Origin of the sequence: Streptomyces sp. NPDC047022 (assembly GCF_040644155.1) — a bacterium.
Taxonomy (GTDB): Bacteria; Actinomycetota; Actinomycetes; order Streptomycetales; family Streptomycetaceae; genus Streptomyces.
On sequence record NZ_JBEYVV010000001.1, the window covers coordinates 575,618 to 632,668 of the forward strand.

The following is a 57,051-nucleotide window of genomic DNA, read 5'->3' on the forward strand; positions in this document are numbered from 1 at the left end:
TGTCGCGCAGTTCCCCGCGCCCCTGTCGGGTCATGCCGGTTCATCGTCGGCTGCCGGTGCGTTGTGGGTTTTGCGCAGTTCCCCGCGCCCCCTGTCGGGTGCGTTGTCGGCTGCCGGTGCGCCGTGGCTTGTCGCGCGGCCCCCGTGCTCCTGTCTGGCGTTCGGGTTACGCGGATGCGGCCTCGTACAGGCTCCACGCGCCGAGGCCCAGCATCAGCAGTGCCGCGATCTGCGTGATCAGCCGTAGCGGCACCTTCTTCATCAGCGCCTTGCCGCCGACGATGCCCAGGCCCGCCACCGCCCACAGGGCGAGGACCGCGCCGAGGCCCACCGACAGGGGGGCGTTGTAGCGGGCGGCGAGGTTCGCGGTCATGATCTGCGTGAGATCGCCGAACTCGGCGACCAGGATGAGCATGAACCCCGTCGTCGCCACCTTCCAGAAGCTCTGGTCCGCGGGCCGGCGGATGTCCTCGTCGTCATCGCCCTTCTTCAGGAGCAGCACGGCGGCGCCGCCGAGGAAGAGCACCCCGGTGATCCCGTGCACGATCGGCTGCGGCAGCAGGTTCAGGACGCTTCCCGCCGCGACGGCGAGCACGACGTGCAGCAGGAAGGCGGCGGCGACACCGGCGAAGACGTACGAGGCGCGGTAGCGGGTGCCGAGGACGAGTCCGGCCAGGGCCGTCTTGTCCGGCAGCTCGGCCAGGAAGACGACGCCGAAGACAAGCGCCAGGACGGTGATGCTGATCAAGGTTCCTCAATCGGTCGGGACTGCCCCACCGAGAGTGCTGTGACTGCTGCGACACCTCGGCACGGCAGCACACGGATCACCCATGCCGTCATTCCAGGCAAAGGCGTGCACTGCATGCCGAAGGTCTCGCTGGCTGATCCCTGACCCTGAGGAAGGATCCGCCTCCGGGCGCCGGCTCAGGCGGGCTGAGCAGTATGTCGACGGTCCGGCGAAGAGCTACTCCCCTTCTGCGCCGTCCATGGTACGCGCACGCCGGGCCGCTCCCCGGCGCCGGTGGGCCATGTCACACCCCTTGTCGCGTCATGTACGCGTCATTAAAGTCACACCTGGTGCACATGCGCCGGCAACCACCCCCCACGAGCATGTGCTGGCCCGCACCTCAACGCTCCTACCCCACAAGGGAGTTCGCATGTCCAAGGTCTACGCGCGTGGACGTCCCGGCACACTCGAGGCCCTTACGGGCCCCGTCGCCCCCGCCGGGCCCCTCGACAGCCCGGCCACCTCCACCCCCCTCCCGGCACCGGCCGGCGGCGCCACGGCGCGCACCCACCTCGCCCGACCCGCCTGAGTCGCATTGCGGGCCGTCGGCGGCACGCCGCCCGCGGGCGCGCGAGTCCACCGGTTCGACGACCGGCACCTCGACACAGCAGAAGCAACTCCTCCCCGCACCGCTCCCCCTCATGTCATGGTCATGACCCCACAGGAGAACCCCATGCACTCCACCGCCCGAATATCCACTGCCGCCGCTGCCGCACTCTCCCTGGCAGTCAGCGGCCTCATCCTCGGCGTCAGCGCCGGCACCGCGCAGGCCAGCACCTGCTCCCAGGCCTACCTGCCGCTGCCTGACTCGCATTGCACCCCCGGCGCCTACAACCCGGACGTGACGCAGTCGACCATCGGCTCGACGATCTGTGTCTCCGGGTGGACGAGCACTGTCCGCCCCTCCACCAGCTACACCAACGCCCTCAAGGCCAAGGGCATCACCGATTACGGCTACTCGGACACCAACATGTCCGACTACGAAGAGGACCACCTCGTGCCTCTGGAACTCGGGGGCGCCCCGAAGGATCCGGGAAACCTGTGGCCTGAGCCGCACTACGGCAGCCCGACCGCCTCCACCAAGGACGGCGTCGAGAACAAGCTCAAGAACGCCGTGTGCGATGGCCGGATCACCCTCTCGGCCGCACGCTCCGCCATCAGGACCAACTGGACCACCGCACTGCACGTCACCGGCATCGGCTGAAACAAGGCGCCGTCGGGTGTCACCCGATGCCCGGTGACACCCGACGGCGACATGGCCCGGACGAGACATCGCGTCGGCGCCGCCGCCTCATCAGCCCCCGGTGCACCTGCTGTCACACCCGCCGCGTACGCTGTACGGCTGTCGAAGGCCGCTCCTGCCGCTCCCCCGCGACATCGCGGCACGCAGTTGCCTCAAGGGGCGTCGTACGGGGAGTTCGGTTCGTGTTGGAGAGTGTGGGGTCGCTGGCCAGTGGCCCCTGGATCTACCCCGTGGTGGCCCTGTCGGTCCTGCTGGACGTGTTCCTGCCCCTGCTGCCGAGCGGGGTGCTGGTGATCACCGCCGCGACCGCGGCGGCGGCCGGCTCGACCGCGGCGCACGCGCCGGACATCCTCGGGCTCATCCTGTGCGCGGCGACCGCCTCGGTCCTCGGCGACCTTGTCGCCTACCGCCTCGCCTGGCACGGCGGCCCCCGGCTGGACCGCGCCATCGCCCGCTCACGGCGGCTGACCAGCGCGCAGGAACGTCTCGGTGCGGCACTCGCCCGCGGCGGCGGAGCCCTCGTGGTCCTCGCCCGGTTCGCGCCGGCGGGCCGCTCGGTCGTCTCATTCTGCGCGGGCGCCGCCCACCGCCGTGCCCGTGACTTCGTGCCCTGGTCGGCGCTGGCCGGCGTCGCGTGGGCCGCGTACAGCGTGGCCCTCGGCTACTTCGGCGGCCAGTGGCTGGGCGCGAACTGGCTGGCGACGGGCGTCTCCGTGGCGGCCCTGTTCGCGGCCGGGGCCGGCGCCGCCTGCCTCATGCGCCGCCCGGCGTCGCAGAAGCAGCGCCGCTGACACGGCCCCGTACCTCCAGACCGGCGAGCAACTGAGCGGTGGCCTGCGCGATCACGTCCACGGCGCGGTCGAAGACCTCGCGGTTGTGGGCGGCCGGGGCGCGGAAGCCGGACACCTTGCGCACGTACTGAAGCGCTGCGGCGCGGATCTCCTCCTCCGTGGCCTCCTCGGGCAGAACTGGCGGGCGAAGCGTCTTGATGCTGCGGCACATGCGTCCAGTCTCCCCCACCGGCCCGGGGGTACGGCATGTTCCGGGGGGAACGGCCGCGATCACCACCCGGACAACCACCGGCTCGCCCTGTCCGGCGAGGACCTGCCGACGGTGTACGTCAGCGGCGACAACGCCTCCCTCGACGCGGTCCGCACGATCGCCGACCGCCCCGGTCCGTTCGACGTGTACGCCTGCCGTGTGTACGCCTGCCGCGAATGGGCTCAACTCCAAGCATTTGCTTGGGATTTGGCAAGTCTCCCCGAGGATTGACTGAAATCTGGAGCCTTGTGATCATCTCCGAGGGCCCCGGACGGGGTACCGGGCAGACGAAGAAGAGTCGGAACGGGGGCAGGGACGGACCATGGAGAACGACGATCTCACGGTGGCGATTCTGGGGCCCGGCGGCGTCGGCGGGCTGCTGGCCGCGCGGCTGGCCGTGGCCGGGCACAGGGTGATCTGCCTGGCGGGCGACGAGACCGTACGGACGCTGCGCGGGAACGGCATCCGCGTCCGCAGCGAGCGGTACGGCGAGTTCACCGCGCGGGTGGAGGCGGAGACGGAGCTGCGCGAGCGGGCGGACGTGGTGATCGTCGCCGTCAAGCACACCGCGCTGGACGCCGCGCTGGAGCGGGTGCCGGCGGCGGCTCTGGCCGAGGGCACCCTGGTCGTACCGCTGCTGAACGGCGTGGAGCACCCGGCGGCACTGCGCGCACGCTACGGCGAGGGGCGTGTCGCGCCCGCCGTCATCCGGGTCGAGTCGACCCGTGTGGCGCCCGGGGTGATCGAGCACGACAGCCCGTTCGTGGAGATCGATCTGACCGGGGAGACGGTGGAGAGCGGCCCTCTGGACCGGTTCGCCGCGGCCCTGGAGTGGGCCGGGGTGAAGGCCCGCGTCCTGGACGGGGAGGCGGCCACCCTGTGGGCGAAGATGGCGTTCCTCGCGCCGTTCGCCCTCCTGACGACGCGGTACGGGGTGCCGCTCGGCGAGGTCCGGACCCGGCACCGCGAGGAGCTGGTGTCCCTGGTGGAGGAGACGGCGGCGGTGGGCCGGGCGAGCGGCGCGGCCACGGACGCGGAGGCGGCGATGGCCCGCTACGACGCCTTCCCGGCGGCGGCGAAGTCATCGATGCAGCGTGACGCGGAGGCCGGGCGCCCGCTCGAACTGGACGCCATCGGCGGCGCGTTGCTGCGCGCGGCCGAGCGGCACGGGGTGGAGGCGCCGGTGGCGGCAAGGCTCGTGAGGGAGTTGGGCCGTACGTCGTGAACCACCCGGGGCTCCCGGCTTTCCCGGGAGCCCCGGAAGGGGCGCCGCCGGGCCGCGTCAGTGTCTTCCCGAGCGGCGTCGACAAGGGCGCACACGGCCTGACCACCTGCCGCCGGGGTCGGACAAGCGGCGGACACGGTCAGGGCTCCGTTCGTCGGCCCGTCGAACGGTCCTTTCAGGAACCGGTGTTGTGCCGGATGACCGTCTCGGCGAAGGAGCGGGCCGAGGGGGACAGGTTCTCCCAGCGACGTACCGCCCAGCCCACGGTGAGCGGCGGCAGCGCGGGCACGGGGATGAACCGCAGTCCGGGCCGGGGGTGCGCCCGCCAGCCGGGCAGATCGGGCACGATGGCGTGTCCGACGCCGAGTTCGGCGAGCAGGATGGCGGTGTCCCAGTCGGCGACGCTGGTGTCGGAGGAGACGGCGGGTATCCCCAGCTCCGTGTAGGCGGTCTCCAGCCGGGTGCGGGAGGTGGAACCCTCGGGCAGTCCGATCAGCCGCAGACCGGCCAGATCGGCGGCCTCGGCCCGCTCCCGCCCGGCGAGTTCGTCGTCGGCGGACACGGCGAGCACCCAGGGCAGGTGCACGACGGGCCGCTGTTCGACACCGCGAGCGGGCGCGCCGAGTGTCACCCAGGCGAGGTCGAGGCCGGGTTCCTGGAGGGCGGCGAAGCAGCTGCGGCTGGAGCTCTCCGTACGGAACTCCAGACTGACCCGCGGATGCCGGCGCCTGAACTCGGCCACCGCCGGGGCCATGAAGTGCCGCACGGTGACACTTCCGGTGGCGATGCGCACCACGCCGCCATCGCCGCGGGCGATCTCAGCGAGTGTGCGCAGCGCCAGGTCGAGCCCGGACATCCCTTCCTCGGCGGCTCGTTGGAGCACGCGCCCGGCCCGGGTCGGTACCACTCCGCGTGACTGTCGCTCCACCAGGCCGACGCCCACCTCGCGTTCCAGCCGCCGCACGTGCTGGCTGACGGCCGACTGGGTGCAGCCCAGTTCCCGGGCCGCGGCGCTCAGGCTCCCGGCGTGGCAGACGGCGACGAATACGCGTAGATCATCGAGGGTCACGGGGGTCAAAGGTAGCCGCCGGACGGGGTATGCCCGCCCGGCGGTGGTGGTCCATCAGGGCTTACGGCCCCTCGGAGACGGTGCCGCTCAGATCTGGTGGGTCTTGGCCAGCAGTTCCAGGACCTCGGCGGTCGTACCCGTCTCGCCGAGGCGCGGGAAGATGCGCTCGACGCTGGCGCGGTGCGCCTCGGGGTCGCGGTCGCCCATCGCGTCGGTGGCGAGCGTGACGTTGTACCCGTGCTCGTAGGCGGCCCGCGCGGTGGACTCGACGCCGATGCTGGTGGCGATGCCGGTCAGGACGATCTGGGTGACGCCCCGTCGGCGCAGCTGGACGTCCAGGTCCGTGCCGTGGAAGGCGCCCCAGTTGCGCTTGGTGACCTGGATGTCGCCGGGGTGGCCGGACAGTTCGTCGACGATGACGTCCCAGCCCTCGGGGAAGGCGCCGCCCGGGCGCTGCTGCTCGGTGCGGCCGGGGACCGCGTCGGATCCGTCGGCCGCGAAGGAGACACGGACCAGGACGACCGGGAGGTTCCGGTTCCGGAAGGCGTCGGCGAGCTCCGCGCTGCGGGCGACCACTTCAGGACCGCTGTGGGGCTGGGTCGGCATCGCGGCGATGCCGCTCTGCAGGTCGATCACGACGAGGGCGGTGCGGGCGTCGAGGGCGGTGAGAGCCACGGGTCAGGCCTTTCGGGTGTGGGTGCGGGGTGGACGCGGGTTACCGGCTACCGGCTACCGGCTACCGGCTACCGGCTACCGGCTACGGGTGGGGATGGCACGACGGCGTCGGGCGTCACGGCTGGGTGAGCCGTTCCATGAGAGCGAGCGCCGCCAGGACCGTCTGGCGCTCCTCCTCCGTGTAACGGTCCTGGAGGGCGCGGGCCAGCCACTCCCGGCGGGCCTGCTGGTCGCCCTCGACCCGTTCGCGCCCGGCGTCGGTGAGGGCGACCAGCTGGCGGCGGCCGTCGGAGGGGTCGGGGGTGCGCATGATCAGGCCCTGCTGCTCCAGGACGGCGAGGGTGGCGGCCATCGACTGCGGGCGCACCCCCTCGGCGGACGCCAGGGCACTGGCGGTGGCCGCGCCGCCCTTGCTGATCAGGGTGAGCGCGGACACCTGGGAGGGCGTGAGCCCCTCGCTCCCGGCGACCTCCCTGAGACGGCGCCGCAGCCGGCTGAACACCACACGCACATCGCGGGCGGCTCGTGCGGCGGACTCGGAGACATCGTCAGGGTTCTGCTCCATGCCCTTCTGTTCCATGAACCCCACGCTAATTTCATCAGGTGAACCTGTCCAGTTTCACCTGAGCAGCTTGACCTGAACTTGCCCTGCGGAGAAGCGGAGAAAGGCCCCGGTCAGGGCCTGAGGTGCCTGAGAGTGAACTCGGGCAGGGCGTACGGGCCGGCCTGCGGCGCTGCCGGGTCGACCTGGGCTTCGGCTCCTGGGATGCCGTCGGCGTGGAGTTCGGCGTCGTCGACGGGCACGTAGTCCAGTACGGCCGGATCGGGGAGTTCCCAGAAGCGGCGCGTGTTGTTCGAAACCGCGTACACGGCGGCGAAGCCCGGGGACGGCGGAGCGGTCAGCGCGGCGCGGGCATAGCCGACGGCGTCGCGCGGGCTCAGCCAGGTCGCGAGATGCCTGGGCTCGGTCGGCGCCTGCTCGAAGCTGCCGATGCGCAGGCACAGCACGGACAGGCCGAACTTGTCCGCGTACAGCTGCCCCAGGGCTTCCACTGCCGCCTTGCTCACCCCGTAGAGACCGTCGGGGCGCACCGGCTCATGGGGAGCAGTGCGATGCCCGGCGGGATAGAAACCGGTCACACGGTTGCTGCCGGCCAGCACCACCCGCGCCATCCCTGCCCGGCGTGCCGCCTCCAGGACGTGGTGGGTGCCGAGCACGTTGGCTTCGAGCAGGTCGGGCAGCGGCGCCTCGTCCGGCACACCGCCGAGGTGGAGCACGCGATCGGCTCCCGCGAGGGCCGACTCCACGGCGGTCGCGTCCCGCAGGTCGACCGTCCGCACGTCCTCGTTCTCGGCCTCCGGCCGCAGGGGGACACGATCGAGCAGGATCAGCCGCTCCACCTCGCCTCGCAGCGCCTCCCGCACCACCGATCCGATGTTCCCCGCAGCTCCCGTGATCGCCGGCGTTCCGAGCCCCATGGCACTCCCCCTCATGCAGGTCTACGTACAGGTCTCCGTCAGGACCTCCGTCAGGACCCCTGTCGGGATCTCCGTCCAGCTCTGCGACTGCGACGGCCCTCGTACCCTCACACCCCTACGGCCACCGAGCCACCCCATTCCCTGCTCATCCGTTCGAGCGAACCGGCAGAAGCGACTCGCATCCGAAAATCGAACAGGCGTAGCATTGCGGTGTGGCTGCGACCCATGACTTCCCGAGTGACCTCCTCGCCGGTCAGGAGGAGCTGCATCAGGTCCGGGCGGAGCTCCTGGCCCTGTTGAAGCGCCTTCCCTGGTCGGTCGAGCCGCTGGACGGATTCAGCGATGACGCCGGCTGGCGCAAGGTGGAGCGCCCCGCGTCCCCCGGCTGGACCGAGGACGAACAGGCCGAGGTGGAAGAGCTCCGGCAGCGCGAGCGGGAGCTGGCGGTCTTCGTCTCCTGCCACCGCTTCTGGGCGGAGGTGACGGCCGAGCACACGGTCGACGCCAGGATGCACCTCAAGCGCGCGCACGGGGAACCGCCGCGGGAGGCATGAAAGGGAGGGAACGACGGGGGCAGATCAGGCGGCAGTGGTGATGGAGCCCACTTCGGCGACTCCCCCGTTCAATTTGACGCCGATGTGGCCGCTTTCACCACTGCCGACCGCCCCCGTACTTACCATCGAGCACAGACGGGACCGGCCCCGCAGTGCGGTGAACAGTCCCTCTGGCGCGATGAGTTGACCATAGTCGGCAACACACCATGCCTGTCAAGTTTGTTAGACGGGGCGTGTCGGGTAAGGGTGGACGAGGCGTCAAACCAACTAGGCGCTTCCGCTGGAGAGTAGTGAGTCAGAGACATGGGTGAGAGCACGCCTACCGACAGGGGGTTGATCGCCGAGCGACTGGACCGGCTGATCCTCTCCAGGCATCCCGACGGACAGGGTCCCGGGAGCGAACGGGAGATCGCCAGGCGCAGCCGGGAGTTCGCGCGGACGCACCCGGGGGCGCCGACCATCAGCCACCAGAGCGTGGCCAACATCCGTGACGGGGCGGTCAGGAACCCGAGCGTCGACAGCCTGCGCGCCCTGGCCAATGTGTTCGGCGTCAGACTCGGCTACTTCCTGGAGGAGGACCCGTCGGCGCCGAACGAGCAGGCCGGTACGGGCGTTTCCGCTCCGCCGGCCCGGCCGGGGCCCGCCGCCCTCGGACTCTCCACAAGGCTGAACCGCCTCTTCGAGACGATGCACCCCAGGGAGCGCGGCGCGTACACCTCGCGCGAGGTGGCCGACGCCATCGCCGTGCGGGGCGGGAAGATCACCGAGGACCAGATCGAGCGGCTGCGCAGCGGGACCTGGGATCCCACCAGCTATGAGCAGTTCGAAGCGGTCGCCGCGTTCTTCGGTGTGCCGGTGGCGTACTTCGTGGACGACGAGGTCGCCTCGCGGGTCGCCGTGGATCTCGACCTCGTGGACGCGCTCAAGGCCCAGGGAGTCGGTACGCGCCAGATCGCCCTGCGGGCGGTCGCCGATCTCGACGAGGAGGCCCTGGAAGCCCTGGTGCCAGTGATCCAGCACCTGAGGCAGGCGAGCAAGCGGCAGCGGATGTAAGGCCGTTGACGCACCGCGACGGGCAGGGGCGTACGGCCGTGCCGAGGAGGCACCGAGGCGGCGGGGAAGGCCCCGGCGCCCCATCGGGGTGCAAACCCTTAAAGTACGATCTTCTGACTTGTTCGGGCTTCCGGCGCCGCCACCCGGGACCGACGCGCCGAGCGGTGGGGGGAACGCACGACGTGATCTTTCTGTTATGGCAGTGGGCAGCAGACCACCCAGGAAGAGCGAAGATGAACGACAGGGAGCTGCGCCGCTACTGCGGCGACCTGGTGAGGCAGCTCAACCTTCCGAAACCGTTCACCATCAACGCACTTGTCGACCAGTTGGAAGAGCGCCGCGGCCGGCTCATCTCCCTCGTGCCGATGCCGCTGCCCCCCGATCGGGGCCCCTGCGGGCTGTGGGTCGCCACCCCCGAAGTGGATTACATCGTCTACCAGGCGGACACCGGCAAGGCCCACCAAGGCCACATCGTCCTTCACGAGATCGGCCACATGATCTGCGATCACAAGTCGACTCCCGCCGAGGAGAGTGAGGTCTCCCGGCTCCTCCTCCCGAACATCGATCCCACTATGGTCCGCGTCGTCCTCGGCCGTACCTCCTACGACCGGGGCGAGGAGAAGGCCGCCGAACTGATCGCCTCCCTCATCCCGCTCCGGGCCGGCGGCACGGTCCCCCAGCCGGAGTCCCCCCGCCCTCCCCACTCCCCGCACACGGCGGCCCTGGTCAGTCACCTGGAACGCTCGCTCGAACGCGGCCGCTCCCCACGGAGGGCATAGTCATGCTGTTCGTCGTCGTCTACGGAGTGCTCTCGGTGATCACCTGGAGTGCCTTCGTCTTCAAGGTGCGAGACCTGGCCCGCGACTGGCGCAACAAGGAACTCCAGCTGCTGTGCCTGGCGATCAGCACGTTCGCCGCACCCTTCTTCTTCGCCATGCCCCCGGTCTACGCACGCGTCGACGCGCTGCTCGGCCGCTCCAACATCGCCACGCTCATCATCTACACCTCCGTGGCGATCTGCCTCGCATCGTTCCTCGCCCTCCTCGTCAGCTGGTCATCCGCGCAGTACGCGATCCGGCTCCGGCACCGGCTCATCGTCGGATACGGCCTCGCCACGATCGCGGCCATGGCTGTCCTCTTCTTCCTCGGCGCGGCTGACGACGCGGAACACCCCGTCGACTTCGACGTCCACTACGCCGACACCCCGTACATCTCCGAATTCCTCCTCGTCTACCAGTGCCTGTTCACCGTCAGCATGGTCGGCCTCGTCCGCATGTGCTGGCGCTACTCCACGATCGTGGCGGGGCCCTGGCTGCGGCGCGGCCTGCGGGTCATCACCGCGGGAGCGCTCGCGGGCCTCGGCTACTCCCTGCCCAAAGCGGTCTCCTTGATCTGGGACCTGCTCGGAACCTTCCCGTTCGACTCCATCAACACCGTTGTCGCTCCCATGGCCGCGAGCGTCTCGGCCGCCTTGTTCGCGATCGGCTTCACCATGCCGGTGTGGGGTGTCCGCATCAGCGCCGCCGCGGCGTGGATGCACCGCTACCGCGCCTTCCGGCGCCGTCAGCCCCTCTGGGATGCGATCACCCAGGCCTTTCCGGAGATCGTCCTCGTCCCGCCGCCGGACTCCCGCGTCGAGCTCGTCCGCGAACTCGACTTCTTCCTGGGCCGCCAGGTGATCGAGATACTCGACGGCGAGATGCGGCTGCGCGCCCAGTACGACAGCGGTATCGGCGAACTGGCCCAGGACGTCTGCGCCGCCCACCGGATCACCGGCGTGCGGGCCGAAGCCCTCGAGGACGCCCTGCAGATCGCCGCGGCCCTGCGCGCGCACGCCGTCGGCCGCGACACACACCCCGGGCAGCGGACACAGGTGCACGACACCACCGACGGCAACCTCGACCAGGAGGCGGCGCGCCTCGTACGAGTCGCCGAAGCCCTCCGCTCCCCGCTCGTACCGGCCGCACTCGCACGCCTCGCATCCGCTTCCGCTCAGGGGGGTACCCGGCCATGACGTTGTTCGACGACGCGTTCATCGAAGCCCCCGTCGCCGCCTATGCCCGGCTGCGTGAAGCGGGCGCCGTCCACCGGACCACCACCCCCGACGGCCAGCCGGTGTGGGTCATCACCCGCTACGCCGAGGCCCGCGCCGCCCTCGCCGACTCCCGGCTGTCCCTCAACAAGGCGAACGCGAAGATCAGCGGCGCCTACCAGTCGTCCATGCCGCCCGAACTCGACGCCCACCTGCTCAACATGGACCCGCCCGACCACACCCGCCTGCGCCGCCTGGTCGCACAGGTCTTCACCCCGCGGCGCGTCGAGGCCCTCCGTGACCGCATCCGGGCCATGGCGGACGATCTCCTCGACGCGGCCATGACCGGCCCGCGCACGGATCTCGTACGGGCCCTCGCCGTCCCCCTCCCCATCGAGGTCATCTGCGAACTGCTCGGCATCCCCGACAAGGACCGCCATGACTTCAAGGCGTGGACGGACACCTTCTGGTCCCCCTCACCCGACTCGTCGAAGCACTCACGCACGGCGATGCGGCAGATGCACCAGGTCCTGACCGGGATCATCCAGGACAAACGCCGACGGCCGGCCGACGACCTGCTGTCCGCCCTCACCAGGACCCGTGACGAACAAGGGACCCTCACGGAAGCGGAGTTGGTGGCCCTCGTCTTCCTCATCCTGTACGCCGGATACGACAACGCCGTCCATCTCATCGGCACCACGGCACTCGGCCTGCTGCTCCAGCCGCGCCTGATGGAGGACGTCCGCGACGGCACCGTCCCGATCCGCGCGGTGATCGAGGAGACCCTGCGCTGGAACCCACCGTTCACTCTCGCCGTGCGCCGGTTCGCCCTGGAGGACATCACAGTCGGCGACACCGTCATCCCGGCCGGAGGACGCGTCTGGATCGCCCTCGCTTCGGCGAACAGGGACGAGCGCGAGTTCCCCTCGCCCGACACCTTCGACCCCGGCAGGACGCCCGCCCATCTGGCGTTCGGCCAGGGCATCCACTACTGCCTCGGCGCACCGCTCGCACGACTGGAGACGGAGATCGCCATCCAGGCCCTCCTCGACCGCTTCCCCGCGTTGGAACTCGCCGTACCCGCAGACGAACTGACGTGGTGGCCGAGCCACCACAAACGCGGGCTGAACAGCCTTCCCGTACGGACGCACTCCCAGTAGGGAGGACAAAGGCCCGGCCGGGGTCGGGGCGGCGCGTCCCACACGCTCGGGCCGATTCACGGGAATGCACCTGCGTCTCCGGCGCACCGGCAACACACCCTGGCCGCGACCGGTGGCGCACCACCCGTGCAAGAGAGCACGCCCAGGTCTCCGGTGTCATCGTCTTGCAGGTCTGCCGGACGTCGGATTCAGCCGGTTGGCCGTATTTTCTGCTGTGCCTGGGTGAGCAGGAGTTGCGGCTCACTGGGAGAGGTGCGGGAGGCGGCTTTGCTCCCAGTGTCCGGGACGCGGACGAGGAGCCGTCTGTGGCGGTCCCTGTACTTCAAGGAGAGCCATGCGATACACGACACTGTCCGGCGTTGCCGCCCTGGCCACGGTTCTCGTCAACGGCGTGAGCGCGGTACCGGCCGTCGCGGGAGGATCGGGCATCCCGGTGCCGTGCGACACCACGGCCCTGATCAACGCGATCGCCACGGCGCCTGCGGGATCCACCCTCGTCCTCGCCCGCAACTGCACCTACCACCTGACCACCGCCTACCTCGGCGACGACGGACTGCCCCCCATCGACAAGCAGCTCACCATCGAGGGCCAGGGCTCCACCATCGTCCGCGACGGGCTGACGGCCGGCGCCTTCCGCATCTTCCACGTCACCTCCACCGGTGACCTCCGCCTCGACGACCTCACCATCCGCGGCGGCAACGCACCCACGGAGGGAGGAGGCATCCTCGTCGACACCTCCGGCAAGCTGAAGCTCGACAAGACCACTCTCGACAACAACCACGCCGACAACGAGGGAGGCGGCGTCGACGTCGAGTCAGGAGCCACGGCGTACTTCACCCGCAGCCAGTTCACCTTCAACAACGCGGGCGTCGGTGGCGGCCTGGAGTCGGACGGTACCGTCACCGCCGACGGGGTCGAGTTCGACCGCAACTTCGCCGTGGAGGGCAGCGGTGCCATCGCCCAGGACAGCGGTGACTCGGTCTACCGCAACACCACCGTGAAGAACAACACCAGCAGCGGTGACGGCGGTGGCGTCAACGTCGACGGCGGCACCGCGCAATTCATCAACAGCAAGATCCTCGACAACACCAACACGGATATTCATGGCGGCGGGATCCGGAATGGGGCCTCGCTGACACTCATCAAGACCGAGGTGTCAGGCAACGTCGTCGGAGGCGGCAACGGCCAAGGCGGCGGCATCTACGAAGACGGCGGCACCCTGGTACTGCGGGACAGCTCGGTCGACCGCAACAGCGCGAACGGCTCCGGCACTTCACAGGCCGGCGGCATCTACAACACAGGCGGTGCGGTGACACTCGACCGCAGCCAGGTGAACAACAACGCCTCCACCACAGCACCGGGCGGCGTGTGGACCGACACCCAGTTCACGGTGAACCGGTCCGAGATCCGCAACAACATCCCCACCAACTGCGACGGCAGCCCCACCATCGTCACCGGCTGCGTCGGCTGACCCCTCACGCAGCACACCGGGTGGACATCCGTCCCCATCGTCTTGGCCCCGAGCACCATCTGCCCGGTCTCTCCTCGGGGCCGTGGCTTCTTGCTACGGCCCCATGGGGCGGCCCCTGCGCCATAGGCGCAGAGCTCGCCGGGATGGTGTGACGGGGAAGCGTCATCGTCTTGCGGGCCCCTCGGACGTCGGATTCCGCCGGTTGGCCGTACTTGCTGCTGTGCCCGGGTGATGCGGACTTGCGGCTCGCTGGAAGAGGTGTGGGAGGGGACTTTGGTCCCAGTGTCCGGGACGCGGACGAAGGGCCGTCTGTGCTCCGGCGGTCCCTGTACTCAAGGAGAGCCATGCGATTCAGCACACTGTCCGGCATCGCCGCCCTGGCCACGGTTCTCGCCAACGGCGTAAGCACGGTACCGGCCGCGGCGGTAAGCGGCATTTCGGTGCCGTGCGACACCACGGCCCTGACCACCGCGATCGCCACGGCACCGACGGGATCCACCCTCGTCCTCGCCCGCCACTGCACCTACCACCTGACCACCGCCTACAGCGGCAACGACGGACTGCCCCCCATCGACAAGCAACTCACCATCGAGGGCCGGGACTCCACCATCGTCCGCGACGGGCTCACGGCCGGCGCCTTCCGCATCTTCCACGTCACCTCCACCGGCGACCTCCGCCTCGACGACATCACGATCCGCGGCGGCAACGCGCCCGATGCCGGGGGAGGCATCCTCGTCGACCCCTCCGGCAGGCTGAAGCTCAACAATGCCACCATCGACAACAACCACGCCGCCGCGGGAGGCGGCGTCTATGTCGATACAGGAGCCACGGCGTACATCACCCGAAGCGAGATCACCTTCAACAACTCGAGCGCCCAGGGCGGAGGTCTGGCGTCGGACGGTACCGTCACCACCGACGGGGTCGAGATCGCCCGCAACTTCGCCGGCGGTAGTGGCGGTGGCATCGCCCACGACAGCGGTGACGCGGTCTACCGCAACACCACCCTGAAGGACAACACCGGCGGCGATGACGGCGGTGGCATCAGCATCGCCGACGGCACGGTCCAGTTCATCAACAGCAAGATCCTCAACAACACCAGCATGAGTGTGGAGGGCGGCGGGGTCTGGAACATCGCCTCCCTGACGCTCATCAAGACCGAGGTCGCCGGTAACGTCCTTGGCGGCGCCAACGGCGACGGCGGCGGCATTTTCCAAGAAGACGGCAACAGTACCCTGGTGCTGCGGGACAGCTCGGTCCACCACAACAGCGCGAACGGCTCCGGCAGTCCTCTGGGCGGCGGCATCTTCAATTCTGACGGTGCGGTGACGCTCGATCACAGTGAGGTGAACAACAACGCCTCCACCACGGCACCGGGCGGCGTGTGGACCGACACCCAGTTCACGGTGAACCGGTCCCAGATCCGGAACAACATCCCCACCAACTGCGACGGCAGCCCCGTCATCGTCACCGGCTGCATCGGCTGACCCCTCACGCAGCACACCCGGCGGGGATTTCCGCACGCGGTATCGGTGGTCCGTATGTCGCGCCTGCCTGCCCATCCGGGGAAGTCCACCGCTCGAGGCGATGGACGTGCACCCAGCCGCGGTCAACGAGACCGAGCACAATGTGCTGAAGATCGACAGCGTGGCCGTCTTCGTCCTTGCTGTTCGTCGCATAGGCGAGGATGCCCGATGCCTCAGTTGCGCTGACCATCAGGTCATGCTCGACGCGGGTGAGTGCTGTCCACGGAGAATCAACCACGTGGGGAGCATTCATGGACACGGGACAGGCCCTGGTTGAGGTCTGCTGCGCCAGCACGCTTGGGAGCACCTCTTTAGGAGCGTGGTTGGTCGACTCGGTGGCTGATCTGCAGAATGAGCCCTCCAGAGGGCGTGGGCTTCACGGCCTGTGGACGCCTGCTGTTCCCCGTGACTCCCCGCTCGTTCTGGCACCGTTGTGGCACGCGTTCAGTCGCCCTGGATGGATCGGGTGTGAGCCTGTGACAAGATCGCGGGATGCTGCGACTCACCGATTTCATTATCGACTGCCCGGACACGATGAAGCTGGCGGCTTTCTACTCCGAGATGACGGGCCGTCCGGTCAAGGAAGGCAGCTCCGAGGACTGGGCTGGCATCCAGTTCGGCGAGATAGAGCTGGCATTCATCCGGGTGGACGACTACCGCGCTCCGCAGTGGCCCGACAGCGAGCACCCCAAGCAGTTCCACCTCGACTTCGAAGTGGACGAGATCGAGTCCGAGCAGCGCCGCGTCCTCGACCTCGGCGCGACGCTGAGGCAGGATTTCATCGGCCCCAACGGCTACGGCTGGCAGGTCTACACCGACCCGATCGGCCACCCCTTCTGCCTGTGCCGCAACAAGGGCGTCATCTGGACCGACCAGGGCCCGATCTGGCACTAGTCAGCCGCCCACTTCCTCACCCACCACTCTCCCCAGCTCCCATCCCGTCCGCCGTCGACCACACTCGTGCATTCACCGGACGCCTGGATTCCGCGCCCACCCTACGGACACTCGTGCGCACCGGCTGGCCCCTTCCCCCCTCCCCGCACACGCCCCCGTACTCCTCAGCCGAACGAGTACGGGGGGCCTGCCATGCCCAGCAGACGTCAGCCCCGGGAGGTCCTACGGTGCCGCAGCACCAGGTAACCGCCCGCGGCAACCAGCGCCGCCGCGAAACCCGCCACCAAATGGAAGGCAGTGTCGAGACCTCGCGGGCGTCCCCCGGCTGTGCGGGCGGAGACGCTCTTGCTGTTCGCCGAATTCTTCTGCGACGTCTTAGCCCGTAAAGAATCAACACGTTGCTTCGCGGTCTCCTTGTCGTTGGTGTGGTATGCGCATACCGAGCGAGGTTCGTGACCAACTTGCCCTGCGGTTCGGGGTGTTGTTCCCTCATCTCAATGAGCGGCAGCAGCGGCTGGCACTGGCCGCCGAGGCCCGGCTGCTGGGGCATGGCGGGGTCCGGGCCGTCGCGCGTGCCGCAGGGGTGAGCGAGACGACGGTGCGGAAGGGCGTCTTCGAGCTGGAGGGCGGTGAGGACCCGCTGCCCGATGGCCGGGTTCGCCGGGACGGCGGCGGTCGCAAGAGCGCCGAGGAGCTTGACCCGCTGCTCGTTCCGGCTCTGTTGGCGCTGGTCGAGCCGGATGAGAGGGGCGATCCGATGTCGCCGCTGCGCTGGACGACCAAGTCGCTGCGGTCTCTGGCCGGGGAGCTGGCCCGGCAGGGCCATGCCGCTTCGGCGCCGACCGTGGGCAGGTTGTTGCGGGAGAACGGTTTCAGTCTGCAGGCCAACGCCAAGACCCTCGAGGGTGCTCAGCACCCTGACCGGGACGCGCAGTTCCGGTACATCAACGACCAGGCCAAGGACCATCAGGCGTACGGTCAGCCGGTGGTCAGCGTGGACACGAAGAAGAAGGAAGTCGTCGGGGAGTTCAAAAATGCCGGACGTGAATGGCGGCCGGCCGGTGATCCGGTGCGGGTTGACGTCCATGACTTCCCCGGCGATGCCCTGGGCAAGGCCCTGGCCTACGGCATCTACGACCTGGCGGCGGACACCGGCTGGGTGAACGTCGGTACGGATCACGACACCGCGGCGTTCGCGGTCGAGTCGATTCGCCGCTGGTGGAACGGGCAAGGACGCCTCGACTACCCCGGCGCCACCCGGCTGCTGATCACGGCCGATGCCGGTGGCTCCAACGGCTACCGCACCCGCGCCTGGAAGACTGAACTCGCGGCCTTCGCCGCCGAGACCGGCCTTGCCGTCACCGTCTGCCACATGCCTGCGGGCACATCGAAATGGAATCGGATCGAGCACCGATTGTTCTCCGCGATCACGATGAACTGGCGCGGCCGCCCGCTGACCAGCCACGACGTCATCGTGAACAGCATCGCCGCGACCACCACCCGCACCGGTCTGACTGTCCACGCCGAACTGGACCCCGGCAGCTACCCCACCGGTGTGAAGGTCAGCGACGCCGAGCTGAACGCAGTGCCGGTCACCGGACATGCCTTCCATGGCGAATGGAACTACACCGTGCACCCCCACCCCGCCAGCCCGGCCGCCCCCACCGGACCAACGTCCGAGCCGGCGGCGGTGTTCGACCGTGGTGCTCTGTCACACCCCGCACTGACCGGCATGACCCGCACCGCACTGACCGAGCTGACCGAGACCCTGACCGTCGACTGGCAGGCGCTGCAGAAACAGGACACCACCACACGACGCGACGGCGGTGAACGACGCCGGGCCCCGGGCGGCGGCCGCAAAGCCAAACTCGACCTGGCCGACCGGGTCCTGGTCACCGTGCTGCAACAAAACCTCGCCCTGCCACCCACTGTGCTGGCCGACCTCTTCTCCGTCAGCAAGGACACCATCCGCCACACCACCAGCGAGATCCGGCGCCTGATGGACCAGCACGCACACACACCCAGGCCCCCAGCAGCACACCTCAACACCCTGGCAGGGCTCCTCGTCCATGCCACCGCACACGGCGCGACCCCCACGACGCAGGCCAAACCAACGCGTTGATTCTTTACGGGCCCTTAGTACTCGCCCTGTCCTTTCACCACGCCGTGCAGGCCGACGCGACCGTGTCACGGATTGCCTGGCGCGCCTGTGGAGGATCACCGGTGGCGACGGGGAAGTGTCCTCGTTTTGCAGTCCTGTCGGGTGGCGGATTCAGCTACTTGGTCGTATTTGCTGCTGTGTCTGGGGGAGGAGGGGCTGCGGCTCACTGGGAGAGGTGCGGGAGGCGGCTTTGCTCCCAGTGTCCGGGACGCGGACGAGGGGCCGTCTGTGCTCCGAAGGTGCCTGCACTTCAAGGAGAGCCATGCGATACACCAACCTGTCCGGCATCGCCGCCCTGGCCACGGTTCTCGCCAATGGCGTGAGTGCGGTACCGGCCGTGGCGGGAGGATCGGGATCAGGTATCCAGGTGCCGTGCGACACCACGGCCCTGACCACCGCGATCGCCACCGCCCCGGCGGGATCCACGCTCGTCCTCGCCCGCCACTGCACCTATCACCTGACCGCGGCCTACTCCAGCGACGACGGGCTGCCCCCCGTCGACAGGCAACTCACCATCGAGGGCCGGGATGCCACGATCGTCCGTGACGGGCTGACGGCCGGCGCCTTCCGCATCTTCCACGTCACTTCCACCGGTGCCCTCCGGCTCGACGACATCACGATCCGCGGCGGCAACTCGCCCGATAACGGGGGAGGCATCCTCGTCGACGACTCCGGCATGCTCAAGCTCAACAAGGTCACCCTCGACAACAACACCGCCGTCAGCCAGGGAGGCGGCGTCTATGCCGGGTTCGGAGCAACGGCGTACATCACCCGCAGCGAGTTCACCTTCAACAACTCGGGCTTCAGCGGTGGGGGCCTGCAGTCGGAGGGTGCCGTCACCGCCGACGGGGTCGAGTTCGCCCGCAACTTCGCCGCCAGTGACGGCGGTGCCATCTATCACGGCAGCGGTGACGACGTCTATCGCAACACCACCCTGAAGAACAACACCAGCGGCGCTGAAGCCGGCGGCCTCGACGTCGAGGCCGGCACCGTCCAGTTCATCAACAGCAAGATCCTCAACAACACCACCACAGGCTCGAACGGCGGCGGGATCTACAATGATGCCTCGCTGACCCTCATCAAAACCGAGGTCTCCGGCAACGTCCTCGGAGGCTCCGACGGCAATGGCGGCGGCATTTACGACGGCGGCGGCAGCTCCCTGGTGCTGCAGAACAGCTCGGTCCACCACAACAGCGCGAACGGCTCCGGCACTTCACAGGGCGGCGGCATCTACAGCCACGACGCTACGGTGACGCTCGACCACAGTCAGGTGAACGACAACGCCTCCACCGTCGCACCGGGCGGCGTGTGGACCGACACCCAGTTCACCGTGAACCGGTCAGAGATCCGGAACAACATCCCCACCAACTGCGACGGCAGCCCCGTCATCGTCACCGGCTGCGTCGGCTGACCCCTCACGAACCAAACCCGGCGGGCATCCGACCACACCCCAGCACACTGTGACGAAGATGATCGCTGGACCTTGCCACCTCCAGCCGGACAGCCCCGGAGGCTCCTCTGGATCATCGAGAAGGAGCCCGGGGCTTCGCTGTATCGAGCTTCACTGGTTCTGACCAGCGAAAAGGTCCTCCCGCAGGGAGGGCTCTCAGTGGCGCCCCCGGCAGCACTCGGACCTGCGGCCAAGCGCCTGGGAGAGACTGATCTGCTTCCGTTCTATCAATGCTCTGACCTGGGGCTAAGCAGCTACGAAGATGCTTGAGTGATCCGTTCCACCGCGTATTCACCGGAGGATGGCATTCCGGCGATGAGCAACGGCACCGGAGTGAATGCGTCGATCGGCCCTCGCAGCTCTCTGACGTGCGGCGGAGCTCGTCAGACGGGTCCAGTGGCACAAAGCGTGTCGGAGGTGTGTCGGACGCCCTCGTGCAGATCGATCTATCGGTACCCGGGGAAGCCTCGGACCACTGTCGCGAAGACCCGCCGCTCCAACTACCGCGGCAGTGAGATGCCTCGCCCTCTGCCTCGGTGCATGCTCCGGTGAATGGTTCCTCTCGATTTCAATCATATGTTCGATTTTTGCGCGAGGGCATCCTGGGGTCATCCCGACATGAGGAACGGGGGGAATATGCTGGTTTGTGCACAAGAGCGGTGGTGATTGGACATGGCAGACCGACGCCAAGCCTCAAGCTCGCGCCTCCGTGACGCCACTCGGCTCGCTCTGGCCGGTGCCCTGGCAGCCGTCCTGACGCTGGGCGCCGGTCCCGCCCTGGCCTCCTCCGATGGCCACGTTTCGACGATCGACGAGACGACTCACCGGATGACCGTCACGGATCACGGTCGGACGGTGATGACCTTCACTGTGGGCTTCGGAAAGGCCGCCTTCCGCACGCCGTCCGGAACGTTCCATGTGCTGGACAAGAACGAGGTCATCCGGATGACCTCGTGCAGCGCGAACATCACGTGCAATCCGCGTAATCCCAACTACTATGCCCTCACGGTCCACTGGGCGGTGCGCTTGACCAGCGCCGGCGTGTTCGTCCACGCGGCGCCCTGGGACCACGCCATCGGCCGGGCCGATACCTCCCATGGCTGCATCCACCTGAGCACGGTGGACGCCCACCGCTTCTACGATTTCAGCCGGGTCGGCGACACAGTGATTGTCAAGAGAACTGGCGGCCTGAGCGGTCCGTAGCGCCCCGTACACCTCGGCGACGAAACCAGGAGCTGCAAGTGCCCTGCGGTCAAACTCGACTGGCCGACCGAAGCGTCGTTGATGAAGCTGACTCCTATAGAGCGTCAAGCGGTCTGTGTGAGTGGTTTCGGTATGTGGTGGGGGGGGTGAGGTGCTGGTAGACCTCGCGGGCGATGAAGCGTTTGAGGCAGCGGAGGATGTCCTTCTTGGACATGCCTTCGGCGGTGCGGCGGGCGACGTAGTTCTGGGTCCGCTGGTCGTAGCGCATGCGGACCAGCGCGATCATGTGGAGTGCGTGGTTGGCCCGGCGGTCGCCGCCGCGGTTGAGGCGGTGCCGGTTGGTGCGGCCCGAGCTGGCTTGGATCGGGGCTGCCGCGCACAGGTGCGCGAACGATGCTTCCGAGGCGAGCCGTTCGGGGTTGTCGCCGGCGGTGATCAGGAGCTGGGCGGCGGTCTCGATGCCTACTCCGGGCAGGGCGATCAGCGAGGGTGCCGCTTCGGCCACCAGCGACTTCAGTTCGGCATCGGCGTCGGCGATCTCCTCGGTGAGGTACTGGTGGCGGCGGGCCAGGCGCCGCAGGGCGATCCTGACCGCGCAGGCCGGGTCGCGGGTGTCCGTGCCGGGCCGGGACCGTGACAGCTGCTTGATCAGCTCGGCGGGGGCGAGTGTGCGCAGCCGCTCACGGATCTCGCCGGGCGCGGTGATGATGAGGGTGCGGATCTGGTTGATGATCTGTGTGCGGGCCTTGACGGCCGAGCGCCGGACCACTCGCAGGGCGCGGATGGCCTCCACGATGCCGTCGCGGGTTTTGGGGGTCCCGCTGGCCCGGCCGGAGAGTACGGCTGTCGCCGCGGCGAAGGCGTCTATGGGATCGGACTTGCCGCCTGCCCTGCGGGCTCGTCGGTCAGGGCGGTCCACCTCGATCACGGTGACCTGGCTCGCCCGCAGCAGCCGGGCGAGTTCGGAGCCGTAGGCGCCGGTGCCCTCGACGCCGACGGCCATGACCTCGCCGTGCGAGCGAAGCCACTCCAGTAGCCGACGGTAGCCGTCGTGAGTGGTGGGAAAGGCCTCGGTGGCCAGGTGTCGGCCGATGGAGTCGATCACTGCAGCCTGGTGGAATTCGGTGTGGGTGTCGACGCCGCCGATCACCGCAATCTCGTCTGCCATGCTGATGAGTGCTGTCCTTCCGTGCGACGCATGAGGGATGGCACGCGCCGGTCGGGCGGGAGGACAAGACTGTGATGGGACCTTTGGCCGGGCTCCTATGAGGTCACAAACGCCCGACCGGCCGCGCGCAGGCGGCACCACCCGAGCCGGCCGACATTTCATCAACAAGACAGCCTGCGCGTCGGTCAGTCGGCGGGTCAGGCCGCCTCGGGCGGCGCCACCGACATCCTCACAGTCAGATGTGAATGTCAAAGGCCCCCAGCCATGATCGGCTGGGGGTCTTTTTCCCGGTGGGCGCGGACGGTTTCGAACCGCTGACATCCGCCTTGTAAGGGCGGCGTGATCAGCAGCGGATGCGACCAGGTCACCGCCGCTGTAGGGGCAGCCCAGGTCAGCGACGCTTCTCGACTGTGGACAGCCGTCGTTGACCGTGGGAGACCGCTCTATGTGGCACGGCTGTGGCACGCGCAGAGGGGCTACGCGCTTAGAAGGCGCTTGATGGTCCGAGCCCTGCACGGCCTCTGGAGTGGCGGAGCGCCATTATGGGCGCTGTGGCCGCGGCACCGCTGATGCGAACACGCGGGGCCGAATCTAGACTGGCGAGGGCATAGAAAGTCCCCAATTAGGGAGATGTACACCGTGGCTAAGCGAGGGAACAAGCGACGCGGCCGCAAGAAGAAGAAGGCCAATCACGGCAAGCGTCCCAACGCCTGAGCCAACCCGAGCAGACGGCCGAGGGAGGGGCACGGCCCTTCCGGCTACTCGTAGACCACGGCCGCGCTGAGAGCCCGCGCAAAGAACGTCCAGTCGCCTTCCGTCGGCAAGTCTTCGCCGAGGTACCGGTACGAGCCGGGCGAGTCCGTGATCCACGCGGCGAGTGCACCGAGGTAGTCCTCCACAGTGCGGTTCTCCCATTCCTCGCCTCGTCGGTGAAAGTCGTCGCTGAGGCTGCGGATCACGGCGGCGAGGGACTCTCGCGTCATGACTTCCTTGAAAGGATCGGGCGCATCGTTCGGCATGGCTGGACCGTAGGGTGATCGGCCCAGTGCCGTCCGTCGATTGATGACGGCTCCCCGCCAGGCTTTGCAGTCTGGCCTCATCTCGACCCGGTCGATCACGGCGTCTTCCGGACCCTGCACTTTGCCGGGAAAGCGGCTCGACGCCGGCCGCTGGAGTACGTCGGACTCCGACCGTGTTCGCGGCTGTTGGTGTCAGCCGCTGGTGTCGGCCTTCAGTGGCTCACTTGACGGTCGTCCTGGCCAGGGAGTAAGGGCGCTGCTCAATCCCCGTCGCCAGCATGACGGGCCCTGGCGAACCCTCCAGCCCGGATCTGAAGCGCCGCACCGAGCACGACGAGCCCCAGGGCAATGGAGGAAACAACCACCCCAGCCCCGGAAGAGGAGCCGAGAAGTTTAGCTCCACCGTCCAGGACGAAGCCGCCACCCATCGCTATCCGACCCCAACCAGCCCTAGGCGACCGGGCATACGCTGCGATTCCCGGGCTGCCGGTCAAGGTCAACACGCCCAGGACTACGACAAAGCAGCCGGAGCCCAACATGATCCACGCAGACATGGCACCCCTCCGCGGGAAGGCTACTGCACGGGCAGCACAGGCGTAACGGCTGTGGCCTGCGGCTTGACGGTGCCCCAGAGCTCCAGGTTGGAAGACGCCGTATGCGGATGACGGCTGACCTGGCAACTCCCTGCCCTGGGCCGGAGCGCGATCGGCACCGCTGCACTCCGTGAGTCCCCGCTGCATCCCGCCGGAACGGGCACGCAGGGCACAGCCGAAGGGCATCTTCTGAAGTGTCGGCCGGCGTGCACGGCAAACCACAGGGCGCCGCACGCTTTGCGAAGCCTAGATGATCCAAGGGCTGGAGTCCTGCTGACCTGTGGTGTGAGGGTCCCAAGCAGATGGAACTCTTGCTCGTCAGCCTGCCTCTTTCGATGATGTTCTGACCAGCGAGACATCCGACGCGGTATCCGACATCTACATGAGTGATCCACAAATGCTTGTCATTAACGCGCTCGTCGCCCTGCTCTGCTTCGGCGTCGGGACGATGCTGGTGAAGCGTGGTCTAAGTAGTTGGCGCACGCAGGCTCCCGCCCAGTCCCGCTCGGCGATCTACACCCCGGACATGAAGGAGGGGACTGAGCGAGTGCTGTTCCCGCTGGGAGCGTTCTCGTACTTCCTCGGCGCACTCATTGCAACCGTCAATTATCTCAATGCCACCCATCACATCGGTGGTGTGGACCAGCATTTGTCGGTGGTGCTGGCGACCGTGCTACTCGTCTTGCTGGTCGGCACGACAGTCAGTGCTTCGACAGTCGTTGCGATCACTATGGTGGGCAGGCCTCGCAGCCTGGTCCCTCCGCATCTCCGGCGACAAGGTGCCGCCAACCGCCGAGCCGGGTTCATCGAATACGTGCCGGTTGACGGCGATGAGGATGATGACGAGTCCGCGCGTGGCGGTTACCTGATCAGCGTTGAGTCTGGGGCACCCACGATGACGCTGACGGAGCGGATCGGCTCCATGCGGTCGGAGAGCCTCTTGGCCTCCGTCTCTCACCAGGAACTGCTGCCGGGCGGGAACTATCTTCTTGGCGGCCCCCGGGAACCAACCTGTGAGGTAGTTCAGATCGCGGAGGGAGAACCGACGCCAGGAGAGCCCCGACGTATTCGGCGGGGGAGGTTCAGGACCATCGCATCCGCCCACCCGGCAGGCACACTGGTCACGCCGGTCACCGCTGAATACGTCGAGGATTGGGCGCAGTGGATCCCCGAGAAGCCTCACCCGCGTAACTAGTTTGGAAGATCGCGTATGCGGATGCGGCCCGACCTGGCGAGACGCTGACCTGCGCGTCCTTGGGGTGTTCACCGGTGGTCCCCGTTGTTCCCCGCCGGTTACTGTCCCATCGGGCACGCAGGGGGCACGTGCGCCTTTCTGCCGCCCTCCACGCCCCTGTGCCGTGCCCCCGCCTTGAACTTCCTTCAACGGCCCAGAGAGGGCCTCAGGGTGGCGACTGTACGCTTACGGCGTGATCGGAATCGCCATCTTTGGTGTCGGCATGCTTGGCCTCGCCGTGGGCAGCAAGGGGCGGCGAGGCTGGGGTCATTGGACCCGCCGGCGGAGGACCATCTGCATGGTGTCGCTCGCCCTCGTTCTCGTGGGCCTGGCCCTTACTGACGCGAGCAGAAGCCACGCCTGAATCTGTGACGTCATCCCTTACCAACCTGCGACACCCGCTTTAGGAGCGAGGTTGGGCGATCACGGTTGCGACCTGCGGATTCCCCGTGAGTCCCCGCCCGTTCTGGCACGAGAGTGGCACGGCCCTGGGATCGGGCCCAAAGCGCACGGCTTCTGTTCCGTAGCTCTACAGAGATCGGTCACGGACGGTCATACAGGTCGCCCTTCGGCTGCATCGGGGACGCTACGGGGTGGGGACCACGGCGCATCGGTGCTGTCTGCCATGGATAGCCTCCAGGCTACTAACTGCTAGGAGATCAAGGAGCATTGGTGCTTGACGAGCTGAGTGGTGAGCCAGTGCGAGGCCTTTATCCGTCTCAATGTCCGCTGTGTGAGGGGCCGCTCGTTAGGGCGGAGGGAGTTGCCGCGGGTATGCACCCGCTATCCATAAAGGTCCGTCTGGCGGGTAAAAGGCTGGCGCGTCAGCGCGGGACCAGGGTCTTGGTGTGTGACCGGTGCAGCCATGTTCTGCTGTTTCTACAGCCTCCCCGGTCCGCAGAAGGAGAGGATGCCGGGCTGTGAAAGCACACGGAGGGCGAGCGGAGGTGTGACCCGAGTCCGGGACGAGCATTGGCGCCGCCTTGGAATCTCGATGACGTTTCTGCGCAGACGGTTGCCGGAACGAGGACGACCCTCCTGTGGCTACTTATGCGACGCCCGTAGCCATTGGACTCTCCTCGACCCACCACTCACCCCAGCTCCCATCCCGTCCGCCGTCAACCCACACACCGTGGAGCGGGCGTGGTTCATGGCGTCCAGGTGGAGCGCGCCACTGTACGAACGACCTGGACGCCATGGGCCGCGTCTGCTCGGCTCTGCCTGGGTCGATGGTGGACGGGATGGGAGCTCCCCGCGCAACGCCCCTACGGACCCGCGGCCGCGAACGGTGCCCCCTCCATCCCGGTGCCGGCCGATCCCCCGCCGGAGGCATCGTCTTGACCGTGGGCCGCGCTCTACGGTGATCGACTCATGGCTTCCGGCCCTATCCACATGTGGGCGCGCGTCGGCGGCGGCAGCGCCGAGCGGGCCGAAGGCAGGAGCGCGGGCGCGGCCAGAGCCGGGAGCGCGCCCGGCGGAGCGGAGCGCAGCCGGGGCTTGAACACGGCTGTGGACGATGGGGTGATTCAGCGCAACCCGTGCCGGATCAAGGGTGCCGGTACGGCCTCCCACGCAGAGCGGCCCTTCCTGACCGTGCCCGAGGTGTACCGGCTCGCGGACGCCGTCCCGCCGCATTGTCGTGCCCTCGTCCTGATGGCGGCCTTCTGCGCTCTCCGGTTCGGTGAGCTGGCGGCCCTGGAGCGCCGTGGCATCGATCTGGAAGCCCGCACCGTCGCCGTCCGCCGCTCGTACTCCGAGACACGCACCGCCGGTCTCGTGGTGAAGGCTCCCAAGAGCACTGCCGGTGTCCGCACCGTGGCCATCCCGGCCTCGCTCATCGAGGAGCTGGCGCACCACCTGGCCGAGTACTCCGGCGCCGGCCGAACCGGGCTCGTCTTCCTCGGCGCCCGCGGCGGTGTCCTGCGGCGGAACAACTTCCGGCGGATCTGGCTCCGCGCCCTCGTCGCGTCCGGCCTGGACGGCGTCCGCTTCCACGATCTTCGACATACCGGCAACACTCTGGCCGCGACCGGTGGGGCTACTACCCGCGAGCTGATGCATCGCATGGGGCACTCGTCCGTGCGGGCCGCGCTGATCTATCAGCACCTCGTGAACGGTCGTGATCACCAGATCGCCGACTACGTCGACGGTCAGATCAAGAGGGTGAAGCGGCCCCCTCACGGCCCCTATGGCACGTAGGTGGCACGACGGCGCCGAGCGGCCAGAAAAGATAAAGGCCCAGGACTTCGGGTACCTACCCGCTGACCTGGGCCTCTATCGTGTCCTAGGACTGGTGGGCGCGGACGGTTTCGAACCGCCGACATCCGCCTTGTAAGGGCGGCGCTCTACCGCTGAGCTACGCGCCCGGGACGAGTGGACAGCCTACATCGCCCAGGGGGATGCCTCGCAAACCGTGGGCGCGGCGCACCGCGAACCGGAGGCCCTGTGTGTTCGTCCTGAACCGGTGGGAGAATGACAAACGGGCAGGGCGGATGACAGCACGGGAGAGGGATGTGACGGCGACACCACGACAGCCGTGCACGCCGTTCGCGCCATGCGCGCGCCATGGATCGGGGGCAGGGGCGGGCCTGGCGCACGCGCCGTGCCCGGCCGAGGGACCCGCCACGCCCCGGCGCCGTACGCCCGGCCGTGACACGCTCACCCTGCTCGCGCTGCCTCTCCTCGCCGCCCTCGCCCTTCCCGCGGCGGCGTTCGCCGGAGGCGGTACGCGGCGGTGGTTCGGAGGGCGGGCGGAGGGCCAGCGGGCCGAGGCGCAGGCCGCCAAGGACGCCGCCGCGACCGCCTTCTACGAGCTCGACACCGCCCAGCGCGACCTGAGGATCTCGATCGAGACCATCGCGGCCGTCGACGACTCCCTCGACGCCCGCCGTGCCGTCGCGGACTTCGAGGCGCTGGGGCGGCGCATCGACGAGGCCAGCGGGCGGTATATCCAGGCCGTCGACGCCCACGACCTCGACCGCGTCGACCTGGAGGCCTCCGCCGCGTCCCGCGCCCGCGGCGAACTCAGCGCCGCCAAGGACGAACTCGCCCGCGTCAAGGGGGAGCTGGATCGTTTCGGTCAGGGCCTCGGGCCGCTGCTCGGGAAGGCCGAGACCCAGCTCGCCCGGGTCGCCCCCGCCGCGGAGCGTGCCCGCCAGGCGTTGCGCGCCGCCAGTGACGCCCTGGACGGTGTCCGTGCCGCGGGACTTCGGGCGGACGACCTCGCCGCCCGGCTGGCCGCCCTCGCCCCGGAACTGACCCGGCTCAACGAGGGCGCGGGCCGGCACGGCGTGGCACAGACGCTGGAGCGTGCGGAACGGGTCGCACGGGAGGCCGAGGACGTACGGGCCCAGGCCGAACGGCTGCCGGAGCTGGCCGCCGAGATCGACCACCGGCTGGTGTCCCTGCGCACCCGCGCGCAGGCGCTCACCACTCGGGCCGATCAGGTGGAGCCGGTACTGAGCGAACTGCGGCGACGGTTCGCGGCAGCCTGCTGGCAGGACCTCCAGCGGGTGCCGGAGCAGGCCGCCGAGTCCGTGCGGCAGGCCGAGCTGAAGCTGGCGGAGGCACGGGCCGCGCGTGACGCCCAGCGCTGGCCGGACGCCGCCTCGCTGCTGTCCACCGTACGCGCGCTGCTGAACACGACGGACGAGGCCGTGTCCGCGGCGGGCGACCGGCTGAGGCGGCTCAACGCCGTGCAGAAGGACCCGCAGCAGGAGATCGAGCGGACCCGGTTCACGATCAGGGATGCGCAGCGCCTTGCGATGACGGGCCGTGCGACTCCCGACCCGCGGCACGCCCGTCCTCTCGACGAGTCCGTGGCCCGGCTGGAGCGGGCGGTCGCCGCGCTGGAGGGCCGGCACCCGGACTACTGGCACTTCTTGACCGAGACGGAAGCCGTGCGGCGCGCGGTCGCGGACGTGGTGGCCCGGATTCGCGGGGAACGGGGCGGGGGGACGGCGTAGCCGCACAACCGCGCAGCGACCGCCCAGGGACGGCCGCAGGCCCCCCGCCGACGGAAATTCCGCCGCCAGGGGGCCTGTTCAGTGGCACCGGGCCGAAGGCTCAGGTGCGGTACGCGTAGTACGCCGCGTTCGGGTACGACGCGACGATGCTCGCCACCGACCTGTTGTAGGTGTTGGTGGAGTGGTACGTCACGTAGGGCACGCCCGCCGGGCTGCGGTAGGTGACGATCATGGAGTGGTCCTTGGACCCGTCCTTGTTGAAGTCCATCTGCAGCACGTCACCGACGTCCAGCTGGTAGACGTTGGCGAGGCTGGTGACCCGTTTCGAGGACAGGGCGAACCAGGAGAACTCGTTGACGCCGACGAACGAGTCCGACTGGATGTCGGCGGTGCCGAACCACTTGTGGAAGTCCGAGGTCGAGCCCGGGACGTGCTTCCAGCCGCCCGCCTTCAGGGACTGGCTGACGAAGTTGGTGCAGTCGCCGCCGGCCCCTTCCCCGTTGTAGTTCGGGTAGGCGGTGTTGTAGTGGTTCCAGTACTTCGCCGCGTACGCCGCCATGGCCTTGTAGTTGTAGCCCGTGGCGGAGAAGTTCTTCGGCTTGGACGCCGCGGGCCACGAGGTGGACGAACGGGTCGCCTCCGGCGGGCCGGCGTCGACGGCCGTGGCCGGCTTGGCGACGGCGGGCTTGGCGACCTGGTTCACCGCGAGATAGCCGTCGTCGGTGTCCTGGATGCGCGTCAGCTGCCAGTTGCCGCTGCGGTCGGCCGTGAACGTCAGCTCGTGGTGGGCCTGGAAGCCGGTGGTCTTCGGCTCGGTGCCCTTGACCTTCTTGTAGGTCAGAGTCGTCGTCTCGGTGACGTCGGCCTTGGCGGTGCGGCCCGTGACCCGCGTGGCGTCCAGCCTGACGTCCGTGGTGGCCGCGCTGTACTTCTCCCCCAGCTTCGCGAGGCGGGCCTTGCGGCCGTGCAGCTCGCTCACCGCGGAGTTCTCGTCACGCGACTGCGTGCCGGACAGCTTGACCTTGCCGGAGAACCCGCGGGTCCGCTGCTGTCCGTTGTCCCCGCCCTTACCGCCGTCCACCAGGGCCTGCGTACGGTCGGTGAAGACCGCGGTGGCCAGACGCTGGAAGGTGGCCTTGGTCGCCGCGTCCACCGTCGGGTCGTTGGTGACCGCCGCGCCCGCGCTCCAGTTGGGCACCAGGGCAACGCCCGCGACCACCGAGGCGGCTGCGGCCGTGACTATGGTGGCGCGGCGCCGCTTACGGCTCAGTTTTCTTGATCTCAATTATGTTCCCCTCTAAGCCGGTACACCAATACCGGGAGACGGCATCTTCGCACGCCAGATGTGGGTCGTGTGAAGGGTGTTGTGGAATGGAAACCTATGAATACGCGGCGAACTCAGGCCGCTACTCACGTCAGTTCACGACGGTCGACCAGTCCGGTGACTGCGCGGGGTCGAGGCCCCGGAGGTTCTCCAGCGTCGCGGGCTTCTGCACGTCGAGCCAGTCGGCCAGCTCCTTGAACGACACGCACTTGACACCCTTTTTGGTGCATACGTTCTTGATGACCTGGTCCATGGCCTTCATGTAGATGCCGCCGTTCCAGTTCTCGAAGTGGTTGCCGATGAACATCGGTGCACGGCTGCCGTAGTACACGCGGTTGAAGCCGTCCATGTACGACTGGACGGCCTGCTTCTCCCACGCGGGGTACTTGGACGGATCGCCGTTGGGATTGCCGTTGTTCTGGTTGGCGAGGAAGTTGAAGTCCATCGACACGCCCTGGAAGTTGGCGCCCGCGTACGGGATCATCTGGAGCGGGAAGTCCCAGATGCCGTTCTTCTTCTTCGGCCATATCTGCAAGTCGCCCGGGCTGCTGGCGTCATAGCGCCAGCCGTAGCTCTTGATGGCCTTGAGCAGGTTCTGCTGTCCCTGCAGGCAGGGGGCGCGTCCGCCCACGACCTCGCTCCTGAAGTCGAAGGGCAGGGGAGGGATGTCCTTGTAGCCGGTGTTGGTCTTCCAGTTCTCGACGAGAGAGTAGAACTGGTCGATCTCGGTCTTCCACTGGTCCGGGCTCCAGACAAGGCCGCTCTTGTCGTCGTCGCAGAAGTGGCCGTTGAAGTGGGTGCCGATCTCGTCACCGTCGTCGTAGGCCGCGCGCAGCTGTCCCAGGGTGTCGCGGATGTGCCCGTCGGTGGGGTAGTCGATCGCCGCTTCGCCCGGCTTGTGCATCGGACCCTGGTAGAGGTCCTTCTTGCTCTTGGGCAACAGATAGATGCCCGAAAGGAAGAACGTCATCTGGGCGTTGTACTGCTTGGCCATCTCCCGGTAATGCGTGAAGAGATGGTCGTCGCCCTCCAGGGCGCCGTCCCAGGAGAAGACGACGAACTGAGGAGGCTTCTCGCCGGGCTTGAGCGGCACCGGCTTCAACTGGCCTTTCTGCGGGCCGGTGAGCGAGGTGGAGCCGTCCCCCAGGACCTTCACCTTGCCGTCCCACTTCGGCGTCTCCCCCGGCCTCGGGACGGAGTTCCTGTCGGTGGAGGCGGTCGGCGCGGTGTCGTCGTGCCGCGCCACCGCCAGATAGGTCACCGTGATGGACGCGACCGCGAGAAGGGCCGCCAGCGTGAGGTTGCGGCGGTTGTTGGCGCGGGCGGGGCGGGCGGGGCGGGCTTTGCGACGGCGGCCGGTCTTCGAGGTCATGGGCGGCTCGTTCTGCGAGGAGCGGACGGGGGGGTGTGTCTGCGCGACGCCGGCGCGTCAGCCGAGCGGTCTCATGGCGCTCGTCCAGATGTCGTAGGGGACGCTATTCGCTCGCGTCCCGGCGATACCTTGCAGCGGCAGGGGCTGGAGGCTCTTGGCGAGGTCCATGCGGTAGATGACGATGGCGGTGGAGACGGAGTCGGCCGTGCCGATGTACCAGTTCGCCGTGTCGTCCTGGGTACGTCCCGAGGTCCCGGTCACCTGCTTGGCGGCGGAGACGGCGGGGGCCGCCTCCGGGTGGGCGGTGCGGAAGGAGTCCGTGAGCGCCTCGGTGACCTGGCGGGCGACCGTGAAACTCACGGCCTGGTGGGGTCCGGACGTGCTGAGGGCGACCGTGGCGCCGTTGCGGGTGATGCGCCGCACCGAGTACGGCTCTATGTGCTTTCCGTCCGCGGCGAAGGTGGCATAGCCGCTCGCCATGCGGATCGTGCTCGGCGTGGCGCTGCCCATGGACAGCGCGGGCACCTGCGGGCCCATGGTGGAGCGCAGCAGCCCGGCTGCCTCCGCCGTGTCGCGGACATTGTCGAGGCCGGTGTCCATGCCGAGTTGCATGAACGGGGTGTTGACGGACTTGACGAGCGCCTGCTCCAGGGAGATCTGGCCGTAGGACTTCTTGCCGTCGTTGTGGGCGGCGACCCTCTTGCCGCCGCGGTCCCAGTAGGGCCCCTCGGGCGTGATGACGGGGATTCCGTCGTTGCCGTCGTAGATCGACTGGGGAGTGACCGGTACCGCCGGGCCTTCGCGGGTCTTGTGGATGCCGTTCTCCAGGCCTGCGGCGTAGACGAACGGCAGGAACGCCGAACCGGCCTGGACGGTGTACACGTTGGACTCGTTGAAGCCTTGCGTACGGTGGTCGGGGCCGCCGTAGACGGCGAGGATACGGCCGTCGGTGGCGACCGAGGAGGCGCCGTAGTGGGCGTCCTTCGCCGGGCCGGGCAGGGCCTTCTTGCCCTGCTTGCGGGCCTTGGTCACGGCGTCCGTGAGCGCGTTCTCCCGCTTGCGGTCGAAGGTGGTGTAGATCTGGTAGCCGCCGAGGTCGAAGTCCTGGTCGGAGATGTTCCCGGCCTTCTTGGCGTACTGCGCCGCCAGTTCCACCAGGTAGTCGCTCTGCTGGCCGGTGTCGTAGAGCGGGTTCTGCTTGAGCGGCTCGGGGAACGTGCGGTACTTGTCGCGTTCGGACTGCGACAGCTTGCCGATCTTGACCATCCGGTCCAGGATCCACGACCAGCGCTCGACGGCACGGTGGCGGTTCGCCGCGTCGAGGGTGGGGTCGTAGAGACCGGCGCCCTTGAGGAGGGAGGCGAGGAACGCGGCCTGGCTCACGTTGAGCTGGCTGACGTCCTTGCCGTAGTACGCCTGGGAGGCGCGCTGGATGCCGTAGGTGCCGCGGCCGAACCAGCTGGTGTTGAGATAGCCCTCGAGGATCTGGTCCTTGCTCATCTGGTTGTCGAGCTTGAGGGCGATCATCGCCTCGGTGAACTTGCGGCTGACCGTCTGATTCTGGTTCAGGTAGACGTTCTTCACATACTGCTGGGTGATGGTCGAGCCGCCCTGGGTGTCTCCCTTGCCGACCGTGCGGTACAGGGCGCGGGTGAGGCCCTTCACGGAGATTCCGGGGTCGGAGTAGAAGCTCTCGTTCTCGGCGGCGAGGACCGCCCAGCGGACCTGCTCGGGTATGTCCTTCAGCGGCATCGCCTGGCGCTGCACCCAACCGGTGCGGGCCATGGGCGTGCCGTCGGACCAGAAGTAGACGTTGTCCTGCTGCGTGGCGTAGGTGTTGAGGTTCTGCGGGATGTCCGTGGCGGCGTAGGCGATGACGAGGAACGCCCCGCTCAGGCCTATGGAGCCCAGCACGGCACCCAGCCACTGGCGCCAGGAGGGCACCCAGCGCCGCCAGCCGGCGCGACCCGGCCGCGGGTACGCCGGCCGGAGCCTGCGGGCGATGGGCTTCAGCTTGCTGACGTACGGCGCGAAGGGCGCGGCGGCACGAGAGAGCGGTGAGCCGGCGGGGGGCTTCTTGCGCGAGCCGCGCCGGGGCGAAGTGGTGGGCTGAGCGGAGGTCTTGGGCCCAGGTGGCGGGGGTACCCGCAGCTGCATGGTGGCGTCCGGGCCGAGGGTCTCGTCGGCGTCCGGCTGCCGGGGCTTCACGGCCTTCAGCTGCATGGTGGCGTCCGGCGGCGGTGTCGCCCCGGCCTTCAGCCACATGGTGGTGGCCGAGTCGAACGGCGCCTCGGCCCCCGTCCCGTCCTCGGGGTGACGGCGCTTCGGCCGGTCCTGCCGACCCGACTGCCTCGTCCGGTCCGGTCGGTCCGGCTGGTCCTGGTGGTGGCGCGGGCGGTTCCCGCCCTCGCTAGTCACGCCAGGATCCGGCGTGCGCACGCCTCCGGCGCAGCCGGCCCCCTATTCGCTGCCATGCCTCGGTCACGACTGCGTCCCCCTCCGCACTCGTTGCTGCGTGCGCGGGCAGATACAGCTGCCACATATGTGGCTGCGAGCCCCCTTCACGGAGCCCCCCCTCACGATCTTGCTGCTCATCGCGGCTGTCATAAATTATCAGCGACTGGTGTGATCCCCCGGGACAGGAGTGGCACAGAAGTGGTCAAGCCGCGAATTCTGAGGAGATCTTAAGGAGATTTCGCGCCCCCACGACAGGCCGGGTTGCCCTTTGGGACACCTTCGAGATGACTTCGAGGTTCTGGGTCGGCCGCTGACCGACGGCTAATCTGTGGTCATGCCTCGCTACGAGTACCGCTGCCGCACCTGCGGCGACACCTTCGAAATGAGCCGCCCCATGGCGGAGTCCGCAGCTCCCGCGACCTGCCCCTCGGGCCACGACGACACGGTGAAGCTCCTGTCGGCCGTGGCCGTGGGCGGCACGGCCTCCAGCCCGGCACCGGCCCCGCGGGCGGGCGGCGGAGGCGGTTGCTGCGGCGGTGGCTGCTGCGGCTGAAACCGTCCTTCTGCGTTTGACACACCCTCTACTACGTTGGCGGGCCGCCCGCGTTTCACGATCCGCCGGACAAAAGCGCCTATTGACGGTCTGACTTACAGGCCGCCTATTTTTGACGTGTCGCCTTCAAAAACTCCCGCAGAATCCGCTCCCCGGCCAATACCCCGCGCTCGGGCAGAGCGCTGATCGCGGGCGCCGTCCATTCACAGTCCGCCAGTTCGCCGTGGCCCGGGCGCCAGCCCCGGTCCGCGGCGAGCAGCAGATCCGCGTCGAGCAGGGAGTCGCCGGCGGCGAGGGTGAGCACCGCACCCGTACGGCGGGCGACCTCGCGCACGGCCGCGCTCTTCGTCAGCGGCTTGGGCACCGCGTAGATCTTGCGGCCCTGCAACGACACCGTCCAGCCACGCTCCTCCGCCCAGGCGGCCAGTTCCTTGACCCACTCCTCGGGCAGCAGCTCACGCTCGACGACGAGGTAGGCGAACAGGTCCTCGGCCACCCGCTGCTTTCGCAGCCACACCGGGTCCGCGGTGGCAGCCAGATGCTCCCGCACCTCGGCGAGCGGCGCGCACTGGGCAGCGAGCCGTGCGAGCACCGCCGTGTGCCAGTCGGGGTCCGTCACGCCGTCCACGAGCAGATGGCCGCCGTTCGCGCAGATCGCGTACCGGGGGGCGGAGCCCGGCAGGTTGATGCGCTGGTACTGCTTGCGGGTGCGGGTCGTGGTCGGCACGAACACCGCACGGTCGCCGAGATCGGTGAGCAGCCCGGCGGCGGTCTCCGTCATATAGGACAGCGGCCTGCTCTCGTGCACCTCGACGCACAGCAGTCTCGGCGCCCTCGGGTCCGGCATGGTCAGCGCGAGCGCCGCCGACGAGTAGATCAGCGTACGGTCGAGGTCGCTCGCGACCAGGACGGGCCCCGTGACCGGGTCCGTGACGGGGCTCATGACGGTGCTCATACGGCCGTCACCGCCTTGCCGTCGGCGCCGGTGGCGCCACGCGTGTACCGGGGGTGGATCAGCCCCACGCAGCTGTACGGCAGCCCGTCGACCTCCTCGACCGGCACACCGCGCTGTTCGGCCAGCAGCCGCACATGGTCCAGATCGGCGCCCGCCCCGGCGCGCGCCAGTATCTTCCAGGGCACCCGGCGCAGCAGCACCCGGGTGGTCTCCCCCACCCCGGGCTTGACGAGGTTCACGTCATGGATGCCGTACTCCTCGCTGATGCGCTCCACCGCCGCCCAGCCCTCCCAGGTCGGCGTGCGGTCGCCGGCGAGCAGTTCCTTGGCCTGCGCGTCGACGGCGTCCCCGACCTCGGCGAAGAGGGCGGAGACGGCGTCGAGGAAGGCGGCCGACACATCCGCAGAGGCGAGCTCGCGGTAGAACTTCGCGCCGTGGTAGTCGTACGGGCCGACCAGGTCGGCGCGCAGCACCGTGCGCGAGATCAGCCCGGAGACGGTCGAGTTGAGGCAGGCGGACGGGATGAGGAAGTCCTCCCGGGTTCCGTACGTCCGCACGCAGGAGCCCGGGTCGGCGAGCACCGCTATCTCCGGGTCGAAGCCCGTGACGCCCTCGGCCGCCTCGAACTCGCCGATGGCCTCGGCGAGTTCCCGGGTGATGGCGCCCTTGCCCGTCCATCCGTCGACGAAGACGACATCGGCGGGGTCGTGGCGTTCCGCGAGGAAGCGCAGCGCGTTGGCGTCGATGCCCCGGCCGCGCACGATGGACACCGCGTAGTGCGGCAGGTCGAGGCCATGGCGGTGCTGGGCCCAGCGGCGCATCAGGACGCCGACGGGGGTTCCGGCCCGGGCCAGGGAGACCAGGACGGGACGCCGCCCCGGGCGCTCGGCGAAGACGGTCTCGGTGACCACGCCGACCGCCTGCGCGATCCGCGCGGCCGACACGTCAAGGGCCGCGTGGAACAGCTCCTGGTACCGGGCGCTCGGCTGGTACTCCACCGGCAGCGACTCGGCGTAGTGCGCGCCGCCGCTCTGGATCGCCTCCTCGCGCTCCTCGGTCGGTGCCTCCAGCGTCACGTCCGAGAGGTCCTGGAGCAGCCACCCGACCTCGTCCGGCGCGTACGAGGAGAAGGCGGGGCCGCGGAGGGGCTCGGACAGCATGGGGGGCCTTTCAAGGGCGTGCGGGGGCTCGGGCGCACGGGAGGACTCGGGCGCACGGGAGGACTTCGGTACATGGCTGGGGACGACCGCGAGCACGACGTGCGGGATGTGATGGGCCAGTTGGCGCAGAAGGCCGTCCGCGGCGTGCAGGGCGGGGGTGTCGGCCACGGAGTCCACGACCGCGAGGACGGCGTCGAATCCGGCGCCCGCGACGTTGTAGGCGTAGCGCTCACCGGGGCCGTCGGCCGGGTCGTCGTGTGCGGGGAAGACGATCCGGCTGCGGATCGCGTAGCCGGGGTCGTCCACCGCGAGGACGGGCGAGCGGGTGGTCGTGGAGTAGCGGACCTCGGCCGCCACGGTCCGCTCCAGCTCAAGGGCGAGGCGCAGCGGCGCGTACATCAGCTCCTCGAAGCCGAGCACCAGGACCCGCCGGGCGTCGCCGGGTATCGCCTCGGCGAGCCGTGCGGCCATGGCGGGCAACTCCCGCTCCAGGCGTGCCCGGTGCCCGGGCGTGAAGCCGTGCCGGCCGCCGTCGGGAAGACCGGGAGGCCAGCCGAGGCCGACCCGCTCGATCCGGCCGGCGTTCCGGGGGCCGGGGACGGCCGGCCGGGCGGCGGCCTCGTGCTCCGCGACCAGCGCACGGCCCTTCTCCAGCACGCCCTCCGGCAGCCGTACCGTGCCCGAGGCCGCCGCCAGCAGTTCCACGCGCGCGCCGGTCTCGTCCGCGAAGTCCTCCAGCCGCCCCAGATCGGCGGCCGAACGCATATCGACCAGGGAGACCACGACGTAACGTTTCCGCGGGTACCGCTCATGGAGGTCCCGGATCGTGTTCATGACCGTGTTGCCGGTCGAGAACTCGTCGTCGACCAGGACCAGCGGACCCTCGCCCGCCAGCAGTGCCGGGTCCTCCGGGAGCAGCAGATGCGAGGTGGCGTGGGAGTGGGACTCCTCGAACCCGCCCGCGCGGGCGACGCCCTCGACCGGGCGGCGGGTGGAGTGCAGACAGGGCGCGAGGCCCAGGCCGTCCGCGACCGCGTGCCCAAGGCCCGTGGCCGTCTCCGCGTACCCGAGGACGACAGCCCGGCGGGCCTCTTCGTCGCCCAGCAGCTCCCGCACCCGGCGGCCGAGGGCGAGCCCATGGCCGTAGACGACGGACGGGGACTGCGGGACGTGCTTGCCCAGCACGTTGGAGACGAGCAGATGCGCCCGCTTGGGGTTGCGGCGCAGCGCGAGTCCCAGCAGCTCGGGCAGTCGCTCGTCACCGGCGAGCTCGACCCCGAGCCGTTCGGCGACCCACGTCCCGGACCAAACCACGTTCTTCATTCTTTCCCTGTCGGTACGGCGGTGCGAAGGTACGGTGTGCGGCTGCGCACCGGCATGCGTCGCGGCCTCGGCGCTCACCCGGGCAGCCCGGCGGCCAGCAGCTCCACGAAGCCGATGTGCTCATGGGCGACACCGAAGACCTCGGCGCGCTGGAGGGTGCGCTCGGCCCAGGCGCGGTGCGGCTTCACCTCGTTCATCTTGTTCGTGTACGCGGAGCGCAGCACGCCCCCGCCGAGGCGCTCGGGCCGCAGGATGTCCTGGGCATCGCTGAACTCCTCGTGGCTGACGACCGACAGCGCGTGCACGGGCATCACGTGCGAGGGGTGGATGCAGGTCTTGCCGAGCAGCCCGTTCGCCCGGTCGAGGGCGATCTCGCGCAGGAGCCCGTCCATGTCGTGCTCGATGAGCGCCTCGCGCAGTTCCTCTTCCTCGCCCTCCAGGAACGGGCTGCGCCGCAGCTGCGGTTTGAACATCCGCTCCTGCACCCGGAAGTACTCCCACACGGGTCCGGTCACCGTGAACCCGGTTCCGTCGGCCCGCCCCAGGACATTGACCACGTCGGCGATCACCGAGGCGACGATCTGGACGTCGTAGGCGGTCATGTCGGGCGCTCTGCGCAGTCCGTAGGAGGAGCAGAAGTCCGTGACACCGAGACGCAGCGCGAGCACCCGGTCGCGGTACTTGTCCACGATGCGGAAGATTCCGGCCAGGGTCTCCCGGCGGGTCTCCAGGTAGAGCAGGTCCGGCGACTCCAGGACGGGCATGGCGAACAGCCGGTGCCCGCTCGCCGCCTCGGCACCGGTCAGCGCCTCCAGGAAGAGGGCGCCGCGCTCCTCGGTGAACTTCGGGAACACGAATCCGGACAGCAGCCGCACCGCCGGGCCGAGCCGGGCCACCAGGTCCGGGATCTGCTCCGGGGTCCGCACACGGACGAAGAGCAGCGGCAGTTCGGCGTCCTTGAGCAGGGACAGCTCGGTGAGCTGCCGTACCAGGTTCTCCTCGGCGTCCAGGACGTCCGCGTCACCGATGGAGTCCTCCAGGCACAGCACCATGGACACGACCCCGCGACCGGTCTGCTTGACCACGTCGTCGGCCAGCCGAGGACGGGTCGCCGGGCTGTACAGGGTGGCGCCGAGGGCCGCCGCGAGCACGGGCGCGGGGGAGTCCGCGGTGAACACGGCCGGTTCCCGGTGGAAGAGACGCTGCCGCTCCTCCGGGGCGATATGCCCGAAATGACGCATGAGACTCCCCCGTGGTACTGGACGGCCTGAATTGGAGTGGCCGGTAATAGTACGTAGAACTGTGTGTCATGGGTTCCCGTACGGCATGAAGTTCCGGTAACCCGGCCGTGACGACGGTACGGCCATGCCGGGCGCGGGGCCACACCCCGCGTTGTCGTGACCTTGTCCGAGAAGGCAGGATGACGCCATGACGCACGCGATGCTGAAGGGGTCGAACGTCCCGCTGAAGGCCACGGCGGTACGGGCGGTGCTGCGCTGGGCAGCGGGAGGGGGCGTCCCGGAGGTGGACGCCTCGGCGCTGCTGCTCGGCCCCGACGGGCGGGTGCGGTCCGACGAGGACTTCGTCTTCTACAACCAGCCCCGGCACCCTTCGGGAACGGTGCGGCTGCTCGGCAAGAAGCGCGAGGGCGACGGGCTCACCGAGGCCATCCAGACGGACCTGGCGGGCGTCGAGCCCGGTGTGGGGCGCATCCTGCTGGTCGCCTCGGCCGACGACGTCACCTTCGACCGGGTGCGGGGGCTGTCGATCGCGCTGCACGACGCGTCCGCGGCGGCCGACGGGGAGCCGCTCGCGTACTTCGACATCAAGCCGGAGACCGGGGCGGAGACCGCGCTGATCTGCGGGGAGCTGTACCGGCGTGGGGACGGCTGGAAGTTCCGGGCGCTGGGCGAGGGGTATTCCAACGGGCTGAAGGGCCTCGCGAACGACTTCGGCATCACGGTGGACGAGTCCGAGGAGGCCGAGGTTTCTGCGCCGCTGCCCCCTGAGCAGCCGGTGCCGGTCCAGCAGCCTGCGTACGGCTACCCCCAGCCGTCCTACGGGTACCCCCAGACCCAGCCGGTCGCGGGCAACGCCCCTGCCTACGGCTATCCCCTGGCGCCCCCGCTGCCCGACTTCCCTCTGCCGCCGCAGGGGCCCCAGTTCATCGGCCGCTAGCGTCTTGACCGGCGGTCCGCGGGGATTGCGCTGCGCTGGCCACGTCTGGGCCTGCGGCCCGCTGGAGTCTTTCGCGCAGTTCCCCGCGCCCCTCCCGGCGCACACACCCGTACGTGGCGCCCCGCAGGCCCGCCGTGGTTACTCGCGCAGTTCCCCGCGCCCCTCCCGGGGCACACACCCGTACGTGGCGCCCCGCGGGCCCGTCGTGGTCACTCGCGCAGTTCCCCGCGCCCCTATCAGGCCTATCCCGCCGCATTGCACCTGCGGGCACGTCGTGGTTCTCCGCGCAGTTCCCCGCGCCCCTATCGGGGCACACCGGTCCGTGAGGACCCGCGGGCCCGTCGTAGTCACTCGCGTACTTCCCCGCAGCCCTGCCGGGGCGCGAAGCCGTCCGTAGTGGCGTGGGCGCTGTTCAGATGTGGAGCTGTCGCGTGGAATGCGCGCGCAGCGCGCTCTTTGGGGGCGCGGGGAACTGCGCGAGCAACCACGATGGGCCCGCACGTTCCGGCGCACGTGAACCCACCCGACAGGGGCGCGGGGAACTGCGCGAACAACCACAGCGCACCCGCACGTCACAACCCGCAGGAACCCACCCGACAGGGGCGCGGGGAACTGCGCAAAGAACCGCAACGCACCCGCACGTTCCGGCGCACGTGAACCCGCCCGACAGGGGGGCGCGGGGAACTGCGCGAACAACCACAGCGCACCCGCAGCAAGCGCGCTACGCCTTCGCTTTGTAGCCCCGCCCCCACTGCAACCCCCACCCGTACAACCGGTCCAGCTCCGCCTGGAAGCCGTACACGAACTTCACCTCACGCCGCACCACGATCTCCCCCCTGATGTTCTCGATCATGACCACCGCACAGGACCGCGCCTGCGGATGCCGCTCATCGAGCCCGATCTCGATGCGCGGCCCGTTGTTCGGATACAGCGTGACGTGCGCATGCGTACGGTCGAACGCCGGCGTCTGGTCGTAGATGTAGACGAAGATCAGCAGCCGCTTGAAGTCATCCCGGTGATCCAGATTGACGAAGATCGTCTCGCCCGACCCGGACCCGAACCGGTCGTCGCCGCTGAGCTTGATGTAGGGCGGATCGTTGAGCTCCCCGAAGAAGCTGCCCAGCGGCTGCACCACGCCCTTGGTGCCGTCGGCCATCTCGTACATGCACCCCAGATCGAGGTCGACGTTCACCATGCTCTGCGTGTGCGCCTGCACGACCTCGGGAGTGAACAGCCGCAGCGGATGCCGCAGCAGGCTGCCCTTCTCGGGCGCCCCGATGTCGGACGTCCGCATCCGCCACGACAGGTTGATGCGGAGGTTGCCGCTCGCCGCCCCCTGCTTGGTGAGTGAGACCCGCTGGTGCCGTTTGGTCAGCTCGATCGAGTTGGTCGCCGCGCTGCCCGAGTCGAACTCCGTCGTCCGCCCGCGCCACAGGCTGTCCCAGATGCTCATGCCCGCCCCCTTGCCTGTCTACGGTCCAACAGCCGCGGGGCGGCCGTCGAGGACGTATCCGTCCTCCCGGCCGCCCCGAACAGAGCGTTCCTCACGCAGCCCCGCTCCACACCCGCGCAGCAGGCCCGGACGCGAGGGCCGTTGAAAAGGGCGCGTCACACGCCCGACGACACCTCAGCCTTCGCGTCCGAGCCCTCCGCTTTTCCCTCGGCCGCCGCGAGTGCCCGGTTGCGGCGCACGGAGGACCAGAAGGACAAGGCGATCAGCACGACGCCCACGAGACCGGTGATCACCTCGTTGATCTCGTGCTGGATGGTGACGAGGAGGATCACGGCCAGCGCGCCGATGGCGTAGTGCGCGCCGTGCTCCAAGTAGACGTAGTCGTCGAGGGTGCCCTGACGGACCAGGTAGACCGTCAGCGACCGCACATACATCGCGCCGATACCGAGGCCGAGCGCCATCAGCACGATGTCATTGGTGATGGCGAAGGCGCCGATGACGCCGTCGAAGGAGAACGAGGCGTCCAGGACCTCCAGGTAGAGGAACATGAAGAACGCCGCCTTGCCGGCCAGGAGGATCGCCGAGCGCTCCTTGCCGCTGCGCTTGGCCTGTTCCTCCTCCTCGTGCTCCCGCTCTTCCTCTTCCTCGAGCCGGTCCTCGAAGTACCCCGACAGACCGCCGACGATCATGTAGGTGATCAGGCCGGCGATACCGGAGATCAGGACCGTCTGCCCCTTGTCGACATGCGCGCCGCCGTGCTGGTGGGCGTGGACCGCGAAGGTCATGGAGGCGATCAGCAGGACGATCAGCGAGATGCAGACCGACAGCATGTCGACCTTGCCGAGCTTGGCCAGCGGGCGCTCGATCCAGCGCAGCCACTGGATGTCCCGGTCCTCGAAGATGAAGTCCAGGAAGATCATCAGCAGGAACATCCCGCCGAACGCGGCGATGGCCGGGTGCGCGTCGGTGACGAGCTGCTGGTACTGGTTCTTGTCGGTCAAAGCGAGGTTGACCGCGTCTATCGGGCTCTTCTTCGCCGTGATGGCGACGATCACGACCGGGAAGACCAGCCGCATACCGAACACCGCGATCAGCACGCCCACCGTGAGGAAGATCTTCTGCCAGAAGGCATTCATCTTCTTCAGGATTCCGGCGTTGACCACGGCGTTGTCGAAGGACAACGAGATCTCGAGGACGGACAGGATCGCCACGATGCCGAAGGCGGTCCACCCCCCGTACAGGACCGCTGCTGCCAGGCCGAGCGCAGTGATCACGAACGACCAGCCGAAGGTTTTCAGAAGCACTGGCTACCCAATCCGTATATCGAGGGGTCCCCCAAGCGGTGCCTGGAGGGTGTCTCCCCGTCGCCGTACCCGGCTTTACGAAACGTTGACTCCGAAGTCTAGAGCGATTCCCCGGAGTCCGGATGCGTACCCCTGTCCCACGGCCCGGAACTTCCACTCGCCCCCGTACCGGTAGAGCTCGCCGAAGATCATCGCGGTCTCGGTGGAGGCGTCCTCGCTCAGGTCGTAGCGGGCGAGCTCCTGGCCGTCGGACTGATTGACGACGCGGATGAACGCGTTGCTGACCTGGCCGAACGTCTGACCGCGCTCATCGGCCATGTGGATGGAGACCGGGAACACGATCTTGTCGCAGTGCGCCGGGACCTTGGCGAGGTCGATCAGGATCGACTCGTCGTCGCCCTCGCCCTCACCGGTCAGATTGTCGCCGGTGTGCTCGACCGAGCCGTCGGGGCTCTTGAGCTGGTTGTAGAAGATGAACCACTCGTCGCCGAGGACCCGGCCGCCTGCGCACAGCAGCGCGCTGGCGTCCAGGTCGAAGTCGGCGCCGGTGGTGGAACGCGCGTCCCAGCCGAGTCCGATCATCACCTGCGTGAGGTTCGGTGCGGCCTTCGAGAGGGAGACGTTTCCCCCCTTGGCGAGCGTGACGCCCATGATCCTGGTCCTCCCCGAGAAGGTGCTGCTCTGGTTGTCTGCACGTCCGGCGCCGCACTCAAACAGTGCGGCGCCGGACGATACGAGCTTGTTGCGGTGCCCCGGACGCCGACGTCCTGGGCGCTGACGTCTGAGACGCCGGCGTCTCAGACGTTGACGCCGAAGTCCTGCGCGATGCCGCGCAGGCCCGAGGCGTAGCCCTGGCCGATGGCACGGAACTTCCACTCCGCACCGTTGCGGTACAGCTCGCCGAAGACCATGGCGGTCTCCGTGGAGGCGTCCTCGCTCAGGTCGTACCGGGCGACCTCCTGCTGGTTGGCCTGGTTGACCACGCGGATGTACGCGTTGCGCACCTGACCGAAGGACTGCTGGCGGTTCTCTGCGTCGTAGATCGAGACCGGGAAGACGATCTTGTCGACGTCGGCCGGGACGGTGGCGAGGTTGACCTTGATCACCTCGTCGTCGCCTTCACCCTCACCGGTGAGGTTGTCGCCCGTGTGCTCGACCGAGCCGTCGGGGCTCTTGAGGTTGTTGAAGAACACGAAGTTCTGGTCGCTGCCGACCTTGCCCGTCGTGTTCAGCAGCAGGGCGCTGGCGTCCAGGTCGAAGTCGGTACCGGTCGTGGTGCGGGCGTCCCAGCCCAGACCGACGAGGACCGCGGTCATGCCCGGGGCCTCCTTGGTCAGCGATACGTTGCCGCCCTTGCTGAGGCTGACTCCCACGAGTCCCTCCATTGGTGTCCGGGGGCGGGGAGCCCCGTCGTGCGTTGGCAGTCGTGCGTTGGCGTCGGATCAACGAATCGATCCTAGTGACGGGTTCCCGCGCCCCGAAGGCCATGGAACCCGAGAATCACAGGGTGTCGAGCGCCTTCACGTACTCGTTCAGGTCACGCGCGTCCGGCAGATCGTTGACGACGGTCCACCGCACCACGCCCTCCTTGTCGATGATGAAGGTCCCGCGCACCGCACAACCCTTGTCCTCGTCGAAGACGCCGTAGTCGCGCGAAGTGTTGCCATGCGGCCAGAAGTCGGACAGCAGGGGGTACTCCAGACCCTCCTGCTCGGCGAAGACACGCAGGGTGTGGATGGAGTCGTTGGAGACCGCGAGGAGCTGGGTGTCGTCGTTGACGAACGTCGGCAGGTTGTCGCGCAGCGCGCACAGCTCGCCGGTGCACACGCCGGTGAAGGCGAAGGGGTAGAAGAGCAGGACGACGTTCTTTTGACCATGGAAGTCGGACAGCTTCACGGTCGCGCCGTGGTTGTCCTTGAGCTCGAAGTCGGGGGCCTTGTCGCCGACCTGGATCGCCATGGACCTGCATCCTTCCGCTGGGTCTGTTCGGGTGGAACCCACCCTACGCAGCCCGCGCGGCAGAACGCCGGGTGGGTTGTCGTGGATCAACCCACCCCGGCAGAGTCCGGCCCGGCCTGATCAGCCCGTCCGGGGGTCCCCCCTGCTCGAAGAGCTCGGGGGACCGAGGACGAGGCCGTTCAGGCCGAACGGGGGTCCGGGGGCGTGGAGCCCCCGTGCACCCCCGCCCCCGTCATGGGCATGCCCCAGCCATGGGCAACGCCCGCTGAACAGCCACCTGGCGGAGCGTCACCGCTTGGACTTGGCCCCCTTCGGCGTCACCAGCCGGGACCCGCTCCAGTCCTTGCCCACGCTGACACTCTTGGACGCCGACAGCCCCGCTGTCGTCGCGGCTTCAGAGATGTCGCTCGGCTCCACGTACCCCGTACGGCCCGTCTTCGGCGTGAGAAGCAGGATCGAGCCGCCTTCTTCGATGTACGTGGTGGCGTCCACCAGCGCATCCGTCAGGTCGCCGTCCTCGTCACGGAACCACAGCACCACGGCGTCGGCGACGTCGTCGTACTCCTCGTCCATGAGTTCACTGCCGACGACTTCCTCAATGGCCTCGCGGAGCTCCTGGTCGACGTCGTCGTCGTAGCCGATCTCCTGGACCACCTGCTCGGGCTGGAACCCCAGCCTCGCGGCAGGGTTCGTCCGCTCCTCCGCGTGGTCCGCGGTCGCGCTCACGGCTTGCCTCCTGATCATGTCTTGATGATTTCCTCAGCCACGCGCGTACGCGAAGCATTGGCCGTAGTCCACACGGGCGGGGCGGATCGCGCAAGTACCCGGCGGTTCGGACCGCCGAAACGGTGACGATCCCGGCCGTGTCGCCGCAACTCCAGGCACGGTATCGCGCTTCGAAGTGATCCACACCACACCGTTCTGCCCGGTTTGCGCATTCTGGAATCCTCTGGGGGTACGGGAGTCGAATGACTTTGCGGAACGCGTTCCACCCTCGGCGTATCGTTGCAATTTGATCGACTTGATTGACTTGATCCAGCTTGGCGAAGCTCGCCGCCCATGCTGCGGGCCGGTTACCCCGGAGTAGAGATGACGTGCCACTCCCCCGAGGTACACGATGGGGATCGGCACAGGCACATGGAAAAAATGGAAAAAGTGGCCCTCTGACAGGTAAGGAACAGCGTGGCTTCCGGATCCGATCGCAATCCGATCATCATTGGCGGCCTTCCGAGTCAGGTTCCTGACTTCGACCCCGAGGAGACCCAGGAGTGGCTCGACTCGCTCGACGCCGCCGTGGACGAGCGCGGCCGTGAGCGGGCCCGCTACCTGATGCTCCGTCTGATCGAGCGGGCCCGCGAGCGGCGCGTGGCCGTGCCCGAGATGCGCAGCACGGACTACGTCAACACCATCCCAACCAAGAGCGAGCCGTTCTTCCCCGGCAACGAGGAGATCGAGCGCAAGATCCTCAACGCCACCCGGTGGAACGCGGCCGTCATGGTCTCCAGGGCCCAGCGGCCCGGTATCGGCGTCGGCGGCCACATCGCGACCTTCGCGTCCTCCGCCTCGCTGTACGACGTGGGCTTCAACCACTTCTTCCGGGGCAAGGACGAGGGCGACGGCGGCGACCAGGTGTTCTTCCAGGGGCACGCCTCCCCGGGCATCTACGCCCGGGCGTACCTCCTGGACCGGCTCTCCGAACAGCACCTGGACGGGTTCCGCCAGGAGAAGTCCAAGAACCCGTACGGCCTCTCCAGCTATCCGCACCCGCGTTCGATGCCGGACTTCTGGGAGTTCCCGACGGTCTCCATGGGCCTCGGCCCGATCGGCGCGATCTACCAGGCCCGGATGAACCGCTACATGCACGCGCGCGGCATCGCGGACACCTCCAGGTCGCATGTGTGGGCGTTCCTCGGCGACGGCGAGATGGACGAGCCGGAGTCGCTCGGCCAGCTGACGATCGCCGCCCGCGAGGGGCTGGACAACCTGACCTTCGTCGTCAACTGCAACCTCCAGCGCCTGGACGGCCCGGTGCGAGGCAACGGCAAGATCATCCAGGAGCTGGAGTCGGTCTTCCGGGGCGCCGGCTGGAACGTGATCAAGCTGATCTGGGACCGCACCTGGGACCCGCTGCTGGCACAGGACCGGGACGGGATCCTGGTCAACAAGATGAACACCACGCCCGACGGCCAGTTCCAGACGTACGCGACGGAGTCCGGCGCCTACATCCGGGACCACTTCTTCGGCGACGACCACCGGCTGCGCGCGATGGTCGCGAACATGACCGACGACCAGATCCTGCACCTGGGACGCGGCGGTCACGACCACCGCAAGATCTACGCGGCGTTCAAGGCGGCCGTGGATCACCAGGGCCAGCCGACGGTGATCCTGGCCAAGACCGTCAAGGGCTGGACGCTGGGCCCGAACTTCGAGGGCCGCAACGCCACGCACCAGATGAAGAAGCTGACGGTCAGCGACCTCAAGCACTTCCGCGACCGTCTGCACCTGCCGATCTCCGACAATGACCTGGACTCCGGCCTGCCGCCCTACTACCACCCGGGCCGGAACTCGGAGGAGATCCAGTACATGCACGACCGGCGCAGGTCGCACGGCGGGTACGTGCCCACACGTGTCGTGCGCTCCAAGCCGCTGGCGCTGCCGGACGACAGCGCGTACGCGGCTGTGAAGAAGGGCTCCGGCCAGCAGTCCATCGCCACCACCATGGCGTTTGTGCGGCTGCTGAAGGACCTCATGCGGGACAAGGAGATCGGCAGGCGGTTCGTGCTGATCGCGCCGGACGAGTACCGCACGTTCGGCATGGACTCGTTCTTCCCGAGCGCGAAGATCTACAACCCGCTCGGCCAGCAGTACGAGTCGGTCGACCGTGAGCTGCTGCTCGCCTACAAGGAGTCGCCGACCGGGCAGATGCTGCACGACGGCATCTCCGAGGCGGGCTGCACGGCGTCGCTGATCGCGGCGGGCTCGGCGTACGCGACGCACGGCGAGCCGCTGATCCCGGTGTACGTCTTCTACTCGATGTTCGGGTTCCAGCGCACCGGCGACCAGTTCTGGCAGATGGCCGACCAGCTGTCGCGTGGTTTCGCCCTGGGCGCGACCGCCGGACGTACGACGCTGACGGGTGAGGGCCTTCAGCACGCGGACGGCCACTCGCAGCTGCTGGCCTCCACGAACCCGGCGTGCGTGGCGTACGACCCGGCGTACGGGTACGAGATCGCGTACATCGTGCAGGACGGCCTGCGCCGGATGTACGGGTCCTCGCCCGAGCACCCGCACGGAGAGGACGTCTTCTACTACCTCAGCGTCTACAACGAGCCGATCCAGCAGCCGGCCGAGCCCGCGGGTGTCGATGTGGAGGGCATCCTCAAGGGCATCCACCGCATCTCCGAGGGCACGTCGGGGACGGTGCCGGCGCAGATCATGGCTTCCGGCGTTTCCGTGCCGTGGGCTCTGGAGGCGCAGCGGATCCTCGCCCAGGAGTGGGGCGTACGGGCCTCCGTCTGGTCCGCGACCTCGTGGAACGAGCTGCGGCGCGAGGCCGTGAGCTGCGAGGAGCACAATCTGCTGCACCCGGAGGAGGAGCAGCGGGTGCCGTATGTGACACGGAAGCTGAGCGGGGCCGAGGGGCCGTTCGTCGCCGTGTCGGACTGGATGCGGTCGGTTCCGGACCAGATCGCGCGGTGGGTGCCCGGGGCGTACCAGTCGCTGGGCGCCGACGGCTTCGGCTTCGCCGACACGCGGGGGGCTGCGCGGAGGTTCTTCCACATCGACGCGCAGTCGGTCGTGGTCGGGGTGCTGGCCGAGCTGGCGAAGGCGGGGCGGATCGACCGGTCGGTGCTGAAGCAGGCGGTCGACCGGTATCAGTTGCTGGATGTTTCCGCGGCCGAGCCGGGGGTTGCGGGCGGCGACGCGTGACGCTGCGCTCGGCCTGAGCGGTTGCAAGGGCGGCGCGGCCTTCGGGCCGCCGCCCTTGTCCCGGCACGCGGTCGCCTGCGGGCGCGGTGTGGTGTTTCGCGCAGTTCCCCGCGCCCCTGATCAGACACGTCGTCGACTGCGGGCACGTCGTGGTTCTTCGCGCAGTTCCCCGCGCCCCTATCGGGCGCATTCCGCCGTGCTGTCCCTGCGGGCACATCGTGGTTGTTCGCGCAGTTCCCCGCGCCCCCATCGGGTACACCCCGCCGTAATGCCCCTGCGGGCACGTCGTGGTTGGTCGTGCTCGCGTGGTGACGTCTCGCAGCGACAGGCCCGCGCCCCCTCAGGGGCGCGGGGAACTGCGCAACCAGCCACGGTGCACCGCGGGTGAAGACGCGCCTGATCAGGGGCGCGGGGAACTGCGCAAAACTGCACACCGCGCCCGCAGGCGACCGCGTGGGGTCAGATATGGGCCGCCCCCGCCCCCGCCTCCGCGTTCACGCCCCGCTTGGTGAACAGCGCGACCAGGACCGCCACCGCGGCGACCCCCGCCGCGACCAGGCACGCCAGGCTCATCCCGGAGATGAACGTGTCGTGGGCGACGCCCGCGATCTTCTCGGCGATCAGCGCGGGCGTGCCCTTCGCCACCGGTGCCACGCCCTGCTGGACGGCGCCCGAGACCTGGTCGAGCTGGGTGGAGGTGAGCGGCGGGAGCTTGGCCGCGGCCCAGTTGCCCGGGAGGTCGTGGTCGACGCGGGAGGCCATGACCGCGCCCAGCACCGCGGTGCCGAGGCTGCCGCCGATCTGCATCGCGGCCTGCTGGAGACCGCCCGCGACACCCGAGAGCTCCATGGGCGCGTTGCCGACGATGACCTCGGTGGCGCCGACCATCACAGGGGCGAGGCCGAGGCCGAGCAGGGCGAACCAGATGGACATGACGGCGCTGCCGGTGCCCGCCTCCAGCTTCGACATGCCGAACATCGCGACCGCGGTGAGGACCATGCCGCCCGCCAGCGGTATGCGCGGTCCGGCCTTGGTGATCACGGCGCCCGCGAGCGGGGAGCCGACGATCATCATGCCGGTCAGGGGCAGCAGGTGCAGACCCGCGTCGACCGGGCTCATGCCGTGCACGTTCTGCAGGTAGAAGGTGACGAAGAACAGGCCGCCCATGAAGGCGATGGCCATGAGGACCATGAGGACGACGCCCGCCGACAGCGGCACCGAGCGGAACAGTCCCAGCGGGATCAGCGGCTCCTTCACCCTCGTCTCCCAGACGGAGAAGAGAACGAACCCGAGCACGGACGCGCCGATGAACAGCCAGGTCTTGCCGTCGCCCCAGCCCCAGGCCGGCGCCTTGATGAGCGCCCAGACCAGGCAGAACATGGCGCCCGACAGCAGCACGATGCCCAGCAGATCGAAGGAGCGCGGAGCGTTCTGCGCCCGGTGGTCGGTGAGGATCAGCGCACCGAGGACCAGCGCGAGCGCTCCGACGGGCACGTTGATGAAGAACACCGACTGCCAGCTGACGTGCTGGACGAGGAGTCCGCCGAGGATCGGGCCGCCCGCGGTGGAGGCACCGATGACCATGCCCCAGATACCGATCGCCATGTTCAGCTTCTCGGCCGGGAACGTGGCCCGCAGCAGACCGAGCGCGGCCGGCATGAGCAACGCGCCGAACAGGCCCTGGAAGACGCGGAAGGTGATGACGAGGGAGATGCTGTTGGACAGCCCGATGGCTCCGGAGGCCGCGCCGAAGCCGACCACACCGATCAGGAAGGTCTGCCGGTGACCGAAGCGGTCGCCGAGCTTGCCTGCGGTGATGAGGGTGACCGCGAGGGCGAGGAAGTAGGCGTTGGTGATCCACTGGACGTCGGCGAAGCTGGCGCCGAGGTCCTTGGCGATGGCCGGGTTGGCGATGGCCACGATGGTGCCGTCGAGGGCCACCATCATGACGCCGACGGCGACCGTGATGAGGGTGAACCACGGGTGTCCGCGCAGTCCGCGCAGTCCGCGATCCGGCGCCCGATCCGGCTCGGTGGCCGACGGGTTCGCCGCTTTGCCTCCCGGTTCCGTCGCGTCGACGGTGGTCTGACTAGTCATGCGTTCGAGGTTAGTGTCAGCCTCTGACAATTGACCAACCATTTCACAAGTCGGCAACTGTCACGTCGCTCACAGATAGTCTGAACTGGGCAGATGAACGAAATGAGGACACATGGAGACGGCGCGGCGACCAGGGCTGCGTGAACGCAAGAAGCAGCGCACACGGGACACCCTGCTGCGCACGGCCCTGGAGCTCTTCCTCACTCAGGGGTACGAGCGCACGACGGTGGACGAGATCGCCGAGGCCGCGGACGTTTCGCAGCGCACCTTCTTCCGGTACTTCGCCGGCAAGGAGGAGGCCGTCTTCTTCCCGCACGACCTCGCCGCGTCGCACTTCGTGGACGCGGTGCGCGCCCGGCCGCACCACGAGGCGCCCCTGGAGGCGCTGCGGCAGGCCGTCCTGGAGGGCTGGGACAGCATCGGCGAGGCGCTCGAACAGGTCATCCCGGTCGAACTCCACCTGCGCACTTACCGGTTGATCGAGTCAACACCGGTCCTGCTCGCCACCCATCTGCGCCGTTCGGCGGAGGTGGAGGAGGAAGTCGCACGCGTGATCGCCGAACGCGAGGGCGTCGATGTGGACTCGGACCCCCGGCCACGGGTCGCGGTGGCCCTGTTCGGCGGGGTGATGCGGGTCACCGAACGGCTGTGGAGCGAGCGGGACGACATCAGCGTGGCCGCCATGCGTGAGCTGACGGCCTCGTACCTCGACGCCGTGGGCCCCTCCTTGGCGGAGAAGTGGCGCGTGGAGTGATTCCGCACCGGCTTCGTTCAATTCATGGTCATTACTGGCATTTTCGGTCACTTGCCAACACTTCCTGACACTTCCGCCCACCCCCCGCACCTTCCGGTCGCGTCAAGCGAATTTCGACGGAACGGCGACGGACGTGTGGCGGACACGGCCGACGGAGTGAAGTCGCGGTGACCTTGAGTACCAAGTGACGTACGACTCATCGACCTACCGTGACGATGAGACGCAAAGCACGTCCGTTTTGCCGCAATTGACTCTCTTGAAACGTGAGACGGGTCACTCGGTTAACGCGAGACACTCCCGTTCTCCTAGTGTGTCCTTTCAGTGACTTCCTTCGATACCTCCCCGCAACTCAATGTCTGGCGCGCGCTGCTCGCGCTGGGCGTGGTCTTCGTGATGCTCGCGACGACCGGCTGGACCGCCGTGCGCACCCACCCCGGCACCACGCCCCTCCAGGCGTCGCGTACCGCATGGGAGCGCGGGCAGATCGCCGGGCACAGACTGCCGGACCCCGGCAGTTCCCCGGCCCTGCTCTCGCGGTTCTTCGCCTCGCTCAGCGCCCAGCAGCGCTCCCGGCTCGCCCACCGCTACCCGCTCGCGGTCGGCAATATGAACGGGGCGCCCGTACAACTGCGCTACCAGGCGAACCGCATCGCCCTCGACCAGCAGCGCAAGGTCGAACACGCCCGGATGCACGACAACCGTCTGTCGCCCCTCGGCCAGCAGGACGCGGGCCGCCTCATGCACCGCTACGAGGCGCTCTTGCAGAAGGGCCGCGACTTCCTGGCCTTCGACCCGGACGGCTCGGGCCGTATCGCCGAGGTCTTCGGGAACCTGGACAAGGCGCGGCGCATCTCGGTCGTCGTCCCCGGCGTCGACACCGACCTCCTCACCTTCCAGCGCACCTCCCGCCCATACTCGGCGCCGGTCGGCATGGCCACGTCGCTGTACGCGGCGGAGCGCGCGGCGAGCCCCACGACCCGTACGGCCGTGATCGCGTGGGCGGACTACACCTCGCCCGACGGGCTCGGCGTGGATGCCGCGACCGCGACACGCGCGAGGGAGGGCGCGGTCCGGCTGAACGCGCTCGTCCGCGCGCTGCCCGGCCGCTCCCCCGTCCAGCTGTACTGCCACAGCTACGGCTCGGTGCTGTGCGGGGTCGCGGCGCACTCGCTGCCCTCCCGCGTGTCCGACATAGCGGTGGCGGGCAGCCCCGGCATGCGGGCCCAGACGGCCGCGGGACTGCACACCAGCGCCCGCGTGTGGGCCATGCGGGACGCCGGCGACTGGATCCAGGATGTGCCCCACGTCGAGGTCGGCGGCCTCGGCCATGGTGCCGACCCGGTGTCCCGGGCCTTCGGGGCGAGGCTGCTCTCCGCCCGGGGCGCGGACGGCCACGCCGGCTATTTCGCGCCGGGCACCGACAGCGTGCGCAACTTCGCGGAGATCGGGGTTGGCGCGTACCACGCGGTCGACTGCGCCGCACAGGACGACGCCTGCTCGGCGGGTTTGTCCGGTGCGGGGTCTGCCCGACGCGCGTAGAAGAAGAGGAATTGCGGTCCGCCAGGGGAGGCGACGGAGGAGCACGTGCCGCATACGATGAGCCACATGGGTGACGTACTGGCCGGATTTCATGCCGCCTGGGAGTTTCGGACCGACTCCGTGCTCATCCGCTTCGAACGGGGAATCCGTACGCCGAAGCTGCTCCAGGCTCTCGGTGAACGCCGTATCCCCTTGGAGGCGATCACGGGGGTCACGCTCGCGCCGGGCAGGCGCGGGAGCATGGTCCTGCGCGCGGTGCCGAGACCGGGTGCCGATCCGCTGATGGAGGCGGCTGCGGGGCAGCTCAAGGAGACCTGCGACCCCTACCGGCTGGTCCTGCCCGCCGACCGTGCGGCCCTCGCCGAGCAATACGCGAACCGGCTGCGCTCACTGCTACCGGTGGACGAGGAGCCGGCCGAGCGGTTCCTGGTGGCGCCGCCCGAGGCTCCGCTGCGGTTCAAGGCGTACGACGGGAAGGCCGCGTTCGACGGGAAGGCGGTGTCCTTCCACTGGTTCTGGACGGGGGCCTCCACCGCCAAATGGAAGGCCGGCGACCAGAGTTTCCCGGTCACCGGCCTCAGCGGGGTCGAGTGGCACTCCCCCGAGATCTCCAAGGGCCATCTACGGCTGCTGCGGCGCGAGACCGCTGGCCCGGAGGGGACGGCCGCGGATCAGGATCCCGCCGCCGTGGTGTTCGGGCTGGGGTATGGGCCTGTCCACGAGTCGCTGCCGTTCGCGGCGGCGGTGCTCGCCGCCGCGCGGGCGACGGGTGGTGTGCCGGCCATGGTGCCCGCGGGCGTGTCCTCCGTCGCCGCCGGGGCTCGGCGGGATCCCGCGGACATCGCCGAGCGGATTCGGCATCTCGGGGAGCTGCATGCGGCGGGGCTCGTCACGGACGAGGAGTTCTCTTCCAAGAAGGCCGAGCTGCTGGCCGAGCTGTGACCCCGGGGCGGGGGCGCTTTGCGCGGTTCCCCGCGCCCCTGAGAGGCGAGCTTCGCGCGCCCCTCGTACCCGCGACTACTCCCTGTCCGTCGCCGTGAAGGTCATGTCGGGGTAGCGTGCGCCCGCGACCTTGGCCGCGATGGGGTCCAGGAGAGAGAGTTCCTCGGCGGTCAGGGTGATGTGCGTCGCCGCCACGTTCTCCTCGACGCGGGTGCGCTTGGTCGTGCCCGGGATCGGGACGACCGGGAGGCCGTGCACCGTGGACTGCTGCTGCACCCAGGCCAGCGCTATCTGCGCCGGTGAGGCGTCGTGCGCCTTGGCCACGGCCCGGATCGGCTCCAGGAGCGCCACGTTGGCAGCCGCGTTCTCGCCCGTGAAGCGCGGCAGCGTACGGCGGAAGTCCTCGTCCGTGAGCTCGGTGACGGCGTTGGAGAAGGAGCCGGTGAGGAAACCGCGGCCGAGCGGCGAATACGGCACCAGGGCGACGCCGAGCTCCGCGGCAGCCCCCACCACGTGGGCCTCGAGGTCTCGGCTGAACAGCGACCACTCGGACTGCACCGCCGCGATCGGGTGGACCGCCTGGGCCGCCCTCAGCTCACCGGCCGTGACCTCGCTCAGGCCGAGGTGCTTGACCTTGCCCTCGCGTACCAGCTCCGCCATGGTGCCGACGGTCTCCTCGATCGGCACGTTCACATCGCGGCGGTGCATGTAGTAGAGGTCGATCACCTCCACGTCCAGCCGCTTCAGGCTCGCCTCGACGCACTGCCGGATGTACGGCGCGTCGTTGCGGATGATCCGCTTCGTCGGTTCGTCGGGCACCGTCGAGATCCCGAACTTCGTGGCGACGACCAGCTCGTCCCGGTGCGCCTTGAAGAAGGGGGACAGGAACTTCTCGTTCTCCCCCACCCCGTACATGTCCGCCGTGTCGAAGAGCGTCACGCCCAGCTCCAGCGCCCGCTCCAGGGTGGCGCGTGACTCCCCAGCGTCCGAGGGGCCGTACGCCCAGCTCATGCCCATGCAGCCAAGGCCCTGCACCCCGACCTCGGGGCCGTTCCGGCCGAGCCGCACCTTCGCTGTACTGCTGTCGGTCATCGGGACCTCTCCGACACCGGGGCGCGCCCGGCGTCCGCGTAGAAATCGATCTTGCGGTTGAGCACGGTGAGCGTGTCCTGGAGCTCCGCGATCCGGGCGAGCACGTCCCGGCGGGTCGCCTCCAGGAGCTCGTAGCGCTGGGCGTACGTGTCATGGCCGGCGCGCACCAGTTCGGCGTAGCGGACCATGTCCGCGACGGGCATGCCTGTGTGCCGGAGCTTGCCGACGAGGTCCAGCCAGTCCAGGTCGGCGTTGCGGTAGCGGCGCTGGCCGGTGTGCGAGCGGTCGACGTGGGGCATCAGCCCGATCCGCTCGTACCAGCGCAGGGTGTGTGCCGTCAGGCCGGTGAAGGCGACGACCTCGCTGATGGTGTAGCTGTCCTGCCCGTCGGGGCGGGGGTGCGGCTCGGGCGGTACGGAGCAGATGTCGCTTCTGCCGGCGGCCGCCTCGGCCAAGGTCTCCATCACCGTCATGGTCCCCACGCTAGGACCTTCGAGTGCACTCCAAGCAAGCGGAATACAGCGAAATCGAGAGGACCCGGCCGCACGTGCCGGACGTGGCACTAGCGTGCATCTCATGGATCTTGTACGCCGAGCCAGGACCGAGGACGCCGAAGAGCTGCTGCGATTGCGCCAGGTGATGCTGGACTCCGTCTTCGCCGACGGTTCCTCCACCCAGTGGCATGCGGAGTCCCTGCCGACCGTGCGCCGACGGCTCTCCGATCCGGACGGGGGCTTCGCGGCGTTCGTGATCGACCACCCGGAGCGCCCGGGGGCGCTCGCGGCGCTGGTGGTGGGGACGGTCGAGTACCGGATCGGCCGGGCGGACAACCCGCACGGCCGGGTGGGGCACGTCTTCAGCGTGGCCACCGACCCCGGCGCACGGCGGCGTGGCTACGCCCGCGCCTGTATGGAGACCCTGCTGGACTGGTTCCGCGAGCAAGGGGTCGGGCAGGTCGATCTGAACGCGTCCGCGCAGGCCGAGCCCCTGTACGCGTCCCTCGGCTTCGTCCGCAAACCGGACCCCTCGATGCGGCTGGCGCTGTGAAGCGCATAGATTCGTAGGCATGTCCTCCCTGCGCAGCCTGGCACTGATCGACGACTGGCCCGTCCCCACCGCCGCCGCGGCGGTCGTCCGTGCGGACGGCACCGTGCTCGGCACGCACGGTCCGGTCGGCCACCGCTTCCCGCTGGCCTCGGTGACCAAGCCGCTCGCCGCGTACGCCGTCCTCGTCGCGTACGAGGAGGGGGCGGTCGAGCTGGACGAGCCCGCCGGGCCGCCCGGCTCGACGGTCCGTCATCTCCTCGCGCACACCTCCGGCCTGGCCTTCGACGAGCACCGGGCCACCTTCGCTCCCGGGCAGCGGCGGCTGTACTCGAACGCCGGGTTCGAGGTGCTGGGCGACCATGTCGCCAAGGCCACGGACATCCGGTTCTACGAGTACGCCCGGCAGGCGGTGTTCGAGCCGCTGGGCATGGCCTCGACCGGCATCGACGGCTCTCCGGCCAGGGACGGCGTGTCGACGGTCGAGGACCTGGTGCGGTTCGCGGCGGAGGTGCAGGCCCCGCGGCTGCTGGACGCGCGGACCGTGGCGGAGGCGATGACGGTGCAGTACCCCGGCACGAAGGGTGTACTGCCCGGGTACGGGCACCAGAACCCC

Annotated in this window: 50 protein-coding genes, 1 tRNA gene and 1 pseudogene (1 of these 52 running past the window's edge); 27 read left to right on the forward strand and 25 right to left on the reverse strand. The window is 68.9% G+C overall.

The features are described 5' to 3' along the window. Nucleotides 1–166: 166 nt before the first annotated feature. Entirely contained in the window at nt 167–748 is a 582-nt protein-coding gene (locus ABZ845_RS02590) for a TMEM165/GDT1 family protein (RefSeq protein ID WP_360972092.1), read from the reverse strand. Between the two features lie 409 nt (nt 749–1,157). Here ABZ845_RS02590 and ABZ845_RS02595 point away from each other — a divergent pair, with 409 nt between their 5' ends. The 3 genes from ABZ845_RS02595 to ABZ845_RS02605 all read left to right on the forward strand — a co-directional run bounded on the left by ABZ845_RS02595 (nt 1,158) and on the right by ABZ845_RS02605 (nt 2,821). After that, nucleotides 1,158–1,316, forward strand: coding sequence for a hypothetical protein (locus tag ABZ845_RS02595; protein ID WP_360972094.1), 159 nt, complete (start codon nt 1,158–1,160; stop codon nt 1,314–1,316). A 144-nt stretch (nt 1,317–1,460) separates the two neighbouring features. Further along, entirely contained in the window at nt 1,461–1,991 is a 531-nt protein-coding gene (locus tag ABZ845_RS02600) for a hypothetical protein (protein ID WP_360972096.1), read from the forward strand. 221 nt (nt 1,992–2,212) lie between these two features. Then, entirely contained in the window at nt 2,213–2,821 is a 609-nt protein-coding gene (locus ABZ845_RS02605; RefSeq protein ID WP_360972097.1) for a VTT domain-containing protein, read from the forward strand. Here ABZ845_RS02605 and ABZ845_RS02610 read toward each other — a convergent pair. Continuing rightward, nucleotides 2,784–3,032: a DUF2277 domain-containing protein gene (locus ABZ845_RS02610; RefSeq protein WP_360972099.1), complete on the reverse strand. Its 249-nt coding sequence runs from the start codon at nt 3,030–3,032 to the stop codon at nt 2,784–2,786. The genes ABZ845_RS02605 and ABZ845_RS02610 overlap by 38 nt on opposite strands. An 87-nt stretch (nt 3,033–3,119) precedes the next feature. On the opposite strand from ABZ845_RS02610, the pseudogene ABZ845_RS02615 reads away from it, so the two are divergent. Beyond that, nucleotides 3,120–3,215 (forward strand): annotated as a pseudogene (locus ABZ845_RS02615) (MBL fold metallo-hydrolase); the annotation flags it as partial. Between the two features lie 178 nt (nt 3,216–3,393). Then, nucleotides 3,394–4,296, forward strand: a complete 903-nt coding sequence (locus ABZ845_RS02620) for a 2-dehydropantoate 2-reductase (protein WP_360972101.1) — start codon at nt 3,394–3,396, stop codon at nt 4,294–4,296. Nucleotides 4,297–4,471: 175 nt separating this feature from the next. Here the strand turns inward: ABZ845_RS02620 and ABZ845_RS02625 are convergent, their stop codons facing one another. The 4 genes from ABZ845_RS02625 to ABZ845_RS02640 all read right to left on the reverse strand — a co-directional run bounded on the left by ABZ845_RS02625 (nt 4,472) and on the right by ABZ845_RS02640 (nt 7,519). Beyond that, the gene (locus tag ABZ845_RS02625) at nt 4,472–5,365 is read right to left on the reverse strand and encodes a LysR family transcriptional regulator (protein WP_360972103.1); all 894 of its coding nucleotides are present in this window, start codon (nt 5,363–5,365) and stop codon (nt 4,472–4,474) included. 87 nt (nt 5,366–5,452) lie between these two features. Continuing rightward, complete coding sequence (locus ABZ845_RS02630; protein ID WP_360972105.1) at nt 5,453–6,040, reverse strand: hydrolase; 588 nt, start codon at nt 6,038–6,040, stop codon at nt 5,453–5,455. A 115-nt stretch (nt 6,041–6,155) separates the two neighbouring features. Next, on the reverse strand, nt 6,156–6,620 hold the full coding sequence (locus tag ABZ845_RS02635; RefSeq protein WP_360972107.1) for a MarR family transcriptional regulator: 465 nt from the start codon (nt 6,618–6,620) through the stop codon (nt 6,156–6,158). Between the two features lie 95 nt (nt 6,621–6,715). Beyond that, on the reverse strand, nt 6,716–7,519 hold the full coding sequence (locus ABZ845_RS02640; protein WP_360972109.1) for an NAD(P)-dependent oxidoreductase: 804 nt from the start codon (nt 7,517–7,519) through the stop codon (nt 6,716–6,718). A gap of 212 nt (nt 7,520–7,731) precedes the next feature. Here ABZ845_RS02640 and ABZ845_RS02645 point away from each other — a divergent pair, with 212 nt between their 5' ends. From ABZ845_RS02645 to ABZ845_RS02675, 7 genes are all read left to right on the forward strand, one after another. After that, entirely contained in the window at nt 7,732–8,073 is a 342-nt protein-coding gene (locus tag ABZ845_RS02645; RefSeq protein WP_360972111.1) for a hypothetical protein, read from the forward strand. Nucleotides 8,074–8,376: 303 nt separating this feature from the next. Next, nucleotides 8,377–9,126 carry a hypothetical protein gene (locus tag ABZ845_RS02650; RefSeq protein ID WP_360972113.1) on the forward strand — a complete coding sequence of 250 codons (750 nt, stop codon included), beginning with the start codon at nt 8,377–8,379 and terminating at the stop codon, nt 9,124–9,126. 233 nt (nt 9,127–9,359) lie between these two features. Beyond that, nucleotides 9,360–9,905 carry a hypothetical protein gene (locus ABZ845_RS02655; RefSeq protein ID WP_360972115.1) on the forward strand — a complete coding sequence of 182 codons (546 nt, stop codon included), beginning with the start codon at nt 9,360–9,362 and terminating at the stop codon, nt 9,903–9,905. 2 nt (nt 9,906–9,907) lie between these two features. Further along, nucleotides 9,908–11,140 (forward strand): MAB_1171c family putative transporter, encoded by a 1,233-nt coding sequence (locus ABZ845_RS02660; RefSeq protein WP_360972117.1) that lies wholly within the window; start codon nt 9,908–9,910, stop codon nt 11,138–11,140. Then, nucleotides 11,137–12,318: a cytochrome P450 gene (locus tag ABZ845_RS02665; protein ID WP_360972119.1), complete on the forward strand. Its 1,182-nt coding sequence runs from the start codon at nt 11,137–11,139 to the stop codon at nt 12,316–12,318. Before ABZ845_RS02660 ends, ABZ845_RS02665 begins: the two co-directional genes overlap by 4 nt. A gap of 334 nt (nt 12,319–12,652) precedes the next feature. Further along, nucleotides 12,653–13,789: a right-handed parallel beta-helix repeat-containing protein gene (locus ABZ845_RS02670; protein WP_360972121.1), complete on the forward strand. Its 1,137-nt coding sequence runs from the start codon at nt 12,653–12,655 to the stop codon at nt 13,787–13,789. A 344-nt stretch (nt 13,790–14,133) separates the two neighbouring features. Continuing rightward, complete coding sequence (locus ABZ845_RS02675; protein ID WP_360972123.1) at nt 14,134–15,273, forward strand: right-handed parallel beta-helix repeat-containing protein; 1,140 nt, start codon at nt 14,134–14,136, stop codon at nt 15,271–15,273. A gap of 4 nt (nt 15,274–15,277) precedes the next feature. Here ABZ845_RS02675 and ABZ845_RS02680 read toward each other — a convergent pair whose 3' ends face one another. Further along, entirely contained in the window at nt 15,278–15,607 is a 330-nt protein-coding gene (locus tag ABZ845_RS02680) for a hypothetical protein (RefSeq protein WP_360972125.1), read from the reverse strand. Between the two features lie 197 nt (nt 15,608–15,804). Here ABZ845_RS02680 and ABZ845_RS02685 point away from each other — a divergent pair, with 197 nt between their 5' ends. The 4 genes from ABZ845_RS02685 (at nt 15,805) to ABZ845_RS02700 (ending at nt 21,020) form a co-directional block, all read left to right on the forward strand. After that, nucleotides 15,805–16,206 carry a VOC family protein gene (locus ABZ845_RS02685; protein WP_360972127.1) on the forward strand — a complete coding sequence of 134 codons (402 nt, stop codon included), beginning with the start codon at nt 15,805–15,807 and terminating at the stop codon, nt 16,204–16,206. A gap of 430 nt (nt 16,207–16,636) precedes the next feature. After that, on the forward strand, nt 16,637–18,328 hold the full coding sequence (locus tag ABZ845_RS02690) for an ISAzo13 family transposase (RefSeq protein ID WP_360972129.1): 1,692 nt from the start codon (nt 16,637–16,639) through the stop codon (nt 18,326–18,328). Between the two features lie 301 nt (nt 18,329–18,629). Further along, nucleotides 18,630–19,778 (forward strand): hypothetical protein, encoded by a 1,149-nt coding sequence (locus ABZ845_RS02695; RefSeq protein WP_360972131.1) that lies wholly within the window; start codon nt 18,630–18,632, stop codon nt 19,776–19,778. Nucleotides 19,779–20,489: 711 nt separating this feature from the next. Further along, entirely contained in the window at nt 20,490–21,020 is a 531-nt protein-coding gene (locus tag ABZ845_RS02700) for a L,D-transpeptidase (RefSeq protein WP_360972133.1), read from the forward strand. A gap of 94 nt (nt 21,021–21,114) precedes the next feature. Here ABZ845_RS02700 and ABZ845_RS02705 read toward each other — a convergent pair whose 3' ends face one another. Continuing rightward, nucleotides 21,115–22,188 carry an IS110 family transposase gene (locus ABZ845_RS02705; protein WP_360972135.1) on the reverse strand — a complete coding sequence of 358 codons (1,074 nt, stop codon included), beginning with the start codon at nt 22,186–22,188 and terminating at the stop codon, nt 21,115–21,117. A 758-nt stretch (nt 22,189–22,946) separates the two neighbouring features. Next, nucleotides 22,947–23,171: a hypothetical protein gene (locus ABZ845_RS02710; RefSeq protein WP_360972137.1), complete on the reverse strand. Its 225-nt coding sequence runs from the start codon at nt 23,169–23,171 to the stop codon at nt 22,947–22,949. A gap of 1,011 nt (nt 23,172–24,182) precedes the next feature. On the opposite strand from ABZ845_RS02710, the gene ABZ845_RS02715 reads away from it, so the two are divergent. Both ABZ845_RS02715 and ABZ845_RS02720 read left to right on the forward strand, forming a co-directional pair. Beyond that, a complete protein-coding gene (locus ABZ845_RS02715; RefSeq protein WP_360972139.1) occupies nt 24,183–24,995 on the forward strand; it encodes a hypothetical protein in 813 nt (270 codons plus the stop codon). Between the two features lie 1,410 nt (nt 24,996–26,405). Continuing rightward, on the forward strand, nt 26,406–27,233 hold the full coding sequence (locus tag ABZ845_RS02720; protein ID WP_360972141.1) for a site-specific integrase: 828 nt from the start codon (nt 26,406–26,408) through the stop codon (nt 27,231–27,233). 92 nt (nt 27,234–27,325) lie between these two features. Here the strand turns inward: ABZ845_RS02720 and ABZ845_RS02725 are convergent. Further along, nucleotides 27,326–27,400, reverse strand: a tRNA-Val gene (locus ABZ845_RS02725). 147 nt (nt 27,401–27,547) lie between these two features. On the opposite strand from ABZ845_RS02725, the gene ABZ845_RS02730 reads away from it, so the two are divergent. Continuing rightward, complete coding sequence (locus ABZ845_RS02730) at nt 27,548–28,999, forward strand: hypothetical protein (RefSeq protein WP_360972143.1); 1,452 nt, start codon at nt 27,548–27,550, stop codon at nt 28,997–28,999. Between the two features lie 100 nt (nt 29,000–29,099). Here ABZ845_RS02730 and ABZ845_RS02735 read toward each other — a convergent pair whose 3' ends face one another. From ABZ845_RS02735 to ABZ845_RS02745, 3 genes are all read right to left on the reverse strand, one after another. Further along, nucleotides 29,100–30,218, reverse strand: a complete 1,119-nt coding sequence (locus tag ABZ845_RS02735) for an amidase domain-containing protein (protein WP_360972454.1) — start codon at nt 30,216–30,218, stop codon at nt 29,100–29,102. 196 nt (nt 30,219–30,414) lie between these two features. Further along, the gene (locus ABZ845_RS02740) at nt 30,415–31,695 is read right to left on the reverse strand and encodes a hypothetical protein (protein ID WP_360972145.1); all 1,281 of its coding nucleotides are present in this window, start codon (nt 31,693–31,695) and stop codon (nt 30,415–30,417) included. Nucleotides 31,696–31,752: 57 nt separating this feature from the next. Next, a complete protein-coding gene (locus ABZ845_RS02745; RefSeq protein ID WP_360972456.1) occupies nt 31,753–33,960 on the reverse strand; it encodes a transglycosylase domain-containing protein in 2,208 nt (735 codons plus the stop codon). A 526-nt stretch (nt 33,961–34,486) separates the two neighbouring features. On the opposite strand from ABZ845_RS02745, the gene ABZ845_RS02750 reads away from it, so the two are divergent. Further along, the gene (locus tag ABZ845_RS02750; RefSeq protein ID WP_360972147.1) at nt 34,487–34,705 is read left to right on the forward strand and encodes a zinc ribbon domain-containing protein; all 219 of its coding nucleotides are present in this window, start codon (nt 34,487–34,489) and stop codon (nt 34,703–34,705) included. Between the two features lie 106 nt (nt 34,706–34,811). Here the strand turns inward: ABZ845_RS02750 and ABZ845_RS02755 are convergent, their stop codons facing one another. The 3 genes from ABZ845_RS02755 to ABZ845_RS02765 form a co-directional block, all read right to left on the reverse strand. Beyond that, nucleotides 34,812–35,660: an HAD family hydrolase gene (locus tag ABZ845_RS02755; RefSeq protein WP_360972149.1), complete on the reverse strand. Its 849-nt coding sequence runs from the start codon at nt 35,658–35,660 to the stop codon at nt 34,812–34,814. Then, entirely contained in the window at nt 35,657–38,143 is a 2,487-nt protein-coding gene (locus tag ABZ845_RS02760) for a phosphoribosyltransferase (RefSeq protein WP_360972151.1), read from the reverse strand. Before ABZ845_RS02760 ends, ABZ845_RS02755 begins: the two co-directional genes overlap by 4 nt. A gap of 74 nt (nt 38,144–38,217) precedes the next feature. Further along, the gene (locus ABZ845_RS02765; RefSeq protein ID WP_360972153.1) at nt 38,218–39,384 is read right to left on the reverse strand and encodes an HpcH/HpaI aldolase/citrate lyase family protein; all 1,167 of its coding nucleotides are present in this window, start codon (nt 39,382–39,384) and stop codon (nt 38,218–38,220) included. 187 nt (nt 39,385–39,571) lie between these two features. Between ABZ845_RS02765 and ABZ845_RS02770 the strand changes: the two genes are divergently transcribed. Continuing rightward, on the forward strand, nt 39,572–40,321 hold the full coding sequence (locus tag ABZ845_RS02770; protein ID WP_360972155.1) for a TerD family protein: 750 nt from the start codon (nt 39,572–39,574) through the stop codon (nt 40,319–40,321). Nucleotides 40,322–41,042: 721 nt separating this feature from the next. On the opposite strand, the gene ABZ845_RS02775 is transcribed toward ABZ845_RS02770, so the two are convergent. The 6 genes from ABZ845_RS02775 to ABZ845_RS02800 form a co-directional block, all read right to left on the reverse strand. After that, the gene (locus ABZ845_RS02775; protein ID WP_360972157.1) at nt 41,043–41,774 is read right to left on the reverse strand and encodes a Tellurium resistance; all 732 of its coding nucleotides are present in this window, start codon (nt 41,772–41,774) and stop codon (nt 41,043–41,045) included. Nucleotides 41,775–41,929: 155 nt separating this feature from the next. Next, nucleotides 41,930–43,078, reverse strand: coding sequence for a DUF475 domain-containing protein (locus ABZ845_RS02780; protein ID WP_360972159.1), 1,149 nt, complete (start codon nt 43,076–43,078; stop codon nt 41,930–41,932). Nucleotides 43,079–43,153: 75 nt separating this feature from the next. Beyond that, a complete protein-coding gene (locus ABZ845_RS02785; RefSeq protein WP_360972161.1) occupies nt 43,154–43,729 on the reverse strand; it encodes a TerD family protein in 576 nt (191 codons plus the stop codon). 146 nt (nt 43,730–43,875) lie between these two features. Next, the gene (locus tag ABZ845_RS02790) at nt 43,876–44,451 is read right to left on the reverse strand and encodes a TerD family protein (protein ID WP_360972163.1); all 576 of its coding nucleotides are present in this window, start codon (nt 44,449–44,451) and stop codon (nt 43,876–43,878) included. Between the two features lie 127 nt (nt 44,452–44,578). After that, on the reverse strand, nt 44,579–45,037 hold the full coding sequence (locus ABZ845_RS02795; RefSeq protein ID WP_360972165.1) for a peroxiredoxin: 459 nt from the start codon (nt 45,035–45,037) through the stop codon (nt 44,579–44,581). Nucleotides 45,038–45,325: 288 nt separating this feature from the next. Then, nucleotides 45,326–45,763 (reverse strand): DUF3052 domain-containing protein, encoded by a 438-nt coding sequence (locus ABZ845_RS02800; protein ID WP_360972167.1) that lies wholly within the window; start codon nt 45,761–45,763, stop codon nt 45,326–45,328. Between the two features lie 456 nt (nt 45,764–46,219). Here ABZ845_RS02800 and aceE point away from each other — a divergent pair, with 456 nt between their 5' ends. After that, nucleotides 46,220–48,967, forward strand: a complete 2,748-nt coding sequence (gene aceE / locus ABZ845_RS02805; protein WP_360972169.1) for a pyruvate dehydrogenase (acetyl-transferring), homodimeric type — start codon at nt 46,220–46,222, stop codon at nt 48,965–48,967. Nucleotides 48,968–49,426: 459 nt separating this feature from the next. On the opposite strand, the gene ABZ845_RS02810 is transcribed toward aceE, so the two are convergent. Next, nucleotides 49,427–51,064, reverse strand: a complete 1,638-nt coding sequence (locus ABZ845_RS02810) for an MFS transporter (RefSeq protein WP_360972171.1) — start codon at nt 51,062–51,064, stop codon at nt 49,427–49,429. Nucleotides 51,065–51,176: 112 nt separating this feature from the next. Here ABZ845_RS02810 and ABZ845_RS02815 point away from each other — a divergent pair, with 112 nt between their 5' ends. The 3 genes from ABZ845_RS02815 to ABZ845_RS02825 all read left to right on the forward strand — a co-directional run bounded on the left by ABZ845_RS02815 (nt 51,177) and on the right by ABZ845_RS02825 (nt 54,299). Next, a complete protein-coding gene (locus ABZ845_RS02815) occupies nt 51,177–51,818 on the forward strand; it encodes a TetR family transcriptional regulator (RefSeq protein WP_360972173.1) in 642 nt (213 codons plus the stop codon). Between the two features lie 321 nt (nt 51,819–52,139). Beyond that, on the forward strand, nt 52,140–53,357 hold the full coding sequence (locus ABZ845_RS02820) for an alpha/beta hydrolase (protein WP_360972175.1): 1,218 nt from the start codon (nt 52,140–52,142) through the stop codon (nt 53,355–53,357). 66 nt (nt 53,358–53,423) lie between these two features. Continuing rightward, complete coding sequence (locus ABZ845_RS02825; protein WP_360972178.1) at nt 53,424–54,299, forward strand: DUF4429 domain-containing protein; 876 nt, start codon at nt 53,424–53,426, stop codon at nt 54,297–54,299. A gap of 75 nt (nt 54,300–54,374) precedes the next feature. Here the strand turns inward: ABZ845_RS02825 and ABZ845_RS02830 are convergent, their stop codons facing one another. Beyond that, a complete protein-coding gene (locus ABZ845_RS02830) occupies nt 54,375–55,391 on the reverse strand; it encodes an aldo/keto reductase (protein WP_360972180.1) in 1,017 nt (338 codons plus the stop codon). Beyond that, nucleotides 55,388–55,864, reverse strand: coding sequence for a MerR family transcriptional regulator (locus ABZ845_RS02835; RefSeq protein WP_360972182.1), 477 nt, complete (start codon nt 55,862–55,864; stop codon nt 55,388–55,390). The genes ABZ845_RS02830 and ABZ845_RS02835 overlap by 4 nt, the downstream gene beginning before the upstream one ends. 103 nt (nt 55,865–55,967) lie before the next feature. Between ABZ845_RS02835 and ABZ845_RS02840 the strand changes: the two genes are divergently transcribed. Both ABZ845_RS02840 and ABZ845_RS02845 read left to right on the forward strand, forming a co-directional pair. Continuing rightward, nucleotides 55,968–56,438, forward strand: a complete 471-nt coding sequence (locus ABZ845_RS02840) for a GNAT family N-acetyltransferase (protein WP_360972184.1) — start codon at nt 55,968–55,970, stop codon at nt 56,436–56,438. A gap of 19 nt (nt 56,439–56,457) precedes the next feature. After that, a protein-coding gene (locus ABZ845_RS02845; protein ID WP_360972186.1) for a serine hydrolase domain-containing protein crosses the window boundary here: on the forward strand, nt 56,458–57,051 show its 5' portion. Its footprint extends 228 nt past the window's final position; 594 of the gene's 822 nt are visible here — the first part of the coding sequence; its start codon is at nt 56,458–56,460; its stop codon lies off the right edge, out of view.

Coding starts and splice junctions, on each gene's coding strand:
- ABZ845_RS02810 (WP_360972171.1), bottom strand. CDS start 51,064: ATGACTAGTCAGACCACCGTCGACGCGACGGAACCGGGAGGCAAAGCG.
- ABZ845_RS02750 (WP_360972147.1), top strand. CDS start 34,487: ATGCCTCGCTACGAGTACCGCTGCCGCACCTGCGGCGACACCTTCGAA.
- ABZ845_RS02830 (WP_360972180.1), bottom strand. CDS start 55,391: ATGACCGACAGCAGTACAGCGAAGGTGCGGCTCGGCCGGAACGGCCCC.
- ABZ845_RS02710 (WP_360972137.1), bottom strand. CDS start 23,171: ATGACGCGAGAGTCCCTCGCCGCCGTGATCCGCAGCCTCAGCGACGAC.
- ABZ845_RS02715 (WP_360972139.1), top strand. CDS start 24,183: ATGAGTGATCCACAAATGCTTGTCATTAACGCGCTCGTCGCCCTGCTC.
- ABZ845_RS02795 (WP_360972165.1), bottom strand. CDS start 45,037: ATGGCGATCCAGGTCGGCGACAAGGCCCCCGACTTCGAGCTCAAGGAC.
- ABZ845_RS02825 (WP_360972178.1), top strand. CDS start 53,424: ATGGGTGACGTACTGGCCGGATTTCATGCCGCCTGGGAGTTTCGGACC.
- ABZ845_RS02655 (WP_360972115.1), top strand. CDS start 9,360: ATGAACGACAGGGAGCTGCGCCGCTACTGCGGCGACCTGGTGAGGCAG.
- ABZ845_RS02760 (WP_360972151.1), bottom strand. CDS start 38,143: ATGAAGAACGTGGTTTGGTCCGGGACGTGGGTCGCCGAACGGCTCGGG.
- ABZ845_RS02815 (WP_360972173.1), top strand. CDS start 51,177: ATGGAGACGGCGCGGCGACCAGGGCTGCGTGAACGCAAGAAGCAGCGC.
- ABZ845_RS02745 (WP_360972456.1), bottom strand. CDS start 33,960: ATGTGGCTGAAGGCCGGGGCGACACCGCCGCCGGACGCCACCATGCAG.
- ABZ845_RS02650 (WP_360972113.1), top strand. CDS start 8,377: ATGGGTGAGAGCACGCCTACCGACAGGGGGTTGATCGCCGAGCGACTG.
- ABZ845_RS02675 (WP_360972123.1), top strand. CDS start 14,134: ATGCGATTCAGCACACTGTCCGGCATCGCCGCCCTGGCCACGGTTCTC.
- ABZ845_RS02595 (WP_360972094.1), top strand. CDS start 1,158: ATGTCCAAGGTCTACGCGCGTGGACGTCCCGGCACACTCGAGGCCCTT.
- ABZ845_RS02755 (WP_360972149.1), bottom strand. CDS start 35,660: ATGAGCACCGTCATGAGCCCCGTCACGGACCCGGTCACGGGGCCCGTC.
- ABZ845_RS02835 (WP_360972182.1), bottom strand. CDS start 55,864: ATGACGGTGATGGAGACCTTGGCCGAGGCGGCCGCCGGCAGAAGCGAC.
- ABZ845_RS02775 (WP_360972157.1), bottom strand. CDS start 41,774: ATGAGCATCTGGGACAGCCTGTGGCGCGGGCGGACGACGGAGTTCGAC.
- ABZ845_RS02705 (WP_360972135.1), bottom strand. CDS start 22,188: ATGGCAGACGAGATTGCGGTGATCGGCGGCGTCGACACCCACACCGAA.
- ABZ845_RS02635 (WP_360972107.1), bottom strand. CDS start 6,620: ATGGAACAGAAGGGCATGGAGCAGAACCCTGACGATGTCTCCGAGTCC.
- ABZ845_RS02765 (WP_360972153.1), bottom strand. CDS start 39,384: ATGCGTCATTTCGGGCATATCGCCCCGGAGGAGCGGCAGCGTCTCTTC.
- ABZ845_RS02685 (WP_360972127.1), top strand. CDS start 15,805: ATGCTGCGACTCACCGATTTCATTATCGACTGCCCGGACACGATGAAG.
- ABZ845_RS02840 (WP_360972184.1), top strand. CDS start 55,968: ATGGATCTTGTACGCCGAGCCAGGACCGAGGACGCCGAAGAGCTGCTG.
- ABZ845_RS02620 (WP_360972101.1), top strand. CDS start 3,394: ATGGAGAACGACGATCTCACGGTGGCGATTCTGGGGCCCGGCGGCGTC.
- ABZ845_RS02700 (WP_360972133.1), top strand. CDS start 20,490: ATGGCAGACCGACGCCAAGCCTCAAGCTCGCGCCTCCGTGACGCCACT.
- ABZ845_RS02600 (WP_360972096.1), top strand. CDS start 1,461: ATGCACTCCACCGCCCGAATATCCACTGCCGCCGCTGCCGCACTCTCC.
- ABZ845_RS02770 (WP_360972155.1), top strand. CDS start 39,572: ATGACGCACGCGATGCTGAAGGGGTCGAACGTCCCGCTGAAGGCCACG.
- ABZ845_RS02740 (WP_360972145.1), bottom strand. CDS start 31,695: ATGACCTCGAAGACCGGCCGCCGTCGCAAAGCCCGCCCCGCCCGCCCC.
- ABZ845_RS02670 (WP_360972121.1), top strand. CDS start 12,653: ATGCGATACACGACACTGTCCGGCGTTGCCGCCCTGGCCACGGTTCTC.
- ABZ845_RS02720 (WP_360972141.1), top strand. CDS start 26,406: ATGGCTTCCGGCCCTATCCACATGTGGGCGCGCGTCGGCGGCGGCAGC.
- ABZ845_RS02640 (WP_360972109.1), bottom strand. CDS start 7,519: ATGGGGCTCGGAACGCCGGCGATCACGGGAGCTGCGGGGAACATCGGA.
- ABZ845_RS02665 (WP_360972119.1), top strand. CDS start 11,137: ATGACGTTGTTCGACGACGCGTTCATCGAAGCCCCCGTCGCCGCCTAT.
- ABZ845_RS02610 (WP_360972099.1), bottom strand. CDS start 3,032: ATGTGCCGCAGCATCAAGACGCTTCGCCCGCCAGTTCTGCCCGAGGAG.
- ABZ845_RS02660 (WP_360972117.1), top strand. CDS start 9,908: ATGCTGTTCGTCGTCGTCTACGGAGTGCTCTCGGTGATCACCTGGAGT.
- ABZ845_RS02690 (WP_360972129.1), top strand. CDS start 16,637: ATGCGCATACCGAGCGAGGTTCGTGACCAACTTGCCCTGCGGTTCGGG.
- ABZ845_RS02695 (WP_360972131.1), top strand. CDS start 18,630: ATGCGATACACCAACCTGTCCGGCATCGCCGCCCTGGCCACGGTTCTC.
- ABZ845_RS02785 (WP_360972161.1), bottom strand. CDS start 43,729: ATGGGCGTCACGCTCGCCAAGGGGGGAAACGTCTCCCTCTCGAAGGCC.